Origin of the sequence: Janthinobacterium aquaticum (genome assembly GCF_009208565.1) — a bacterium.
Taxonomy (GTDB): domain Bacteria; phylum Pseudomonadota; class Gammaproteobacteria; order Burkholderiales; family Burkholderiaceae_D; genus Janthinobacterium.
Genome location: NZ_WFLK01000006.1, coordinates 1 through 57,671 on the forward strand (window position 1 = coordinate 1; position 57,671 = coordinate 57,671).

The 57,671-nt window shown below is 63.0% G+C and carries 44 protein-coding genes and 4 tRNA genes (1 of these 48 running past the window's edge); 19 read left to right on the top strand and 29 right to left on the bottom strand.

Annotated features, from left to right (window positions below; all coding sequences use genetic code 11):
• From GCM43_RS25810 to GCM43_RS11230, 5 genes are all read left to right on the top strand, one after another.
• The coding region (locus GCM43_RS25810) for a hypothetical protein (RefSeq protein WP_226929446.1) at positions 1-2,900 on the top strand (2,900 nt) is incomplete at its 5' end.
• A 48-nt stretch (positions 2,901-2,948) separates the two neighbouring features.
• Positions 2,949-4,268: a TolC family protein gene (locus tag GCM43_RS11215; protein ID WP_152244249.1), complete on the top strand. Its 1,320-nt coding sequence runs from the start codon at positions 2,949-2,951 to the stop codon at positions 4,266-4,268.
• Between the two features lie 23 nt (positions 4,269-4,291).
• Positions 4,292-6,445: an ATP-binding cassette domain-containing protein gene (locus GCM43_RS11220; RefSeq protein WP_226929447.1), complete on the top strand. Its 2,154-nt coding sequence runs from the start codon at positions 4,292-4,294 to the stop codon at positions 6,443-6,445.
• Complete coding sequence (locus tag GCM43_RS11225) at positions 6,442-7,617, top strand: HlyD family type I secretion periplasmic adaptor subunit (protein ID WP_152244251.1); 1,176 nt, start codon at positions 6,442-6,444, stop codon at positions 7,615-7,617. The genes GCM43_RS11220 and GCM43_RS11225 overlap by 4 nt, the downstream gene beginning before the upstream one ends.
• 181 nt (positions 7,618-7,798) lie before the next feature.
• Positions 7,799-8,947, top strand: a complete 1,149-nt coding sequence (locus GCM43_RS11230) for a GGDEF domain-containing protein (RefSeq protein ID WP_152244253.1) — start codon at positions 7,799-7,801, stop codon at positions 8,945-8,947.
• A gap of 66 nt (positions 8,948-9,013) precedes the next feature.
• Here GCM43_RS11230 and GCM43_RS11235 read toward each other — a convergent pair whose 3' ends face one another.
• The 4 genes from GCM43_RS11235 to rnr all read right to left on the bottom strand — a co-directional run bounded on the left by GCM43_RS11235 (position 9,014) and on the right by rnr (position 14,190).
• A complete protein-coding gene (locus GCM43_RS11235; RefSeq protein WP_152244255.1) occupies positions 9,014-9,712 on the bottom strand; it encodes a YceH family protein in 699 nt (232 codons plus the stop codon).
• A 10-nt stretch (positions 9,713-9,722) separates the two neighbouring features.
• Positions 9,723-10,472 (bottom strand): serine O-acetyltransferase, encoded by a 750-nt coding sequence (gene cysE, locus GCM43_RS11240; protein ID WP_152244257.1) that lies wholly within the window; start codon positions 10,470-10,472, stop codon positions 9,723-9,725.
• 94 nt (positions 10,473-10,566) lie between these two features.
• Positions 10,567-11,310 (bottom strand): 23S rRNA (guanosine(2251)-2'-O)-methyltransferase RlmB, encoded by a 744-nt coding sequence (rlmB, locus tag GCM43_RS11245; protein WP_152244259.1) that lies wholly within the window; start codon positions 11,308-11,310, stop codon positions 10,567-10,569.
• A 3-nt stretch (positions 11,311-11,313) separates the two neighbouring features.
• Positions 11,314-14,190: a ribonuclease R gene (gene rnr, locus GCM43_RS11250; RefSeq protein ID WP_226929448.1), complete on the bottom strand. Its 2,877-nt coding sequence runs from the start codon at positions 14,188-14,190 to the stop codon at positions 11,314-11,316.
• Between the two features lie 418 nt (positions 14,191-14,608).
• On the opposite strand from rnr, the gene GCM43_RS11255 reads away from it, so the two are divergent.
• A tRNA-Leu gene (locus GCM43_RS11255) sits at positions 14,609-14,693 on the top strand.
• Between the two features lie 154 nt (positions 14,694-14,847).
• Here the strand turns inward: GCM43_RS11255 and GCM43_RS11260 are convergent.
• The gene (locus GCM43_RS11260; RefSeq protein ID WP_152244261.1) at positions 14,848-15,072 is read right to left on the bottom strand and encodes a hypothetical protein; all 225 of its coding nucleotides are present in this window, start codon (positions 15,070-15,072) and stop codon (positions 14,848-14,850) included.
• Here GCM43_RS11260 and GCM43_RS11265 point away from each other — a divergent pair.
• The 3 genes from GCM43_RS11265 to GCM43_RS11275 all read left to right on the top strand — a co-directional run bounded on the left by GCM43_RS11265 (position 15,043) and on the right by GCM43_RS11275 (position 15,453).
• Positions 15,043-15,127, top strand: a tRNA-Leu gene (locus GCM43_RS11265). The two genes, GCM43_RS11260 and GCM43_RS11265, sit on opposite strands and share 30 nt — an antisense overlap.
• Before the next feature lie 78 nt (positions 15,128-15,205).
• Positions 15,206-15,290 (top strand) — tRNA-Leu (locus GCM43_RS11270).
• A 78-nt stretch (positions 15,291-15,368) separates the two neighbouring features.
• Positions 15,369-15,453 (top strand) — tRNA-Leu (locus GCM43_RS11275).
• 91 nt (positions 15,454-15,544) lie between these two features.
• On the opposite strand, the gene GCM43_RS11280 is transcribed toward GCM43_RS11275, so the two are convergent.
• Positions 15,545-16,402, bottom strand: a complete 858-nt coding sequence (locus tag GCM43_RS11280) for an SDR family oxidoreductase (protein WP_152244263.1) — start codon at positions 16,400-16,402, stop codon at positions 15,545-15,547.
• Positions 16,403-16,513: 111 nt separating this feature from the next.
• On the opposite strand from GCM43_RS11280, the gene GCM43_RS11285 reads away from it, so the two are divergent.
• The 4 genes from GCM43_RS11285 to phaP all read left to right on the top strand — a co-directional run bounded on the left by GCM43_RS11285 (position 16,514) and on the right by phaP (position 19,753).
• Positions 16,514-16,942 (top strand): winged helix-turn-helix transcriptional regulator, encoded by a 429-nt coding sequence (locus GCM43_RS11285; protein WP_193315597.1) that lies wholly within the window; start codon positions 16,514-16,516, stop codon positions 16,940-16,942.
• An 82-nt stretch (positions 16,943-17,024) separates the two neighbouring features.
• On the top strand, positions 17,025-18,869 hold the full coding sequence (locus GCM43_RS11290; RefSeq protein WP_226929449.1) for a PAS domain-containing sensor histidine kinase: 1,845 nt from the start codon (positions 17,025-17,027) through the stop codon (positions 18,867-18,869).
• Between the two features lie 20 nt (positions 18,870-18,889).
• Positions 18,890-19,084, top strand: coding sequence for a hypothetical protein (locus GCM43_RS11295; protein WP_152244269.1), 195 nt, complete (start codon positions 18,890-18,892; stop codon positions 19,082-19,084).
• Positions 19,085-19,153: 69 nt separating this feature from the next.
• Positions 19,154-19,753: a TIGR01841 family phasin gene (gene phaP, locus GCM43_RS11300; RefSeq protein WP_152244271.1), complete on the top strand. Its 600-nt coding sequence runs from the start codon at positions 19,154-19,156 to the stop codon at positions 19,751-19,753.
• 113 nt (positions 19,754-19,866) lie between these two features.
• Here phaP and GCM43_RS11305 read toward each other — a convergent pair whose 3' ends face one another.
• Complete coding sequence (locus GCM43_RS11305) at positions 19,867-20,499, bottom strand: helix-turn-helix transcriptional regulator (RefSeq protein WP_152244273.1); 633 nt, start codon at positions 20,497-20,499, stop codon at positions 19,867-19,869.
• Positions 20,496-21,725 carry an MFS transporter gene (locus tag GCM43_RS11310; RefSeq protein ID WP_152244275.1) on the bottom strand — a complete coding sequence of 410 codons (1,230 nt, stop codon included), beginning with the start codon at positions 21,723-21,725 and terminating at the stop codon, positions 20,496-20,498. The genes GCM43_RS11305 and GCM43_RS11310 overlap by 4 nt, the downstream gene beginning before the upstream one ends.
• A 194-nt stretch (positions 21,726-21,919) precedes the next feature.
• Between GCM43_RS11310 and GCM43_RS11315 the strand changes: the two genes are divergently transcribed.
• Both GCM43_RS11315 and GCM43_RS11320 read left to right on the top strand, forming a co-directional pair.
• Positions 21,920-23,575 (top strand): VRR-NUC domain-containing protein, encoded by a 1,656-nt coding sequence (locus GCM43_RS11315; RefSeq protein WP_152244687.1) that lies wholly within the window; start codon positions 21,920-21,922, stop codon positions 23,573-23,575.
• On the top strand, positions 23,572-25,872 hold the full coding sequence (locus tag GCM43_RS11320) for an ATP-dependent DNA helicase (protein WP_152244277.1): 2,301 nt from the start codon (positions 23,572-23,574) through the stop codon (positions 25,870-25,872). The genes GCM43_RS11315 and GCM43_RS11320 overlap by 4 nt, the downstream gene beginning before the upstream one ends.
• Here the strand turns inward: GCM43_RS11320 and GCM43_RS11325 are convergent.
• The 14 genes from GCM43_RS11325 to pstS form a co-directional block, all read right to left on the bottom strand.
• The gene (locus GCM43_RS11325; protein WP_152244689.1) at positions 25,829-26,569 is read right to left on the bottom strand and encodes a LytR/AlgR family response regulator transcription factor; all 741 of its coding nucleotides are present in this window, start codon (positions 26,567-26,569) and stop codon (positions 25,829-25,831) included. The genes GCM43_RS11320 and GCM43_RS11325 overlap by 44 nt on opposite strands.
• 5 nt (positions 26,570-26,574) lie before the next feature.
• A complete protein-coding gene (locus GCM43_RS11330) occupies positions 26,575-27,651 on the bottom strand; it encodes a sensor histidine kinase (protein ID WP_152244279.1) in 1,077 nt (358 codons plus the stop codon).
• A gap of 3 nt (positions 27,652-27,654) precedes the next feature.
• Positions 27,655-28,488 (bottom strand): LiaI-LiaF-like domain-containing protein, encoded by an 834-nt coding sequence (locus tag GCM43_RS11335; protein ID WP_152244281.1) that lies wholly within the window; start codon positions 28,486-28,488, stop codon positions 27,655-27,657.
• Positions 28,478-28,861: a LiaF transmembrane domain-containing protein gene (locus GCM43_RS11340; RefSeq protein ID WP_193315598.1), complete on the bottom strand. Its 384-nt coding sequence runs from the start codon at positions 28,859-28,861 to the stop codon at positions 28,478-28,480. The genes GCM43_RS11335 and GCM43_RS11340 overlap by 11 nt, the downstream gene beginning before the upstream one ends.
• A gap of 472 nt (positions 28,862-29,333) precedes the next feature.
• On the bottom strand, positions 29,334-30,230 hold the full coding sequence (locus tag GCM43_RS11345; protein ID WP_152244285.1) for an NAD-dependent epimerase/dehydratase family protein: 897 nt from the start codon (positions 30,228-30,230) through the stop codon (positions 29,334-29,336).
• 124 nt (positions 30,231-30,354) lie between these two features.
• Positions 30,355-32,292 carry a UvrD-helicase domain-containing protein gene (locus GCM43_RS11350; RefSeq protein WP_152244287.1) on the bottom strand — a complete coding sequence of 646 codons (1,938 nt, stop codon included), beginning with the start codon at positions 32,290-32,292 and terminating at the stop codon, positions 30,355-30,357.
• A gap of 22 nt (positions 32,293-32,314) precedes the next feature.
• Complete coding sequence (gene senA, locus GCM43_RS11355) at positions 32,315-33,508, bottom strand: selenoneine synthase SenA (protein WP_226929450.1); 1,194 nt, start codon at positions 33,506-33,508, stop codon at positions 32,315-32,317.
• 228 nt (positions 33,509-33,736) lie between these two features.
• On the bottom strand, positions 33,737-35,053 hold the full coding sequence (gene phoR, locus GCM43_RS11360; protein WP_152244289.1) for a phosphate regulon sensor histidine kinase PhoR: 1,317 nt from the start codon (positions 35,051-35,053) through the stop codon (positions 33,737-33,739).
• Between the two features lie 11 nt (positions 35,054-35,064).
• Positions 35,065-35,754, bottom strand: a complete 690-nt coding sequence (locus GCM43_RS11365; RefSeq protein ID WP_152244291.1) for a response regulator — start codon at positions 35,752-35,754, stop codon at positions 35,065-35,067.
• A 5-nt stretch (positions 35,755-35,759) separates the two neighbouring features.
• The gene (phoU, locus tag GCM43_RS11370; RefSeq protein WP_152244293.1) at positions 35,760-36,470 is read right to left on the bottom strand and encodes a phosphate signaling complex protein PhoU; all 711 of its coding nucleotides are present in this window, start codon (positions 36,468-36,470) and stop codon (positions 35,760-35,762) included.
• 50 nt (positions 36,471-36,520) lie between these two features.
• Positions 36,521-37,315, bottom strand: a complete 795-nt coding sequence (gene pstB / locus GCM43_RS11375) for a phosphate ABC transporter ATP-binding protein PstB (RefSeq protein WP_152244295.1) — start codon at positions 37,313-37,315, stop codon at positions 36,521-36,523.
• Positions 37,316-37,382: 67 nt separating this feature from the next.
• Entirely contained in the window at positions 37,383-38,279 is an 897-nt protein-coding gene (gene pstA / locus GCM43_RS11380) for a phosphate ABC transporter permease PstA (protein WP_152244297.1), read from the bottom strand.
• Entirely contained in the window at positions 38,276-39,247 is a 972-nt protein-coding gene (gene pstC, locus GCM43_RS11385; RefSeq protein WP_226929451.1) for a phosphate ABC transporter permease subunit PstC, read from the bottom strand. Before pstC ends, pstA begins: the two co-directional genes overlap by 4 nt.
• Positions 39,248-39,455: 208 nt before the next feature.
• The gene (gene pstS / locus GCM43_RS11390; protein ID WP_413770949.1) at positions 39,456-40,490 is read right to left on the bottom strand and encodes a phosphate ABC transporter substrate-binding protein PstS; all 1,035 of its coding nucleotides are present in this window, start codon (positions 40,488-40,490) and stop codon (positions 39,456-39,458) included.
• Positions 40,491-40,777: 287 nt separating this feature from the next.
• Between pstS and ppk1 the strand changes: the two genes are divergently transcribed.
• The 3 genes from ppk1 to GCM43_RS26395 all read left to right on the top strand — a co-directional run bounded on the left by ppk1 (position 40,778) and on the right by GCM43_RS26395 (position 43,727).
• Positions 40,778-42,868, top strand: coding sequence for a polyphosphate kinase 1 (gene ppk1, locus GCM43_RS11395; protein WP_152244304.1), 2,091 nt, complete (start codon positions 40,778-40,780; stop codon positions 42,866-42,868).
• Positions 42,869-42,899: 31 nt separating this feature from the next.
• Positions 42,900-43,358, top strand: coding sequence for a phosphohistidine phosphatase SixA (gene sixA / locus GCM43_RS11400; RefSeq protein WP_152244306.1), 459 nt, complete (start codon positions 42,900-42,902; stop codon positions 43,356-43,358).
• A 243-nt stretch (positions 43,359-43,601) separates the two neighbouring features.
• Positions 43,602-43,727, top strand: a complete 126-nt coding sequence (locus tag GCM43_RS26395; protein WP_264372655.1) for a hypothetical protein — start codon at positions 43,602-43,604, stop codon at positions 43,725-43,727.
• A 65-nt stretch (positions 43,728-43,792) separates the two neighbouring features.
• On the opposite strand, the gene GCM43_RS11405 is transcribed toward GCM43_RS26395, so the two are convergent.
• The 7 genes from GCM43_RS11405 to GCM43_RS11435 form a co-directional block, all read right to left on the bottom strand.
• The gene (locus tag GCM43_RS11405; protein WP_152244308.1) at positions 43,793-44,908 is read right to left on the bottom strand and encodes a polyamine ABC transporter substrate-binding protein; all 1,116 of its coding nucleotides are present in this window, start codon (positions 44,906-44,908) and stop codon (positions 43,793-43,795) included.
• Positions 44,909-45,019: 111 nt separating this feature from the next.
• Entirely contained in the window at positions 45,020-47,623 is a 2,604-nt protein-coding gene (gene clpB / locus GCM43_RS11410; protein WP_152244310.1) for an ATP-dependent chaperone ClpB, read from the bottom strand.
• A 165-nt stretch (positions 47,624-47,788) separates the two neighbouring features.
• The gene (gene moaE, locus GCM43_RS11415; RefSeq protein WP_152244312.1) at positions 47,789-48,265 is read right to left on the bottom strand and encodes a molybdopterin synthase catalytic subunit MoaE; all 477 of its coding nucleotides are present in this window, start codon (positions 48,263-48,265) and stop codon (positions 47,789-47,791) included.
• A complete protein-coding gene (locus GCM43_RS11420; protein WP_152244314.1) occupies positions 48,262-50,829 on the bottom strand; it encodes a DUF349 domain-containing protein in 2,568 nt (855 codons plus the stop codon). Before GCM43_RS11420 ends, moaE begins: the two co-directional genes overlap by 4 nt.
• A 139-nt stretch (positions 50,830-50,968) precedes the next feature.
• Entirely contained in the window at positions 50,969-51,571 is a 603-nt protein-coding gene (locus GCM43_RS11425) for a hypothetical protein (RefSeq protein WP_152244316.1), read from the bottom strand.
• 303 nt (positions 51,572-51,874) lie between these two features.
• Positions 51,875-54,568 carry a bifunctional acetate--CoA ligase family protein/GNAT family N-acetyltransferase gene (locus GCM43_RS11430; protein ID WP_193315599.1) on the bottom strand — a complete coding sequence of 898 codons (2,694 nt, stop codon included), beginning with the start codon at positions 54,566-54,568 and terminating at the stop codon, positions 51,875-51,877.
• A gap of 96 nt (positions 54,569-54,664) precedes the next feature.
• On the bottom strand, positions 54,665-55,654 hold the full coding sequence (locus GCM43_RS11435) for a DUF2804 domain-containing protein (RefSeq protein ID WP_152244318.1): 990 nt from the start codon (positions 55,652-55,654) through the stop codon (positions 54,665-54,667).
• 387 nt (positions 55,655-56,041) lie between these two features.
• Between GCM43_RS11435 and GCM43_RS11440 the strand changes: the two genes are divergently transcribed.
• Positions 56,042-57,671, top strand: the 5' portion of a protein-coding gene (locus GCM43_RS11440) for a di-heme oxidoredictase family protein (protein WP_152244320.1). 1,514 nt of this gene lie beyond the right edge of the window; the window shows 1,630 of its 3,144 coding nt (coding positions 1-1,630); the start codon lies at positions 56,042-56,044; its stop codon lies beyond the right edge, outside the window.

Below are 57,671 nucleotides of genomic sequence, written 5' to 3' on the forward strand. Positions count from 1 at the left end.
ACCTGGCCGCAGCGGCTGCCGCCAGCACGGCGGCGCTGTCGGCTGCTGCCGCCGCCGCCGCGCAAAACGACGACGTCGCCGCCGCCACCACCGCACAGGCGGCCGCTAACGCACTGGCAGCCCTGAATACGGCGCTGGCCGACGACGCCGCTGCCGCAGCGGCGCAAACGGCAGCAGCCAATGCGCAGGCACTGGCGACGGCTGCACAGAACGATGACGCCGCAGCACTGGCCGCCGCAACTGCCGCTGCCGTGGCGCAGGCCGCCGCCGCCGCCGCACTGGCCGACGACACCTCTGCCGCCACGCCCGCTGCCAACGCCGCCGCTGCGCTGAGCGCGTATAACAATGCGCTGGCCGATGACGCAGCCGCCGCCCAGGCCGCTGCCGACAACGCCGTGGCGCAGGCAGCCTTGCAGGCTGCCTTGAGTGCCGACGCCAACGCCAATGCAGCGCTGGCCGCTGCAGCCATCGCCCAGGCTGCCGCCACGGCAGCGCAAAACGACGACGCTGCCGCCGCCCAGGCAGCGGCCAATGCGCAGGCTGCCCTGGCTGCGCTGAACGCCGCCATCGCCGCCGACGCCGCCGCTATCGCCACGGCAGCAACGGCCGTGGCAGCCGCCGCGGCGGCCCAGGCAGCGCTCAATGACGACGCCGTCGCCTTGGCAGCAGCAACTGCAGCGGCCAATGCCCTGGCCGCCGCCAATGCCGCACTGGCCGCCGATAACGACGCCGCCAACGCAGCCCATGTGGCCGCCCTGTCGCTGGCCGCCACCCTGGCCGCACAAAATGCCGACGCTGCGGCGATTGCCGCCAACCTGGCGGCCAATGTCGCACTGGGCGACCTGAACCTGGCGATTGCCGCCGACGCCGACGCCCTGAGCAAACAAAACCTGGCCAACGCCGACGCGCTGGTGCTGCTCAACTCGCGCTCGGCCGTCGCCGCCGCCGAACAGGCCAACGCCGACGCCGCCGCGGCGCTGGCCGCGCTCAATGCGGCGCTGGCCGCCGACGCGCTGGCCGCGCAAACTGCCGCTGCGGCCGCTAGCGCCAGCGCACAGGCGCAGGCGGCGCAAAACGACGATGCAGCCGCCCTGGCCGCTGCAGCCGCCGCTGCGGCCGCGCTGACTGCCGTGCTCAATGCGCAGAACGCCGGCGATATTGCGCTGGCCAACAATGCCGCCAATGCCCTGGCCGCGCTCAATGCGGCCCTGAGCGCCGACACGGCGGCCGCCAATGCCGCGCAAGTGGCGCTCGCTGCGGCTGCTGCAGCGCAGGCGGCACAGGCGGCTGATACGGCGGCAGCAAGCGCTGCCGCCAACGCCGCCGCTGCTGTCGCTGCCGCTACTGCGGCGCAGAACGACGATGCTGCCGCCGCCCAGGCGGTAGCCGACGCCGCGACTGCCCTGGCGGCGCTCAATGCAGCGCTGGCGGCCGACGCCGCCGCCGCTGTGGCCACCCAAGCTGCGGCCGACGCCCTGGCCGCTGCGCAGGCGGCGCAGGCAGCCGATGCCGCCGCCCTGGCCGCCGCCGCGCAAGCAGCGTTGGCGCTGTCAAACGTCAACAATGCCGAGGCCGACGACGTTGCCGCAGCCCAGGCGGCTGCCCAGGCTGCAGCGGCCCAGGCTGCCTACAATGCCGCGCTGGCCGACGATATCCGCGCCGCCAACGCCGTGCAGGCGGCCGCCAACGCGCAAGCGGCCGCCAACGCCGCCCAGGCAGACGACGAGGCGGCCGCTGCCGCCGCCGCCCAGGTTGCCATTGCCCAGGCCGCTGCCAGCTCGGCGCAGAATGACGATATCGCTGCCGCCAACGCCGCCGCCAGCGCCGCGACCGCTCTGGCAGCACGCGATGCCGCGCTGGCCGACGATGCCGCCGCAGCAGCCGCTGCCCAGGTGGCCAGCAATGCGCTGGCCGCGGCCAATGCGGCGCAGGCGGCCGACGCCGCCGCCGTGCTCGCCGCCAACCAGGCAATCGCCTCGCAAGCGGCCTGGCAGGCTGCGCTGCAGGACGACACGGCAGCGGCGCTCGCCAGCCAGAACGCCGCTGTCGCACTGGCAGCCTTCAACGCCGCGCAACGCGACGACGCGGCGGCAGCCCAGGCCCTGGCCGCCTACAACGACGCCCAGGCGGCGATGCAGCAAGCCATGACTGTGGCCGCACAAACCGACGCCGGCGCCCTGGCCGCGATTGCCGCCAGCGACGCCCAGGCAGCAGCGGCAGCGCAAAGCACGGCCGACCTGACCGACGCCAACGCCCTGACGCTGCAGGCGCAAGCCGATGCGGCGATTGCCGCCGCCACCGCCAGTCTGGCCGCCAGCACCGATACGCAGGCGCTGAGCGCAGCAGCCGACGCAGCAGCGGCCCTTGCGCTGCAGGCGCAGGCCCAGGCCGACCTGACCGACGCCGGTTCGCTGACGGTGGCAGCCGACGCTGCTGCCGCCGCCGCGGCTGCGGCCCAGGCGCAGGCCGACCTGACCGATGCGGCGCAGCTGTTCGCCATCAGCCAGGCGGCGCTGAACAACCCGCTGGTGATCGGTGACTTCCAGATCGGTTCGGCCACTGTCGGGCGTGATGTGATCGACCTGTCGGCGCTTGCCGACCTGAACGCTTCGGTGGCCGTCGGCGTGGGACTGGGTACCGACTTCGCCAATAACAACGTCTTTATCTTCAACGAGACGGCGGTGTCGATCGGGGCGGCAGCAGCAGCCATTGCAGCGGACGACAGCGTCCTGTCGGGCCAGGGCTATATCGTGATCCGCGATATCAACAATGGCGGCGCAGTGACGGTCTACCATTCGAGCGACCTCAGCACCACGCAGTCGATCGATACGGCGGTAGTCCTGCTCAGCAACGTCAACGTCAATATCACGCAGCTGACGGCGGCGAACTTCCTGGTGTAACAGGAAAGGGGTCGGACCCTGCGGGTCCGGCCCTCATCGGAAAATTGGATGAAACTACAGACTTTCTTGCCAGCTCAAACCTCCCTTTCCGCTCCCCGGCGCGGCCTGCTGCCGTGCCTGGCGGCCGCTTTCACCGCATTCTGCCTGGCGGCCGGCGCGCCTGTGGCACACGCCCAGAGCGCCACCGCCTGGACCTTCGACCAGGTACTGCAGCAGGCGCTGCAAAACCACCCTGCCATACTCGGCAAGCGCTCGCTGCAGGCGGCGGCGCTGGCCGACCTCGACGCGGCGCAGTGGCAGCGCTTTCCCAGCGTGTCGGCCGAACTGCCGGCCGGCTCGCGCGAGACCGGCGGCGTGCTGCGGGTCGAGCAGCCGCTATGGAGCGGCGGGCGCATCGACGCCGGCATCGGCGTGGCAGGCAGCCGGCTCGACGCGGCCGGCGCCGGCATCGAGGAAGAACGGCTGAATCTGTCGCTGCGCGTGATTGCCGCATTTACCGAAGCCTTGCGCCAGACGGCGCGCCTGGCGGCGGCCGAAGCGGGCCGGGCCGAACACGACCGCCTGCTCGACATGATACGGCGCCGCGTCGAGCAGTCGGTCAGCTCGCAGACCGACCAGCGCCTGGCCGAGTCGCGCGCCTACCAGGCTGCCAATGATGTATCGCTAACGCGCCAGGGGCTGGCCAATGCGCTGGCGCAGCTGTCGCAACTGGCCGGCAAACCGGTACGCCTGGTGGCGCCAACCGGTATCGGCGTGGCCGAGCCGCTGCCTGGCGCCAGCCTGGAGCTGGTGGCGCGCCAGGCTGTCGCCTATTCGCCGACGCTGCGCCGGCTCGATTTTGAAGCGAAAGCAGCCGACTCGGAAATCACGCTGCAGCGCTCGGCCTATCTGCCCAAGCTGGTGCTGCGCATGGAAAAGCCGACCGGCGGCATCAATACCGACAACAGCACGCGCGCCATGCTGGTACTGCAGGCGCAGCCCGGCGCCGGCCTGTCGGCCAAGGCCGGCGTGGACGCGGCCGTGGCGCGCCGCGAAGGCGCACGCGCCGCGCACGACACGGCCGAGCGCGAAGTGCGCGAGCGCTTTGCCATCGACTGGAACGAAGCCGAAGCGACGCGCGAACGGCTCGGCAACGCCAACCAGGCCAGCACCACCTCGACCCAGGTGTTCGAGTCCTATGCGCGCCAGTATGTGATCGGTCGCAAGAGCTGGAACGACGTGCTTAACGCCGTGCGCGAAGCCACCCAGGCCCAGTTCGTGCTGGAAGACACGCGCGCGCAGGCGATTGCTGCCAGCCTGCGCCTGGCGGCGCAAACCGGCATCCTTGGCGGGCGCACGGCGCCGGCCGCCAGCGCGCCGCCCAACTAGCCGACACCCTATCAGGAGAGACCGTGGACCACTCCCTCAAACATGGTTTGCTGCCGCTGGTGGAACAGGCGGCGCGCCTGACCGGCCAGCACCTGGCCGGTGCGCGCCTGGCCGATTTGCAGCGCCAGCTCGATGACGTCGACGAGCAAGGCGGGCCGGAAGCGGCCTTGAATAGCGTCTGGCGCGCCGCCGGCCTCGATGGCGCAGCGCATCCGCTGCACGACCCGACGCCGGGCGAACTGCCGTTTGCCACCTACAGCGCCAGCACCGGCTGGGGCCTGCTGCAGTCGCGCAGCAGCAGCGGCGCCTGGTGCGGCGCCGGCATGGACGGCCGGCCGCTCGAACTGCAAAGCCTGGCCGGCCTGGTCTGCCTCAGGCTGCCCCGGCGCAGCGAGAAAAGCGCTGCCCGTCCCGGCGCACTGGGCCTGGTGCGTCAGGCGCTGTGGCTGAAAAAAAGCGTGTTTGTCGACGCCGTGCTGGCTACTGCGCTGGTGACGCTGCTGACCATGGCCACTTCGCTGTTTTCCATGCAGGTGTATGACCGCGTGATCCCGAACCAGAGTTTCAGCACGCTGTGGGTGCTGGTGGTGGGCGTGGCGCTGTCGATCGGACTCGAATTCATCCTCAAGCAGGTCAGGAGCCGCATCGTCGACCACTCCTGCAACGAGGTCGATCATGAACTGTCGGAATGGTTTTTCCAGCGCATGCTGGGCATCCGCATGGAAGCGCGCCCCGCCTCGGTGGGCACGCTGGCGGCGCAGGTCAAGGGCTTCGAGATGGTGCGCGGCGTGCTGACCTCCACTTCGCTGTTCGTGCTGACGGACGTACCGTTTGCCGTGCTGTTCCTGGTGATGATTACCATTATCGGCGGGCCGCTGGTGGTGGTGCCGCTCGTGGCCCTGCCGCTGGCGCTGGTATGCGGATTGATGTTCCAGCGCGCCATCGAGAGCCATACGCGCAAGAACCTCAACGCCAGCAACCGCAAGGCCGGCCTGCTGGTCGAAGCGGTCGACGGCGTTGAAACGCTCAAGGGCAGCAGCGCCGAATGGATGATGCAGGCGCGCTGGGGCGAGCTGGTAGCCGAATCGAGCCACGCCGAGCAGAATATCCGCGACTATGCGGCCCTGTCGCAAAACATCACGGCCGCCTTCCAGCAGCTGACCAACGTGGCGCTGATCTCGCTGGGCGCCTGGTTCGTGGCGGAAAACCGGATGACCATGGGCGCGCTGATGGCCTGCACCATTATCGCCAACCGCGCGCTGATGCCGATCGTGCAGCTGCCAGGCGTGATGGTGCAGTGGGCGCACGCGCGCGCCTCGATCGACGGCCTGGAACAGGTGATCAGCCTGCCCAATGAAGCCGATACCGCCGCCTTTGCGCTCACGCCACGCAGCCTCGATGCGGGCCTGCGCGCCGAGCGCGTGCGCTTTACCTACGGCGGCGCGCAAAAGACCGCGCTGGAAGTCGATGCGCTGGCGATCAGGCCCGGCGAACGGGTCGGCCTGGTGGGCGCCATCGGTTCGGGCAAGAGCACGCTGTTGAAACTGCTGTCGGGCCTGTTCCAGCCGGCCGAGGGCAAGATTTACCTTGGCGACGTCGACACTGCCCTGCTGGCGCCGCCGGTGGTGCGTGAAATCATCGGCTACCTGCCGCAGGAGACGCGGCTGTTCAGCGGTTCGCTGCGCGACAACCTGCTGCTTGGCCTGGCTGATCCCGGTGAAGAGGCGATCCTGGCGGCCGCCAGACGCACCGGCCTGATCGACCTGGTGCTGGGCCAGCCGCACGGCCTGGCGCTGGCCATTACCGAAGGTGGGCGCGGGGTGTCGGGCGGCCAGCGCCAGCTGATCGCCGTGACGCGCCTGCTGCTGGCGAAACCGAAGATCTGGCTGCTCGACGAGCCCACCGGCGCCATGGATGCGAAAACCGAAGCACGCATCGTCGGCCTGCTGGGCGAACTGGCGGCCGAGGGCGTAACGATGATCGCCACCACCCATAAAAACGCCCTGCTGCCGCTGCTGGATCGGCTGGTGGTGCTGCAGGCAGGCCGCGTACTGCTCGACGGTCCGCGCGACGCCGTGCTGGCCAGGCTGGCAGGCAAGCCGCAGGCGGTGGCGCCGGTCGCCACGGTAGCGCCGGCTGCAGCAATGGCACCAGGTAACCAGGGAGCCGTTGCATGATTGAACACGAACAACGCAAGCAGGGCCGGCGCGAAGCGCGGCGCGGACGGGTACTGATCTGGAGCTGCAGCGCCGCCTTGGTCGGCGTAATCGCCTGGGCCGCCTGGGCCGAACTGGACCAGGTCACGCGCGCCAACGGCCAGGTGATCGCCAGTTCGCGCAACCAGATTATCCAGGTGGCCGATGGCGGCGTGCTGGCCGAAATGCGCGTGCATGAAGGCAGCGTGGTCAAGCGCGGCGCCCTGCTGGCGCGCTTCGACCGCACGCGCGCCGAAGCGAGCTACCTGGAAAGCACCGCCAAATCGGCCGGCCTGAAGGCAGCGGTGGCGCGCCTGCAGGCCGAGGTGTTTGGCGGGTCGCCCAAATTCCCGCCCGAGCTGCACGACTATCCTGAGTTCCGCAACAACCAGCTGGCCCTGTTCAACAAGCGCCAGGGCGCCGTGCAGGCCGAAGTCAGTGCGCTCAACAGCAGCATGCAGCTGATCAAGGAAGAACTGGACATGAATCTGCCGCTGCTCGAGACGGGCGATGTAAGCCGTGCAGAAATCCTCAAACTCAAGCGGCAAGTGGTCGATATCCAGGCGCAGATCACCAACCGGCGCAACAAATACCTGCAGGAGTCGCAGACCGACCTGGTGAAAGCCCAAGAAGACCTGGCCAGCGTGCAGCAGATGGTCACCCAGCGCAAGGAGCAATTGGGTTCGACCGATATCTACGCCCCCACCGACGGCATCGTGCGCAATGTGCGCCTCACTACCCTGGGCGGCGTGGCCAAGCCGGGCGAGGAAATCCTGCAGATTGTGCCGACCGAAGACGACCTGATTATCGAGGCAAAAGTCAAACCGGCCGATATCGCCTTTATCAAGCCCGGCCTGCCGACCGCCATCAAGCTTGACGCCTACGACTACGGCATCTACGGACGCCTGCGCGGCACCGTCAGCTATATCAGCGCAGATACCCTGAACGAAGACAACAAGGGCAACGAGCAGCCCTACTACCGCGTGCAGATCAAGACCAGCGGGCGCAACCTGGTCGGCAAGAACGGCGAGCCGATCCTGATCCAGCCCGGCATGACGGCCACGGTGGAAATCAATACCGGCAGCAAAACCGTGCTGCGTTACCTGACCAAGCCGATTACCAAGACGTTTTCGGAGTCGCTGGGGGAGCGTTGAAAGGCCATCGGCCGAACTAAGCTTGCAAAAATTACCAGGCTATGCCACGGCACAGTGGAGTGAGTTGCTTTTTTTATACTTTTAGTCAACAATGAGCAACCAACTGTGGCGCCGGGAGCGCTAAAATAGCAGGTTGATTTTCCTCGCTTGATTCAAGCAAGCTCACGTTCCCTCCTGACCCATGGCACTCGATCCGTCCACTATCCTCATTCTCACGACAGCGCTGGCCGCTGCTGCCGCACTGTATCTGGCCGTGGAATGGCGCAGCGTGCGCGAGAAATCGCTGCTGTACTGGAGCGCGGGATTTGCCGTCATCACCGTCGGGTGCGTGCTGGCCTTGCTTCGCAGCAGCGGCTTTCTGCTGGTCGGGATCTGGTTTGCCAATGGCCTGCTGATCGCTGCCCACGGGCTGTTCCTGGCCGGTGTGGCCAGATTTACCGACGTGCGCCTGTCACGCGCGTGGTATCTGATTGGCGTCGCCTGGCTGGCCATGCTGCTGGTGCCAGGCGAGGCGTGGTGGTCGAAGGCGATGCTGGTCATCCAGTCTCTGTTTATTGCCGGCATCTGCCTGCGCGCCAGCTTCCTGCTGCGCCCACATGGGGTATCGCTGAGCGTGGGTGCGGTGCAGCTGCGCTACGTGCTGCTGCTGCACGGCATCTTCTATTTTGCCAAGGCCGCCTCCATCATTGCGCTCAATACGGTTGTCGACCTGGCGGCCTTCCGTGGCGAAGTGATCCAGGTTTCGCTGGTGGAAGGCGCCATGGCCATCATGCTGATCGCGCTGTCAATGACAGGAACCGAACGCCACCGCCGCGAAGAGCGCATCGAGCAGCTTGCCGCGCGCGACCCGCTCACGGCGCTGTACAACCGCCGCGCACTGGACCAGCGCGCACCTGCGCTGCTGCAGCAAGCCTCGCCGCACAGCCCCGGTGCCCTGCTGGTGATCGATATCGACAACTTCAAGCAGGTCAATGACTTGCACGGCCACAGCGCCGGTGACAAATTGCTGGTTGCCTTGAGTGAAATGATCTGCAATACCCTGTCCCAAGGCGCGCTCGCCGCAAGGCTGGGAGGCGACGAGTTCGTCATCCTGTTGCCTGGCACCAGCAGCGAAAGCGTGGAGGCGCTGGGCAATGCGCTGCGCGACATGTTCAGCCAGATGGCGCAGCAGGCGTTTGCCACGCCCAAGGCGGTCACCCTGAGCATGGGCGGCACGCTGTTCGAGCAGCCGCCGGCCAGCCTGGCGCAGCTGCTTGAACTGGGCGACGCCGCCCTGTATGCGTCCAAGCGCGACGGTCGCAATAGTGTGCGGGTGGTGCGCGGCGCTTGACGCCTGCCGGCGCAACATCGTCACTGGCGCTATGCGCCGCCAGTGTCTGCGGCGTATTTATCGCATTTACTCGAACTGCTTGCGAAACGCCTCGAACTGCGCCGCCAGGCCGTCGAAATCGCTGCGCAGCTGCAGCACTTCCTGCTCCAGCTGGGCCACGCGGCTGCCCTGCTGCGGACTGCTGACGGCGCCGGCGTAGCCAGCGGCCGTTTCGCTGCGCGCCAGCGCTTCTTCGCCACCGAGCAGATGGCCGTAGCGCGGCTCCTTGGCACCGGGCGCGACCGGCAGCTTGGCGACCAGCGGCGGGTATTTGTCGATCAAAAACTGCAGGCCCGATTCCACCTCGGCCACCGATTTGAATTCATGCATGCGCCCGCTGCGGCTGCGGATTTCGCCGGCCGTCTGCAGGCCGCGCAGCATCAGGCTGGTCAGCACGGCCAGCTTGTCGGCTTCGAGCGACCATTTGATGCGCATGCGGTGCTCGTACTTGGCCACGCGCGCGCCGGCCTGCGTAATGCCGTTGACGAATTTGCGCTGCATCAGGCGCTGCAGCACGTCATACACGGTTTCTTCCGACAGCGACATCACCGGCTCGCGGCTCGACAACTGGTTGCAGCCGTTGGTGAGGGCATTGAGCGACAGCGGATAGCTGTCCGGCGTCAGCGCTTCCTTTTCGGCCAGCACGGCCAGCACGCGGATCTCGAACGGGTCGAGCAGGTTGGGATTGTCGTTCGCCTTGTCAGTTGCCGTTACATCTGTATTCATGCATCGATCCTTAATCAACCAGTTTGTTCATCTGTTCGGAGTCGAATTTATCACATTCCGGCACGCCCTGGCAGCAGATGCCGGCCGCCTTCAGGCTGGCCAGCATGGTATCGAGCCGCTGCTCCTGCGCCACCGCATGCGTGATCAGGCCCTGCAGCGCCTTCGACAGCGGATCGTCGCCGTTCGGTGTCACGCCATAGGCGGCAAACAGATGGGCGGTGCTGCCTTCGCGCAGGGCGTTCAGGTCTTTTTGCACGATATGGGCCGGATTGCCGACCGCCGTGGCGCCGGCCGGCACCGGTTTCAACAGCACCGCGTTCGAGCCCACCTTGGCGTATTCACCGACCGTGAAGTTGCCCAGCACCTGCGCACCGGCGCCGACAATCACGCCGCGCGACAAGGTCGGATGGCGCTTGGTGCCGCTGTTAAGCGACGTGCCGCCCAGGGTCACGCCCTGATAGATGGTGCAGTCGTCGCCGACGATCGCCGTCTCGCCGATCACCACGCCGAAGCCGTGGTCGATAAACACGCGCCGCCCAATGATGGCGCCGGGGTGGATCTCGATGCCGGTAATAATGCGCGCGATATAGGAAATAAAGCGCCCTGCCCACTTCAGGCCATGCGTCCAGCACCAGTGCGCCCAGCTGTGCATGACGATCGCGTGCAGGCCCGGATAACAGGTCAGCACCTCCCAGCCATTGCGGGCGGCCGGGTCACGTTCAATGATGCTGTTGATATCGTCGCGCAGGTGGTGGAACATGATGGGAAACTGGGTATGTGAAAAGCAGATGTAGGTCGGATTAGGCCGCAGGCCGTAATCCGACAACATTGGTGACGCGGCGGGTATTGTCGGATTACGCGGAAATGCCCATCCGTTGACGGCGCGCTTCATACAGGCACACGCCCGACGCCACCGACACGTTCAGGCTCTCGACCGAACCGAACATCGGAATATTGACCAGAATATCACAGGTATCGCGCGTCAGGCGGCGCATGCCTTCGCCTTCCGAACCCATCACCAGTGCGGTCGGGCCGGTGAAGTCGGCTTCATACAGGCCTTTTTCACCATCGTCGGAGGTGCCGATCAGCCAGATGCCGCGGTCCTTGAGTTCGCGCATGGTGCGCGCCAGGTTGGTCACGGTAATGTAAGGCACGGTTTCGGCAGCGCCGCTGGCGACCTTGGCGGCGGTAGCGTTCAGGCCCACGGCGCGGTCCTTCGGCACGATCACGGCGTGTGCGCCGACGCCGTCGGCCACGCGCAGGCAGGCGCCCAGGTTGTGCGGGTCGGTAATGCCGTCGAGGATCAGCAGCAACGGCGGGCCGTCGACGGCGTCGAGCAGCTCGTCGAGGTTGCGTGCCAGCGCCAGCTGCGAGGCAAACGCGATCACGCCCTGGTGGCGGCGGGTGCCGACGATCTTGTCGAGACGCGACGAATCGACCGGCATCACGCGTACATTGGCCGACTTGGCGGCGGCGATCAGGTCTTTCATGCGGCCGTCGACGCGGCTGGCGTCGACAAAAATTTCTTCCACCGACGACGCTTCATGACGCAGGCGCGAGGTCACGGCGTGGAAGCCGAAAATCATTTTATTCTTCATGTGTTATGGCTTCTTCTTGCTTGATTTTGATGCAGTTTTTGCTGCTGTTGCTGCCGCAGCAGGCGCTGCGGCGGTGGTTTTGCTGCGCTTGGCGGCAGGCTTGGCTACTGCGTCGGCAGCAGGTTTGACGGCGGCCTTTTCAGCCGCTTTTGGCGCTGCTTTTTCAACTGCTTTGGCAGCTGGCTTGACAACTGCTTTTGCCGATGGCTTGGCAACTGACTTTTCAGCTGATTTGGCAACCGGTTCGGCAACCGGCTTGGCCGCTGCTTTGGCCTTTGTCTTGGCAGCCGGCTTGGCGGCAGTTTTAACCGGCACAGCAGCCTTGACTGGCACCGCTGGCGCCACCGGCGCGATCACAGGCGCCACTGGCGCTGGCTGGACGCTGGTTTTGACTTCATGGCGCGGTTCGGTTGCGGCAGCAGGCCTGGCCGGGTTGCCATTTCCATTACGGTCACTGCGGTCGCCACGGTCATTGCGGCCGCCCCGGCCACCGCGGCCGCTCTTGCCACCCTTGCCGCTTCTATTACCCTTGTCACCCTTGTCACCCTTGTCACCCTTGCCGCCTTTACCACTGTTACCACCTTGGCCGCCATTAAAACCTTTGCTGCCGCTGCGATCCGGCGCCGGGACGACTTCAGGCGCCTCGCCAGCCAGTTCAGCATCGGTCACCAGGCGCAGGTCGATCTTGCGCGTTTCCAGGTCGACTCTGGCCACTTGCACGGTCAGGCTGTCGGTCAGCTGATAGCGCTTGCCGGTACGTTCGCCGCGCAGTTCATGGCGCGCTTCGTCGTACTGGAAGTAGTCGGTACCAAGCTCGGTGACATGCACCAGGCCTTCGACAAACAGCTCGTCGAGCTGCACGAACACGCCGAAAGTAGTCACGCCGGTAATCTTGCCGGTGAACTGCTCGCCCAGTTTGTCTTGCATGAAGTAGCACTTGAGCCAGGCTTCGACATCGCGCGACGCTTCGTCGGCGCGGCGCTCGTTGGCCGAGCAATGCACGCCCAGCGCGTCCCACACGGTCAGGTCGGTCTTGGCAGGCTTGCCATCGGCCTTGTCCCTGGCCTGCTGCTTGCGCGTGGCGTTCGACACATTGGTGTTGAGCACCACTTTGTCGGACAGTTTCGGCTCGTATTTCTTGCCCTGCAAGATGGCCTTGATGGCGCGGTGCGTCAGCAGGTCGGGATAGCGGCGGATCGGGCTGGTGAAGTGGGCATACGCTTCATAGGCCAGGCCGAAGTGGCCGATATTGTCCGGGCTGTAGACGGCCTGCTGCATCGAGCGCAGCAGCATCGTTTGCAGCAGCTGTGCATCGGGGCGCTCCTTGATCTGCTGCATCATGGACGCGTAATCGGAAGCGGCCGGCGTATCGCCGCCGGTCAGGTTCAGGCCCACCTGCTTGAGGAAGGTGCGCACCTGCGTCAGCTTTTCCTTGGTCGGGCTGGCGTGGATGCGGTAGGTGCCCGGATGCTTGTGGCGCAGCAGCAGATCGGCCGCACACACGTTGGCGGCCAGCATGCACTCCTCGATCACCTTGTGCGCATCGTTGCGGGTGCGTGGAATGATCTTTTCGATCTTGCCAGCGCCGTTGCTGACGATATACGTTTCGGTGGTTTCAAAGTCGATCGCGCCACGCGCGTTGCGCGCCTGCTGCAAGGCGCGATACACCTCGTTCAGGTGCAGCAGGTGCGGCATGATCTCGGGGCGGCTGGCAGCTTCCTCGCCTTTCGGATTGGCCAGCATGTCGGCCACCTGGTTGTACGTCAGACGCGCAGCCGAGTGAATCACGGCCGGATAGAACTGGTAAGCCTTCAGTTCGCCCTTGGCCGTCACCACGGCGTCGCACACCAGCGTCAGGCGATCGACGGCCGGGTTCAGCGAGCACAGGCCGTTGGACAGTTTTTCAGGCAACATCGGAATCACGCGGCGCGGGAAATACACCGAGGTGCTGCGTTCGAGCGCATCAATATCGAGCGCTTCGTTCGGCTTGACATAGGCGCTGACGTCGGCAATGGCGACGATCAGGCGGTAGCCCTTGGCGCGACCCAGCTTGACCGGCTCGCAATAGACGGCATCGTCAAAGTCGCGCGCATCTTCGCCATCGATGGTGACCAGCGGCACATCGCGCAGGTCGACCCGTTCCTTGAGGTCGGCGGCGCGCACTTCGAACGGCAGCTTTTCAGCCTGCTTGAGCGCGGCGGCCGAAAAAATATGCGGCACATTGAACTTGCGCACGGCAATTTCAATTTCCATGCCCGGATCGTCCAGCGCGCCAAGCACTTCGACAATCTTGCCGACCGGCTGCTTGAAGCGCTGCGGCTGCTCGGTCAGCTCGACGCTGACCACCTGGCCAGCGGTGGCCTTGCCGACTGAACCGGTAATAAGGATATCCTGGCTGATGCGCTGGTCTTCCGGCGCCACCACCCAGGTGCCGCTTTCCTGCATCAGGCGGCCGATCACGTGGGTATTGGCGCGCTGCGTTACCTCGACGATGGTGCCTTCCGGACGGCCGCGGCGGTCGGTGCCCACCACGCGGACCATCACGCGGTCGCCATGCAGCACTTTCTGCATTTCTTTCTCGGGCAGGAACAGGTCGGCGCCGGGCTCGTCGGGAATGACAAAGCCAAAGCCATCGCGGTGGCTGGTCACGCGGCCGGACACCAGTGCGCTCTGGTCGGCCAGGCGGAAGATGCCGCCAGCGTCTGACTTGAGCTGTCCATCGCGCTCCATCGCTTTGAGGCGACGGACCAGGACATCCATGGAATCAGCATGCACATGCAACGTTTTTCCCAGCGACTGTGGATCGATGGGCGCGTTAACACTGCGGAATATGCCGAGAATGTCCTCCCGGCTGGGAATGGTGTGGGTATTTTGGTTCAAAAGTATTTCTATGGTTATTTATTGACAGTGATCAAACGGTGATCAACACGAATAGTGATCAAACTAGACTCTTACCGATGACATCACCGTCAATATTGACACGGTGATAGACGATAGTGTACCGGACGACGCCCAGGTTTGCCTAAAAGTTTGCCTGAACGGAATGCCACAAAAAGCCAGCCGGCAACCAGCCCATGAAAAATGTTGGAGAAATTGCGCCAGCCCTTTGACATCGCCTGGTATTACTCTATAATCCTCGTCTCTTGCAGCGGCAAACCTTCGGGCATGCGGCGACAGGAATGCAGTAAAGATGCAGTACCGGGTCGATGTGCAGTATGGAGCGCAAGCTCATCTGGCGCAAAACTCTTCAAGTCGCTATAATAGCAGACTTGCTGTATAGTGCAGTTGTAGCATCAGTGCCCACGTGGCGGAATTGGTAGACGCGCATGGTTCAGGTCCATGTGCCTTTGGGTGTGGGGGTTCGAGTCCCTCCGTGGGCACCATTACCGGATTCGCAAAAAAGCCGCAAACTTTCAGGAGTTTGCGGCTTTTTTCATTTTTCACCCCAAAGCAGACCCTGGGGTCGGACCCAAAGGGTCTCGGCGACCCCGTCCGCCCCCGGCAGTTCGCCGTTGGGCTCGTTTGCATACACCCCTGCTACGCCCCAGCCTTCGAATAACGCTCAAAAAACAGGCAAAATCCACCCTCCTTCATAGGGAAACCGCGTTTTTCTACCCAAAAACCTGTTTTCTTGAAGAAATCGTGAAATGCCTGTTGACCGATTGGCCGCCAGCCCTTATGATTTTGTCCTCGCTGCAGAACACGCAGCGAAATGTAGCAAGCAGCAAATATGCCCACGTGGCGGAATTGGTAGACGCGCATGGTTCAGGTCCATGTGCCTTCGGGTGTGGGGGTTCGAGTCCCTCCGTGGGCACCAGCTACCAGCAACGGTTGTTTTCGTTGTGCTCCGCAGTAGTCGCAGTAACAAGTGTCAAGGTAGTAAGCAGTAAAATATGCCCACGTGGCGGAATTGGTAGACGCGCATGGTTCAGGTCCATGTGCCTTCGGGTGTGGGGGTTCGAGTCCCTCCGTGGGCACCAACTACCAGCAACGTTTGTTTTCGTTGTGCTCCGCAGTAGCAAATAGTAGTAAGAAGTAACAGTATCAGCAGCATCAGTGCCCACGTGGCGGAATTGGTAGACGCGCATGGTTCAGGTCCATGTGCCTTTGGGTGTGGGGGTTCGAGTCCCTCCGTGGGCACCATTACCGGATTCGCAAAAAAGCCGCAAACTTTCACAAGTTTGCGGCTTTTTTCATTTCCGCCTGAAAAAATGGTGCCGCAGCGCCATTGCGATCAAGCTTGCTTGCCCAGCGTCGCCTTGACCGCATCGGCCAGGCTGGTGGTCGGACGGCCAATCAGGCCGCTCAGCTGCTTGCCTGCATCGTGCAGGCCACCCTTGGCGGCGCCCGCATCGGAGTCAGCCAACATGGCGGCGAAACCTTCGGGCACGCCCACACCCACCAGTGCCGCCTTGTAGTCTGCCTCCGGCAGATCCTTGTAGACGATCACCTTGCCCGACTGGCGCGCCACTTCGGCCGCATAGTCGGCCAGCGTAAAGCTGGTGTCGCCAGCCAGTTCGTACACCGCCTGCGGGGCAGACGCCGTCAGCACGGCAGCGGCGGCGGCAGCGTAGTCGGCGCGCGAGGCCGACGAGAAGCGCCCCTCTTGCGCCGCGCCCAGCACCACGCCATGTTCAAGCACCGGCGCCAGATGCTCGGTGTGATTTTCCAGGTACCAGCCATTGCGCAGCAAACTGAACGGCAGGCCCGAGGCGCGGATCGCCGCCTCCGTTGCCACATGCTCGACGGCCAGGCCCAGCGGCGACGTATCGGCGTGCAGCACGCTGGTGTAAGCCAGCAGTTGTACGCCGGCGCGCTTGGCCGCATCGACCACGTTCTGGTGCTGGGCGATGCGCAGGCCAACCTCGCTCGACGAGATCAGCAATATTTTGCTCGCCCCCTGAAAAGCGGCATCGAGGCTGGCGGCACTGTTGTAGTCGGCCTGGCGCACCTGCACGCCCTTCGCTGCCAGGCTGGCTGCCTTGGCCGGATTGCGCACGGCGGCAATGATGTTCGATGCAGCAACAGTTTCAAGCAGCTCGGCAATAACGTGCTGGCCCAGGTTGCCTGTGGCGCCGGTGATAACGATCATGATTTCTCCTTGGATGGTTGCGGGTAAAAATCTATAATAAGCCCGCCACTAACTTTTTGTAAGTACGTACCTTTTGGTAAGTATGTATTGACGCACAACATGGAGCACAACATGGATATCGAAGCACCGGGCGCCAGCCTGCGCGCCGCCCTGGCCCGCCAGAATCAGGGCGCACAGCTGATGGCTGCTGCCTGCCCCTCGCGCGCCGTACTGAGTCACCTGACCAGCCGCTGGGCGGTACTGGTGCTGGTGCTGCTGCTTGGCGGCACGCGCCGCTTCAGCGAACTGCGCCGCGAAGTGGGCGGTGTCAGCGAAAAAATGCTGGCGCAAACCCTGGAAGCGCTGGCTGGCGATGGTTTTGTGCTGCGCCATGCCTACTTGGTGATACCGCCCAAGGTCGAATACAGCCTGACGCCGCTGGGGCGCGAAGCGGCCGAACGGCTGGCGATGCTGGTCGACTGGATCGAGGACAACTATCCGCGCATCGAACAGGCGCGCGCGGCACTGGCCGAGTCGGCGGCTGGCGAGCAGGCAGCGTAGATTTGTCGTTTACTCCTGCTTGCCTTGATGTAATACTAGCTTTATGACAGATCAAAGGGATGCTGCGCGGCAGCGCGCTGCCATGAAACAGTCAAGCACCGACGCGGCCCAGGCCAGCGGTTTGCCAGCCGATGAAGCTGGCACCGCACGCCCATTGCCGCCGCAGACGCTGGCGGTCGATTACCACTCCGTCCTGGCCGGCTCGCCTGACGCGGTATTGCTGTTCGATATCGATCATGCCGTGCTGATCGACGCCAACCACCTGGCCGAGCAGTTGTTCGGACGCCCGCTGGCCGAGCTGCTGCAGGGCGGCATGGAGCAATTGTTCCCTGCCCGCCAGGCAGACGGCACCACCTCGCCGCAACTGCTGCAGGAAAAAATGCACGCCACCCAGCAAGGCAGAATCGTGGTGTTTCGCGCTGCCTGCTGCCACCGCAACGGCCACGCGATTGCCTGCGAAGTACGGCTGATGCGCGTGTCCGCGTCGGGACGCCAGCTGGTGCATGCGCGCGTGATCGACCTGACCGAGCGCAACCTGGCCGACGCGCTGCGTGCCGGGCAGAACAATCTGCTCGAAATGATTGCCCGTGGCGCGCCATTGCAGCCCACCCTCGAACGCATGTTGCTGATGATCGAAGGCCAGTCGCGCGGCGTATTGTGCTCGATCATGCTGCTGAGCAAAGACGGCAAGACCATGCGCAGCGCTGCCGCGCCAAGCTTGCCACCTGCCTATATGGCCCTGCTCGACGGTGTCGAGATCGGCCCCGGCGTCGGCTCCTGTGGCACTGCGCTGTTTCTGCGTGAAGCAGTGGTGGTCAGCGATATCGAACACGATCCCTTGTGGGCGCCTTACCGGGAACTGGCCGCATCATTCGGCTTGCGCGCCTGCTGGTCGCAGCCGATCTTTGGCCAGGACGAAACGCTGCTGGGCACCTTTGCCATGTACTACCGCGAAGTGCGCAGTCCCAGGGTGCAGGACATGCGCCTGATCGACATGGCCACCGACCTGGCCGGCATTGCCATTGGCCGCGCGCGCCACGAAGAAGAGTTGCAACGCCACCGCACCCATCTGGAGGAGCTGGTGGTCGAACGCACGACCGCACTGACGCTGGCCAACAGCGAACTGGCGGCGGCGCTGTCGCACCTGTCGATCACGCAGGACGAGCTGGTGCGGCGCGACAAGCTGGCGGCGCTGGGCGCACTGGTAGCCGGCATTGCACATGAGCTCAATACGCCGATCGGCAACGGCCTGGTGGTTGCCACCACCATGGCCGAACGCACGCAGGCGCTGCGCGCCAGCCTGCCCGATGGCCTGCGCCGCTCCGAACTGGAAACCTACCTGGCCCAGGCCAGCGAAGCGGACGCCATCGTGCTGCGCAATCTGCAGCGCTCGGCCGACCTGGTGTCGAGCTTCAAGCAGATCGCCGTCGACCGCGCCAGCTCGCAGCGCCGCCATTTCCTGCTGCGCCAGTTCGTTGCCGAACTGATGCTGCCGCTGTCGGCCACGCTCAAGGGCAGCAGCCATACTTTGCAGCAGGACATCGCCGGCCATCTGGCGCTCGACAGCTATCCAGGGCCGCTGGGCCAGGTGCTGAGCAGCCTGTTTGAAAACTGTCTGCGCCACGCCTTTGACGGGCGCAGTAACGGCGTGATCAGCATCACCGGGCGCGCCAGCGAGGACGGCAAGTCGGTGCTGCTGGCCGTCAGCGACAATGGCGTGGGCATCGCCGCCGACGACCTGGCGCGCATCTACGATCCTTTTTTCACCACCAAGCTCGGCTCGGGCGGCTCGGGGTTGGGCCTGCATGTGGCGCACAATATCGTCACCGGCGTGCTCGGCGGCCAGATCAGCGCCAGCAGCGACGGCCATGGTGCCACCTTTACCCTGCTGCTGCCGGTGGTGGCGCCGCAGGCTCCCGCAACATGACAAGAGGCAATTAGTACATCATGAAAACATGGATTGCAGCACTGCTGCTGGCCGCCTGCACGGCTGCCCTTGCCGCCCCCGCGCCCTGGTACAAATGGCGCAGCAAGGTCGACGGCACGCTGTCATGCGCCCAGTCGACGCTGGGCTTCGGCTGGGAACTCGACTCGGGACCGTACAAAGATAGCCGTTGCGAAAAACCCGGGCGTGTTAAATAATAGATTCGTGGACAGGCAGGCGAGCAGGCAAAAACGATAAACATTATCCAACCACAATGAGGAGACAGCATGTTTACCAATCCCGAACAATTCGCATCGGCCACCAAGGCTTTGTTTGAATTCCAGCTGATGACATTCAATACGCTGACCACCAAGGCGGTGCAAGGCGTGGAGCAGGTACTGGCGCTGAACATGGCCACCGCCAGGTCCGGCATGGAAGAGAGCATTGCCGCCGGCAAGGAAATCAGCGCCGCCAAGGATCCCAAGGCCGCACTGGCCGCCGCAGCAGCCCAGGTACAGCCGGGCGTGGCCGGCGCCAAGGCCTACAAGCAGCAGCTCGACGAGATCATCCGCGACATCCATACCGAATTTACCACCGCTGCCGAAGCCCACGTGGCCGAAGCCAAAAGCAATCTGAGCGCACTGATCTATGACGTGACCAAGAACGTGCCACCTGGCTCGGAAAACGCGGTCGCCATCGTCAAGGCCGCCATCGACAACGCCTTCCTCGGCTACGAGCAGGTGACCAAGGCGACCAAGCAAGCGGTCAGGACAGTGGAAGAGCAGATCGCCAAGGCTTCGGCACAGGTAGCACAAAATACCGAAAAGGCTGCCGACACGGTGGCTGAAACGGTGGAAAAGGCGGCGCCGAAGACGCGCAAGAAGTAACCCAAGGAGTAGGTCGGATTAGCCGCGTAGGTCGGCTTAGCCCAAAGGGCGTAAGCCGACAACAGTTCTGCATGTCGGATTACGTTACGCCTGCGCGGCCCGACTAATCCGACCTACGCCGGCCTGATGCGATACACGCAGCGACGCCCTCCCCCCAGCAAATATTCGCTGCGCTCGACCGTGCAGTCATCACCCAGCACGCTCTTGAAAATGGCCAGCTCGGAGCGGCAAAAATTCTGGCAAGCCGATGCCGCCGCACAAATCGGGCAATGATTCTCCACCAGCAGCACGCTGCCATCGTCCTGCGCCTCTGCCTGCGCCATATAGCCTTCGCTGTCGCGCGCGCGGGCCAGACTGTCGACGCGCTGCAGCAAACTGGTGCCAGGATCAAGCTGGCGGCGGTAGGCCGCTTCGCTCGATGCTTCGCGTGCTGCAATAAGCTTGTCCAGCCCGGCTTCGCCAAAGAGGCTGCGCACTTGTGCAATCAGCTCCAGCGTCAGCTCGGCATGGCGGTCAGGAAAGCGCGCGTGGCCGCTGGCGCTTAGCGACCAGCGCCGCGCTGGCCGGCCTACCTTGTCGGCCGTGTCGGCACAGTCGGCCAGCCCTTTTTCCTGTGCCATTTCGAGCTGGCGGCGCGCGCCCATCGAGGTCAGATCAAGCAGCGCGGCTACCTGCTGGGCCGTCTGCGCGCCGCGCATCTTGAGCAAAAACAGCACCTGCTCGAAGGTCGAGGCGGGCGTGCTCATGCCACCGCCTCCAGCGCAGGCGGCTGCGCGTCGGCCAGCGCCAGCTGCCGGCGCCAGCTGCACATGCGCCATGCCGACCAGGCCGCCAGCACGGCGCCCACCAGCAGTATCAAACGCGTATCGAGCAGTATCAGCAGCGAGCCGCCCAGCGCCACCACGATATTGGCAATGCAAAACGTGGTCGACAGCAGGCCCATCACGGCGCCCTGCCCGTGCACGCTGAAGCGCTCGGCGCACCAGCCCTGGATGACCGTGTTGTACAGCGCATTCGGTATGCCGAACAGCACGATGGCTGCGATGCCGACCCAGATATTACCCATCGCCAGCGTGGCTACCGCCAGCGCCACGGCCCCGCCATACCAGCTGGCGCGCAACAGCGGTGCGTGCCGGCTGGGGCCGCCCGCCAGCAAGGACGTCAGCGTCATGGTGCCGCACAGGCCGACATTGACCCAGGCAATCTGCTGGGCATTGTAGCCAGCCGTCTCTACCAGCCACAGCGGATAGAACTCGTAAAAACTGGCGACGCCACAGGTCAGCGCCAGCTGCAGCACGAACAGCATGCGCAGGTCGGCATGGCGCAGCAGATTGAGCGAATGGCGTTCGCGCGCCACCTGCCACCACGGCGTGCTCAAGTGCGATGGCGCCTCGCGCGGCAAGGCCACAGCCACCAGCACGGCCACCAGCAGCAAGGCAATGGCGGCGATCCAGAACGGCACCGCCACGCCCCAGTGCAGCGTAGCGCCGGCCAGCAGCGGCCCCACCAGCCAGCCCAGGTAGAAAGCGCCGTTCAGCCAGGACATGGCGCGCAGGCGCAGCGGCCCTTGCAGCTGGTCGGCCAGCATGGCGCGCGCAACCGAACCATTGCCCTCAAGCAGGCCGGTAATAAAGCGCGCCACAATAAACAGCGGATAAGACTGGATAAGCAAAGCCCAGGCCGTGATCGCGTGGCCCAGGCCGGCGCCAAGCGCGGTATACAGCAGCAGCGGACGGCGGCCGTAGCGGTCGGACAGCGGCCCCAGCAAGGCTGAACCGATCAACAAGCCCAACGGGTTGATGGTCAGCGCCAGGCCAAACAGCAGCTTCGATGGCAGGCCCAGGAAATGGTTGAAGCTGTTAGCCGCCTCGGCCGCAAACAGCGGCGGCAGGATTGGGTACGGCAAGGATGCGCCTATGGTCGAGAGCAGCCCCAGAAGGCAGGCTGCGGTAATCAGGATAAGGTTCTTCATGCGGCCTGGCTGGACTTTCTTGTTATGTTTGCATGTGAGCACTATACGGCGCCCTCACAAATAAGTAAACAAAATGATTTATATATAGAATTTAGCCACAAACGACAGAGAAATCGCTGTGCAAGCACCATCGCAGGGTTTAGACTGTATATAAACACAGTAAAAGCCTATCAGCCTTGCAACAATCCTTGACCATGTCCCGTATTCTCGACAATCCTTTGTACTATCTGGAGAACTTCCAGGGCGTACTGCACTGGATCAGCACACGCTATGGCGACTTGCTGAGCGAGGAGGAGCAGCAGTTTATCGGCCACTTTGACACCCTGCCGCAAGCATCGCGCGCGCTGTTTGTGCGGCTCGTCATGCGTAAAGGCTGTTTGTTTCGGGCCAGCAAGCTTCAGTATGCGGAAATCGGCGACCCGCGCGCCGCCGCCCTGCCGCTGCTCGATGCTGGCTGGGTACAGCAAGACCCCGTTATCACCATCGACGAGGTATTCGAGCTGCTGCTCAAGACGGAAGTGGCGCAGGCGTTTGCCCTCGGCGCCAGCCTGAAGGCTGCGCGCAAGGCCGACCAGCTTGCGGCGCTGCGCGAGCAGTACAGTGAGCCACGCTGCTTTTCCGCGTGGCATCCCGCTTCCAGTGACGTGCTGTACCGTATCGACAACCAGCCACTATGCGACCGGCTGCGCCTGATTTATTTTGGCAACTATCACCAGGACTGGTCCGAATTCGTGCTGGCTGACCTCGGCATCTACCAGTATGAAAAGGTCGAATTTTCGGCGCAGTCGCGCGGTTTCGGCACGCGCCAGGATATCGAGCACTACGAAGCGCTGCATCAGTGCCGCGAGCGTTTCAACGAGGCCGAAGCGCCGCAGGCCATCCTTGAACAACTGACCGGCCTGGCCGCCAGCGATGCGCACAATGCCTGGCTGGCCGGACGGCGTGAAAAGCTGCAATACCAGATTGCCCAGCATCTGGAAAAGAGCCAGGACTGGCTGGCCGCCTACCGCGCCTATGCCGATTGCCGCTATCCGGGCGCGCGCGGGCGCGCCATACGCGTGCTGGAAAAGGACGAGCAGCCACAACTGGCCTACGCACAGCTGCAGGTCGCCATGCAGGCGCCTGAAAGCGAGGCAGAACGCCAGTTGCTGCTGCGCATGGCGCCGCGCCTGCGACGCAAGCTGGGCCACGCCAGGGAGCAAAAAGCCGCCAGCGCCGCCGTCGAACGCATCGACCTGCAATTGCCCTTGCCGGCCGACGCCTGGTATGTGGAAGGCGTGGTGCAGCAGCATCTGGCGCAGGACGATGCGCCCGTCTATTACGTGGAAAACACGCTGATCAATTCGCTGTTCGGGTTGCTGTGCTGGCCGGCCATCTTCAAGGCCATTCCGGGTGCCTTTTTTCACCCTTTCCATCGCGGCCCGAGCGACCTGCACAGCGCCGATTTTTCGCTGCGCCGCGCCAGCGAATTTGCTGCCTGCCTGGCTGAGCTCGACAATGGCAGCTACCACGCCAGCATGCGCGCAACCTATGCAGCCAAGGCCGGTATCACCTCGCCGTTTGTCAGCTGGCAGGTGCTCGATGAAGACTTGCTGGAACTGGCGCTGGCCTGCATGCCGGCCGCCCACCTGAAAAAATCGTTCGAGCGCATCCTGGCCGACATCCGCAACAACCGCAACGGCTTTCCCGACCTGATCCAGTTCTGGCCGCGCGAAAAGCGCTACCGCATGATCGAGGTCAAAGGTCCGGGCGACCGGCTGCAGGACAACCAGCAGCGCTGGATCGCTTACTGCGCCGAGCACGCCATGCCGGTCAGCGTGTGCTATCTGCAATGGTCGCCTGCACCATGACGGAGCCGCAAGCCTATACGGTGGCAGTACGCGCGCTGTGCGAATTCACGGCCAAGGTGGGCGACCTGGACCTGCGCTTTACGCCCTCGCCCACGGCCCAGGAAGGCATGGCCGGCCACGCTACCGTTACCGGCCGGCGCGACGACGATTACCAGCGCGAAATCACGCTATGCGGCGACTTCGGCCCGCTGCATGTACGCGGGCGCGCCGATGGCTACGATCCGAAACGCCGCCAGCTCGAAGAAATCAAGACCTACCGCGGCGAGTTTGAGGCCATGCCGGCCAACCACAGACAGTTGCACTGGGCGCAGGCGCGCGTCTATGGCCATTTGCTGTGCCAGCAATTGCAGCTGCCGATGCTGCGCGTGGCACTCGTGTATTTCGACATTGCCAGCCAGAAGGAAACCATCTTGCACGAAGAGTGCACGGCCGAGGCGCTGCGCACGCATTTCGAACAGCTGTGCACGCTCTTTATCGACTGGGCCGAACAGGAACTGGCGCACCGCGCCAGCCGCGACGCGCAGCTGGCAGCGATGAAGTTTCCCTATGCCGACTTTCGCGCCGGCCAGCGCCAGCTGGCCGAAGCCATGTACAAGGCCAGCAACCGCAGCTGCTGCCTGCTGGCACAGGCGCCGACGGGCATCGGCAAGAGCGTGGGCAGCCTGTTTCCGATGCTCAAGGCGATGGCCGCGCATGAGCTCGACAAGCTGTTTTTCCTGGCCGCCAAGGTGCCGGGCAGGCAGATGGCGCTCGATGCCTGTGCCATCCTCAAGACCAGTTCACCGCTGCTGCCGCTGCGCGTGCTTGAGCTAAGCGCCAAGAGCAGCGCCTGCGAGCATCCCGACAAGGCCTGCCACGGCGAATCGTGCCCGCTGGCGCGCGGCTTCTATGACCGCCTGCCGCAGGCGCGCAGCGCGGCGCTGGCCAGCGGCCTGCTGCTTGACAAGGAAGCCGTGCGCGCCATCGCCCTGCAGCAAGGCGTCTGCCCGTATTACCTGGGCATGGAACTGGCGCGCTGGAGCGATGTCGTCATTGGCGACTACAACTATTATTTCGACCTGTCAGCCATGCTGTACGGCATGACGCTGGCCTATGACTGGAAGGTCAATGTGCTGGTCGACGAAGCGCACAATATGGTGGCGCGCACGCGCGGCATGTATACGGCCGAGCTGGAACAGGGGCAGCTGAAGCTGCTGCGCAAATATGCGCCCGAGCCTTTGAAAAAGCCGCTGGACCGGGTTTCCCGCCAGTGGACGGCGCTCTTGAAGGAGCAGGATGGCGACTACCTGGTACATGCGGCGCTGCCCGAAAAGTTTTTCAGCGCGCTGCAGGGCGTAGCCACCGCCATCGGCGATTATATGGCCGAGCATCCGGCCAGCCTGGACGAAGACCTGCAGCGCTTTTACTTCGATGTGCTGCTGATCAATCGCCTGGCCGAGAGCTTCGGCGGGCATTCGCTGTTCGATGTCAGCAAAACCGCTGGCGGCAGCACGGTGTGCATCCGCAATATCGTGCCGGCGCCGTTTCTCAAGCCACGTTTCGAGGCCAGCCGCAGCACGGCGCTGTTCTCGGCCACCTTGAGTCCATGGAATTACTACAGCGACACGCTGGGCATGCCAGAAGGCACGGCCTGGGTCGATGTCGACTCGCCATTCCAGGCCGAACAGCTGGCCGTGCGCGTGGCCGACGGCATTTCCACGCGCTACCAGCATCGCGGCGCCTCGCTGCTGCCGATCGCGCAGCTGATGGCGCAGCAGTACCAGCAAACGCCGGGCAACTATCTGGCCTTTTTCAGCAGCTTTGACTATATGGAAAAGACCGCCACGCTGTTTGCGCAGCACTTCCCCGACGTGCCCATCTGGCAGCAGCCGCGCCGCATGGACGATGCGGCGCGGCGCGATTTTCTGGGCCGCTTCGGCCTGGAGACGCGCGGCATCGGCTTTGCCGTGCTGGGCGGCGCGTTTGGCGAAGGCATCGACCTGCCTGGCGCGCGCCTGATCGGCGCCTTTATTGCCACGCTGGGACTGCCGCAGATCAACCCGGTCAACGAACAGATCCGCATGCGCATGGGCGCGCTGTTTGGCGCCGGCTACGACTACACCTATCTGTATCCGGGCATGCAGAAAGTGGTACAGGCGGCCGGGCGCGTGATCCGCACGCAGACCGACAAGGGCGTGGTCTACCTGATCGACGACCGCTTTGCACGCCCCGAAGTGCGCCAGCTGCTGCCAGCCTGGTGGGATGTGCAGACGGCTAGCCGACCAGCAATCGCAGTTTCTGATAGCCAGCCTTGCTGACCGGTATCCTGGTATCGTCGCGCAAGATCGCCACATGGCTGTCGCGCGTGGCCTGCTCGATGCGGCAGATGCCGTCGATATTGAGCAGATAGGAGCGGTGTACGCGCAGGAACTTGGCCGGGTCGAGCAGGCTTTCCAGCTCGGCCAGGCGCTGTGCTTTGAGGTACGACTTGCCGCTTGACCGGATGCTGACGTAATCGTCCTGGGCCTCGATATAGTCGATCGCGCTGCTGGCGATCACATGCACCCTGGCGCCGTCGCGTATCAGCACGCGGTGCACCGGTGCAGCGCGCGCCGCGGCCTCGCGCGCAACAGCATCGACGGCCTGTGCCGGGCTGCCTTGCTGCGTGCGCGCGTGCGCCAACGCCTGCGCCAGGCGCTGTTCGCTGTACGGTTTCAACAGGTAGTCGAGCGCATGGCAGTCAAACGCCTTGAGCGCGTACTGGTCATAGGCGGTCACAAAGATAAAGCGCGTGGCGGCCGCCTGTGCGCCGATCAGCTCGACAACTTCAAAGCCATCGAGGCGTGGCATCTGTATGTCGAGAAACACCAGATCGGGCGCCAGTTCGCTGATGGCCTTGACGGCCTCGAAGCCGTTGGCGCACTCGGCAACGATCTCGATATCGTCATGGCGCGCCAGGAATTCGCGCAGCACCATGCGTGCCAGCGCTTCATCATCCACGATCACTGCCCGCATTGTTGTCATCCCTGCTCCGTCTGGCCGGTCTGTGCCGGCATGGAAATACTGACTTCAAAATGGTCCGTTTCGCGCAGCCAGTGAACGCTCGCTTCATGGCCGTAGGCGCTGGCCAGACGCTGGCGCACATTGTCGAGCCCCATGCCATTGCCACGCTGTTCGGGCTGCCCGATTTCCAGCAGATTGTGCAACGTGATCTGCAGCAAACTGCCTGCGCGCCCGATGCGCAACGTGATGCAGCCTCCGTCAAGCATGCCGCACACGCCATGCTTGACGGCGTTTTCCACCAGCGGCTGGATCAGCATCGGCGGCAGCAGGCAGTCCAGCGCTGCGGCATCGATGTCTTCTTCCACCTGCAGCCGCTCGCCAAAGCGCACCTGTTCGATCGCCAGGAAGTGCCGGATCAGCTGCAGCTCCTGGCCAACCGTGATGTGGCGATGCGCATCGAGCCCCAGGCTGAGGCGGAAAAAGCTGGCCAGCTGCACCGTCATCTCGCGTGCACCGGCCGGGTTGACGGTGGTCAGGGCGCTGATGGAATTCAAGCTGTTAAACAGGAAATGCGGGTCGATCTGCGTGCGCAGCATGCGCAACTGGGCTTGCTGCGCCATCAATTGCGCCTGCAGCTCGCGCTGCTCGGCCGTCCTGGCGCGCACAAATTCATGCAGCAGATAGTGCACCGCCACGGCCAGGCAGTAAAGCAGGACGCCAAGGCAAAAAAACGCTGCCAGCACGGTCTGGCTCAGCGGCAAGCCGAGGCACGGCACATCGAACAGCAGGCTGACGCTATTGGAAAACTGCAGAAACGTTGCCCACAACAGGCCGGCAAACAGCGCGGCCACCGTCATGACGCCGATAATCGTCAAGGGCGGGCGCCCATGCAGCGGATAGGCGCGGCACAGGTAAAACGCGGAAAAGCCGGTACCGATGGCATACACCAGCGTGGCCGGCAGCACCAGCAGCACGGCGTTGAGCAACGGCACTTGCGTCATGATGGCCAGCGCCAGGGCAAAAACCAGCCCCAGCGCCAGGCACACCAGCAGCATCACGACCGCCCCGCGCCGCTTGGGCAAGGACACGCTCATGACTTAGTTGCGAATTTCCAGGCCACCCATAATGGCGTAGCCGCTCACATACAGGCGCTTGTTCTGGTTGGGCGGCACGATGGTTTTCTCCTCGAAGCCGCCGAGAATAGGCGTGCCCTGCAGGACCACGCTCCAGTCCGGCGGCACCTTGATGGTAATGCCGCCGCACAGTGCAAACACATTGAGCACCGCTTCGCCTTCGATCGAGGCCTGGCGCAGATCGATTTCGCAGCCGGCCAGCACGGCGTTGATATCGCCGCCCCTGAACCGCTGCGACGACACGCGCCGCACATAGCCGCCCAGGATGGCGCTCACTTCGATAATGCTGTCGTCGTCCGCCGCAGCGCCCTTCCCTGCCGGCGCCGGCTCCTTGTCGAGCGAAACGGCACCGTTGCGCGGTGTGCCGAATGGGTCGGATGGGTCGGACGGCGGTACGAATGCTGAGTGCGGTGGCGGCTGGGGTGGCTCGGCGCGCGGTTGGCCGGCGTCGCGGCGATGTCGATTGTTGCCCAGCGACTTGGCCACCACAGCCGCACCGGCAGCGATAATCAACAAGGGCCACAACATGTCCCAGCTGACGTAAAACAGCCCGATGTGCTTGAGACTGGAAACCAGACCCAGCAGCAGGATCACGCCGCCGATCACATGGCCACGCGTGGTGCGGCTTTGCGACAGTTTCAAGAGGCCAACGACGATCAGGATAGTGGGCCAGAAACGGATGTTGTAGCGGACGTTGATAAAACCCAGGTTATCGAGCAGGAACAGCAAGCCCAGGCCGATCACGATCACGCCCAGCAAAATTTGCGTCGATGAATGTGGCTGCGGCTTATTTTTCATGTTCGGACTCCCGATAAGCAATAAAGTGTTTGTTCAGCAGCGGTTCGAGCACCAGTCCCACGCCCCAGGCAATAAGCAGCGCCGGCCAGCTGTTATAAAAATGCATGCCCCACAGCTCTTCATACGACACATACCACCAGGCAGCAAAGAAGATCAGCCAAAGGCCGCTCAATATCTGTTTGGCCGATACCGGATAGAGCAGCTTGTTGACGCCGAAAGCGGCCAGAATAATCGGCCAGTAGTGCCACATCGCATAGTAGTCGTGCAACACGATAATATCGAGCCGGTCAAGCAGAATGGCGGCGCCGACAACGATCAACAGCAGCCCCCACAGCAACTGATGGCGGCGGTGATACGCATGGTCAGGTTTCATGATGGTTCCGTGAGTGTTGATGCTGCTAACGATACCCGGCTTTGCGCCAGCGGCAAACCGGCATTCGGCGAAAGGCGGAAAAGAGGCGGTGAATGGCGCAAACAATAGCGCCAGAATGAAAAAAGCCGGCGATGCCGGCTTGGGAGAATATTGCGTTAGCGTGTTGGGCGTCGTATTGTATTGTAGGTCGGATTAGCCGGAACGGCGTAATCCGACAATACCGCAGACGCAGACGTTAACAATGTTGTCGGATTACGGCCTGCGGCCTAATCCGACCTACGCCTGCCCTACGCCTGCCAATCGGCAGATGTATGACGAATTCTGGTGCCGATCCTTGAGGCGACCGGCTCACCTGCTGGAAGATCGAACATGCCGTCTACTACACAGCAGTGCGCCTCAACCAAGCAGAGCCATCATACGCCAGTTTGCCGCGCTGCTCCGTTCGCTTGCGCACATAAGATCCAATAAAGGATCAGCGATCGAGCATATCGCGGCTGATCCACTCGATCACCGACGGGCCTTGCGGCTGCCAGCCGAGCAGTTTGCGGGCGCGCTCACCGCGCACGCGGCTGTTCGAACCCAGGCCATAGGACGCCATCTCGTAGCCCCACTCGGCGATTGCTTCAGGCAGCGGCCAGTCTTGCGCCGGGCCCAACTGCAGTGCCTCGGCGATGGCCGCCGTCATGTCGCGGAATGCCGCTTCGCCCGACTCGACAAAGTAGAACGTGCCGGCTGGCGACTTTTCCAGTGCCAGCAGGTACAGGCTGACCACGTCGTCGATATGCACGTTCGACCAGATATTGCGCCCTGGCCCCACGTGGCGCACGATGCCGCTCTTGCGCGCCTGTTTCAGCAGACGCGGCAGTTGCACGCTGTCGCGCGGCAAGGCGCCGTGGCCATAGATCAGGGTATTGCACAGCACACTTGCGCGCACGCCCTGCTGCGCGCTGGCCAGCACCAGATTGTCGATGGCGACACGGGCCACCTTGTCTTCGGTCGGCTCAGGCAGCGCGTCTTCGAAATACACCTGGTCGGTGCCCTCGCCGCCCGAGGCGTCGCCGACGATGGACGAGCCGCTGGTATGCAGGTACGGCTTGTTGCTGCCAGCCAGCGCTTCGATAATGGCCTCGACGGCGCCACGGTGGTCGCTGCTGGCGGCATTGATGACGGCGTCGGCCGCGCGCGCCTGTTCGATAATCAGTTCGCGGTCATCGAGTGAACCCACCACGCCAGATACACCGATGCTGGCCAGTTCGGCCACCTGCTCCGGTTTGCGCACCAGGCCGGTGACCTGATGGCCGGCGCGCACCAGGCCTGCCGCAATCGAACTGCCGATAAATCCTGCTGCACCTGTCAGAAATACTTTCATGGCCTGCTCCTTTGCTGTTCGTTGAAATCAGCAGAACAGTATGGCGCAAATGCGTTATCGCAAAAAGAGCGCGTGCGGCAAAAGATTTGTGCTTGCACAGCAACAGTAGCAGGCTTGGCCTCCGCTACCCCAATGCTGCTTGCAGCGCAGCAATATAACGGCTTTGATAGGCAGGGTTCTCGGGCATCAGCAGCGTCAGGCGCTCGCGTGCGCGGGTAGCGGCCACATAGAAACGGTTTTCCTCTTCCAGCGCATCGCTCTGGCTGCGCGGAAATTCATCGATGGCCAGGTAAGGCAGGATCACGTGCTGGTATTCCAGCCCCTTGATCTGGTCGATGCAGGCGATCACCAGTTTGGCCTTGCCGCTGGTAACGGAGACCGCCTCCTCCATCTCGCCCAGCCAGCCGGAAAATTCGTCGAGCGTCACCTGCGCTTCGCTGCAAACGGCAATAAAGCCATGCAGCGCGCGCGCCACTACCCGCGCCTGGGCCGGGTCGACATGGATGCGGCGCGCCGTCTGCTCCAGCCCCAGCAGGACGAAGATATGCTGCAAGGCCGGCCCGGCCGGCGCCGTGGCCGGCAGGCCACGCAGATAATCGACGGCAGCCTGCGTCAGCGCAGCCCGGTCGCGGTTGCTGGACCTGGCCAGCTGATTGCTGAGAAAACCTTCCAGCAGATCGGGATAATTGGCAACATCGGCCTTGGCCTGCTGCAGCTCGCTTTGGGTAAACGGAATTTCTGCAAACGCCACCAGCGCTTCGAGAATTTCGCCGCGACGCGGGCCAGCAGGAATGGCATGCAAATCCTTGCGCGCCATGGCCACCATGCCACGCAGCATCAGCACTTCCTGGCTCAACAGATAGCTGTTCATGTCCACCAGACCATATGCGATGCCGCTCTGGAACAGCGCCGTTTCCACACGGATGGCCTGGTCGCGGTCACGCAGCAGGATCGCCGTGCCGCCACTGCCTGCGGCGCCGGCGTCTTCCAATGCAGCAATCAGTTGCGCGCTGCACGCCTGCGGCTGGGCATGATCGTAGGGCAGCAATTCGATCACGGTGGCGCGCGTCAGCGCCGAGACACTGGGCTTGTTCTTGAGCACGCCAACGGCGCGCGCCAGCTGCGGGCCATAGCGGTAGGACGCAGTCAGCGGCAATCGCTGCAAGGCGGGAAACTCCTGCTCGAAGCGCTGGCGCAAAAAGCGGTGATCGGCGCCCGACCAGGTGTAGATGACCTGGTCCTTGTCGCCGGCGCCGCAGAAAAACGCATTGCCGCGACGAATCAGCATGGTCAGCAGGCGAAACGACGCTTCGTTCAGGTCGTGCAGCTCGTCGGCCACGATAATCTGATACGCCGGCAGCAGCTGGCGCAAGGGCTCGTCGTCGGCCAGCAGGCGTACCAGATCGTAGGTGGCGTCGAACGGGCCGCGAAACTGGATCTCGCCAGCCTCGGCGCCGCGCAGCGACTCGTATTCACGCAGCCACAGGTAATGCGTGCGCGACATGCCCAACAGCTCCAGGTTGTCGTCAAGGCTGTTGCTGTCCATCTCCGGACGCGCGAAGTCCAGCCGCGCCTTGGTGCGCAGCTGCAGCTTGAGAAACTCGGCCATCGCCGCGTTGGTGGTATTGATTTCCAGTACATGGCGGTGGCCATATTTGTCGGCCGTGATCTCGAGCGCCTCGCGCACCATCGGCAGCAAGGCCTCGTTGTTGCGCAGCGCGGCGACCGGCGCGTGCTCGAACTGCAGCAGCGCCTTGCCGGCAAAGCTGTCAAAGGTATCGATGGTCAGGCGCTTGACCACGCCCAGCGGCACGCCGATATCGAGCAGCCGCTGGCGCAGCGCCACGCGCGCCGCCTCCGTAAAGACCAGTGCCAGCATGCGCTCGGGCGGCCGGCCGCGGTGCAGCGCCTCGGCCAGGCGCAGTGCCAGCGTGGTGGTCTTGGCCGCGCCCGCATTGGCGTCGATCACAATGATTTTCTTTTGCGCCGTCTGGATCGCCAGCTGTTCCTGCGTTGGCGTAATGCGCTTGGGCGTAAATTGTGCTGCGTTGTCGTGGTTCAAAATCGGCTATCTGAAAAAGTCATTACCAGGCGCAGGTGCGCAGGCCGGCAAAGCCGTCGCAGCGCTGCGGCGCCTGAAAACCGCGCATGCGTGGCGAAACCAGGCGCAGCGAGGTGGCAAACGAGGCGCCGCGCAGCACCTGGGCCTCGAGGAAATGCGGCGTGGAATAGCCGCGCCAGGCGCCTGCTTCGAAACCGGGATACGGCTCGAACGGCGTGGCCGTCCACTCCCACACCTGGCCCCACTGAAACAGCGGATGGCCGGACAGCGCAGCATACTCCCATTCCGACTCGGTTGCCAGGCGCCGCCCGATCCAGGCGCAATAGGCCTGCGCCTCGTACAGGTTCAGATGGCGCACCGCCTCCTGCGGCGCCAACGTGACGACCTGGCCAAAACGCTGGCTGCGCCACTGCGCGCCGTCGCGCTGCCAATACAGCGGCGAAGAGCGTTCCTGCTGCATCAGCCAGGCGCTGCCGGCGCCGCTCCAGAATTGCCGGTTCTGATAGCCGCCATCGTCGACGAAGTCGGCGAACTGGGCGTTGCTGACTGGCGTGCTGTCGATGGCAAACGGCGCCACGTAGCAGGCGTAAGGCGGGGTTTCGTTGTCGAATACAAAGCCGGTCTGGCGCGGCGAGCCCTGCTGCAAGGTGCCGCCAGGAAAAGCAATCTGGCCGCCGCCACCTGGCGCGTGACCGGTGGGCATGGAAGGCGGCGCTGCCAGACCCAGCCATTGCAAGCCGGCCAGCATCTGTTCGCGGCACAGGTCTTCATGCGCCAGCGCCAGCCGGTAGGGCAACAGCGCGCTGTCGATATTGGCTTCGCGCGAGAGCTTGTCGAGCACCCGGTCCAGCACTTCGTGGCAATACATCTTGACGGCGCCCACGCTGGGCAGGTCCAGGCTCCAGCGCGCGCGATGCGGCACCAGGCTGGCATCGAACAGGTCGTCGCCACGCGTAAGCAGGCCGTTATAAACAGCGTCGGCCGGATGGCTGCTGGGCGCCTCACGCAGAATAAACCACTCGGCAAACCAGGCGATATTGCCGAGCTGCCAGAGCGGCGGCGTCAGCTCGATCTGCCGTGGCACGCGCGCCACCACGTCGTAGCCGGCGGCGGCATAACAGTCAAACAGGGCCAGTGTGGTCTGGCGCGCGGCCAGCAGCGATTGCGCCAGTTGCTGCGCGCCGGCTTGGCGAAGAGAAGCGTTGATCAAAGTCATGGGCGGATTGTAACGACTTTTGCCAACTTTGCACTAATTTCTAAAGGGACGAGAAATACCGTCCCCCGCTGCCCCGCGCTGCCCTAATTCAAGCCCAAGTTGCCAGAACAGGCGTCCCGGGCCAAGCGAGCCTGAAAAATGTCGAGGGCAAGGCGTAGGTCGGGTTAGCCCGCAGGGCGTAACCCGACAACACCACTCCGGCCCGCTTTTACGTTTTTACGCTCTTCACTATTTAATCGCCAGCTCACCAGCCACCGGCGTGGTCACCGACTTGGGCATGCTGACGATAAAGCTGCTGCCCTGCTCGGCCACCGACTGGATCGCCAGCGTGCCGCCATGGCGCAGCAGCACATGCTTGACAATCGCCAGGCCCAGTCCCGTACCCTGGGTTTCGCGCGAGCGGCTCTTGTCGACGCGGTAAAAACGCTCGGTCAGGCGCGACAGATGCTCTTCGCTGATGCCGATGCCGGTATCTTGTGCCACGAACTGCGGCCCGTTGACGCCGTCCTGCCAGCGCAACGTGATCTTGCCGCCGGCGGGCGTGTAGCGCACCGCATTCGAGGCCAGGTTGCCGAAAGCGCTGTACAGCTCATCGTAGCTGCCCAGCACGTTGGGGCCGTCGCACTCCATCACGATCTCGTGCTTGCCGCCGGACAGCGCCCTGGCGTCGCGCGCCACCTGGTTCATGAGTTTTTTGATATCGACCGGTTCGGGCCGCAGCGGATAGTCGACCGACTCCAGCCGCGACAACGTCAGCATATCCTCGATCAGGTGCTGCATGCGGTGGCCCTGCTCGGTCATCAGCTTGATATGGGCGCAGCGCGTGGCCGTATCGAGATCGAGTTCGGTCGAAGCGATCTCAAGGAAACCCACGATCACCGTCAGCGGCGTGCGCAATTCATGCGAGGCGTTGGCAATAAAGTCGCGCCGCATGCGCTCGATGCGCTCGGTTTCCGTCACGTCGTGGGTGACCAGGATCTGGCGGCGGTTTTCAAACGGGATGATCTGCACGATCAGCTTGCGGTTGCGAAACGTGATCGTCAACGGCTGCTCGTAGCGGCCGAGGATAATGTAATCCATAAACTCGGGGCTGCGGATCAGGTTGGTGACGCGCATGCCGCGGTCGCGCTCCTGGGTCAGGCCCAGGTGCTTCTCGGCAGCCGGGTTGCACCATTCGAGAAACAGCACGTCGTCCATAATGACCACGCCGTCCGGCAACAGGTGCATGGCCTGGCGAAAGCGCGCCAGCCACTCGGTCAGTTCGGCCTGGTTTTTTTCATCATCGCGACGCATGCGGTACAGGCGCGCGAAAATGCTGGTCCAGGCGCCCCAGCCGTCGGGCAGCTTGCCGCTCTGCGGATTGTCGAGCCAGTTACTGAGCTGGAACAGATACGACAGCTGCACGAACACCATCATGGCTGTCAGCACAAAAGCAATCCCCAGCGCATAGGTGGCGCCGAACAGATACCAGACCACACCGACGCCCAGCAGCGCCAGCACCATGCGCAGCGCGGCTGGCACCCAGAACAGCAATTTCGGATTCATAAACTCGGGCTTTACTTTTCGGACAACATATAGCCGACGCTGCGCACCGTCTTGATCAGGCTTTCTGCCTCTTTCAACGCTTTGCGCAAGCGCAATACGTGGACGTCGACCGTGCGTTCCTCGATTACCACATGGTCGCCCCACACCTTGTCGAGCAGCTGGCTGCGCGAAAAGACGCGCTCCGGATGCGCCAGCAGGAATTTCAACAGCTTGTATTCGGCATGACCGATATCGATCTTCTGTTCATCCATCATCACCGTGCAGCTGACCGGGTCGAGCGCCACATTGCCGGCGCGCATCGGCGCCTGCGCATGCTCGGGGCTCTTGCGCCGCAACAATGCCTTGGCGCGCGCCAGCAGCTCGCGCGGCGAAAACGGCTTGGTGACATAGTCATCGGCGCCGTTGTTGAGGCCAGCCAGCTTGTCTTCTTCCATGCTTTTCGCCGTCAGCATAATCACCGGAATGGCGGCAAAATTGCGGTCGGCGCGGATACGCGAGAGCAGCCGCAGCCCGGTCTGGTCAGGCAGCATCCAGTCGAGCAGGATCAGATGCGGGGTGCGGTGCTGGATGAATTCCCAGGCATCGGCGACGTTTTGTACAGAACAGCAATTCCAGCCGGACTCGCGCAGCGAATAGGTCACCAGTTCAACGATGGCCGGCTCATCTTCAACAATCAATACCGTGGTTTTATCGGATGCCATAAAGCTTACTCAGGGAGCTCCTCGGAAATAGCCGGAGTCGCAGTTTTGGTGTGACGAATATCTTTGCCTTCCACCACGTAGATCACGTATTCGGCAATATTTTTCGCATGGTCGCCGATGCGTTCGATGGCCTTGGCCACCCACAACGTATCGAGCGCGGCCGAGATTGTACGCGGATCTTCCATCATGAAGGTAATCAGGTTGCGCATGATGGAACGGAACTCATGGTCAATGATGGCGTCCTGGGCAATTAATTGCAAGGCCAGCTTTTCATCGTTGCGGGCAAACGCGTCCAGTGCATCGTGCAGCATGTCGGTGGCGGTGTTGGCCACGCCGCGCACCATTTCGTAGTGGTTGACCACCGGATTGCCGCGTTTGTGCAGGTTTTTCGCCACGCGCGCAATCTTGGTTGCTTCGTCGCCCACGCGCTCGAGGTCGGTAATTACCTTGATGGTGGCCATAATGGTGCGCAGGTCGTTGGCGGTCGGCTGGCGGCGCACGATCAGGTGGCTGCAGGCGTCGTCGAGCGACACTTCGAGCTGGTTGACGGTGTCGTCTTCGCGCATCACGCGGTCGGCGCGCTCCGGGTTGCCAATGCGAAAGCAGGTCATCGCATCGAGGAACTGGGTTTCAACGATGCCGCCCATCAGCAGCACTTTCGAGCGGATGGCTTCGAGTTCGTTGTCGTATTGTTTGGATGAATGTTCGCCTAGCATGCTGTCTCTCCGTATCTGTTGTCTGGTGTCGTGGTGGCGCCGGGCGCCGGTCAGCCGAAGCGGCCGGTAATGTAATCCTGGGTTTCCTTGCGGGCAGGATTCATGAAAATCTGGTCCGTTTCGCCAAATTCCACCAGTTCGCCCAGATACATATAGGCGGTGTAGTCGGAGCAGCGCGCTGCCTGTTGCATATTGTGCGTGACGATGGCGATCGTGTAGTCCTGTTTCAGTTCGCTGATCAGTTCTTCCACTTTCGAGGTCGAGATCGGGTCCAGCGCCGAGGTCGGCTCGTCGAGCAGCAGCACGTCCGGTTTCACCGCCACGCCGCGCGCGATGCACAGGCGCTGCTGCTGGCCGCCCGACAGCGACAGGCCGCTCTTGGTCAGCTTGTCCTTCACTTCGCCCCACAGCGCAGCCTTTTTCAGGGCCCACTCGACGCGCTCGTCCATCTCGCCTTTCGACAGGTCTTCATACAGACGCACGCCGAAAGCAATATTGTCGTACACCGACATCGGGAACGGCGTCGGCTTCTGGAACACCATGCCGACCTTGGCACGCAGCATATTGACGTCCTGGTCGGCGTCGAGCACATTGCGGCCACGGTACATGATCGAGCCTTCGGCGCGCTGGCCCGGATACAGGTCGTACATGCGGTTAAGCGTGCGCAGCAGGGTCGACTTGCCGCAGCCCGACGGGCCTATAAAGGCCGTGACCTTCTTTTCGTGAATATCGAGATTGACGTTATGCAGGCTTTGCGTCTTGCCGTAGAAAAAGTTCAGACCCGAGATCTCGATGGTTTTTTTCTTTGGAGCCAGGTCTGCAGCAGGATTCATTTGGGTATTCATGGTTTCGCTTCGCTATGGTAGTGAGCTGATAACAATTATTTTTACTGATACGGTCGACTGATGCGACTTAATGTGGTGCTTTTTGGCTGAACACGGTACGCGACAAAATATTCAGAGCCAGCACGCTGAAGGTGATCAGCAGCGCGCCGCCCCAGGCCAGCGAGCGCCAGTTGTCATACGGGCTCATCGCAAACGAGGCAATCACGGACGGCAGGTTGGCCATCGGCGCATTCATGTTGAAGCTCTGGAACTGGTTGTTGAGCGCAGTAAACAGCAGCGGTGCGGTTTCGCCGGCAATACGGGCCAGGGCCAGCAGCACGCCGGTGATTACGCCTGCCTTGACGGCGCGCAGGCGCACCAGGGTGGCCACCTTCCAGCGCGGCGCACCGAGGGCAAAGGCCGCTTCGAGCAGGCTGTTCGGTACCAGGCGCAGCATATTGTCGGTAGTGCGCACCACCACCGGCACGGCGATCAGCGACAGCGCGATCGAACCGGCATAGCCCGAGAAATGCTTGACCTGCGCCACATACAGCGCGTACACGAACAGGCCAATCACGATCGACGGGGCCGACAGCATGATGTCGGTCACGAAGCGCGTCAGCTGCGCCAGCTTGTTTTCTTCGCCGTATTCGGCCAGGTAGATGCCGGCCAGAATGCCGATCGGGGTGCTGACCAGCGTGGCCAGGCCAACCATCAGGCCGCTGCCGACAATCGCATTGATCAGGCCGCCACCTTCGCTGCCGGGGGCCGGCGTGGTATTGGTGAACAAGTCGATCGACAGTGCGCCGAAGCCCTTGACGATCAGCGTGATCAGGATCCATACCAGTACCGTCAGACCGAGCGCCATGGCGGCCACCGACAGGGCGATGCCGATACGGTGCGTCAGCAGACGCTTGCGGTAGACAGGGTTCTGCGCCGCATTGGCCATCACATCGACCGGGCTGGTTTGACTTGCTTGGCTCATTTGGTGCCTTCCTTGCGGGACATGCCAGCCAGCATCAGCTTGGCGGCGGATAAGACGATAAAGGTAATCACGAACAGAATCAGCGCCAGCGAGAACAGCGACGACACATGCAGCGCCGACTGGGCTTCGCCGAATTCATTGGCCAGCAGCGAGGTGATGCTGTTACCGGCAGCAAACAGCGACCACGACAGCTTGTTGGCGTTACCGATCACGAACGTGACGGCCATGGTCTCGCCCAGCGCGCGGCCCAGACCCAGCATCACGCCGCCCACGACGCCGGTCTTGGTGTAAGGCAGCACGATCTTGCGCACCACTTCCCAGCGAGTGCAGCCCAGGCCATACGCCGACTCTTTCAGCACGGCCGGCACGATCTCAAACACATCGCGCATCACTGATGCGATAAACGGGATGATCATGATGGCCAGCACCAGGCCGGCCGTCAGCAGGCCGATGCCCATCATCGGGCCGCTGAACAGCGGGCCGATCAGTGGCACATTGCCCAGCGTGGCTTTCAGCACCGGCTGCACATAGTCGGCAAACAGCGGTGCAAACACGAACAGGCCCCAGATACCGTAAATGATACTGGGCACGCCGGCCAGCAGCTCAACGGCGGTACCCAGCGGGCGGCGCAGCCAGGCCGGGCAGATTTCAGTCAGAAACAGGGCGATGCCGAAGCTGACCGGAAAAGCGATCAACAGCGCAATCACCGAGGTCACCAGGGTGCCGATAATCGGAATCAGCGCGCCATACTGGTCGTTGACCGGATCCCATTCGGCCGACACAATGAAATGCAAGCCAAAGGTGCGGAAGGCAGGGATGGACTCGTGAATCAGAGAAATGATGATGCCAACCAGCACCACCAGTACCGACATGGCAAACAACATCGTTACCTTGTGGAACAGGAAGTCCTGGATGCGCTGCTTGCGCATCACCGACATCATTGCTGTGTGACTAATGGAATCGGTCATGCTGCCGCCTGACATGGGGATCGTGGAGGAAGTGGATTGTGCGCTCATAATGGGCCGTTTGTTGTAGTACTGAATGGGCAATCAGGGCTGTTTTTCTTGTTCGCTTAGCCAGGAGCGCCAGCATGGTTGCGGGCGGTCCTGGCTAACTCCCTGCCCCGCGACCTGCTGCGGGACAAGGAAATCGTTCTTTACAAACGCATCACAGGGATTAGTAGATGGCTTTACCCGACGAATCTTTCAGGTTGGCTTTCCACGAGTCCTGCACCAGTTTCACGACCGACGCTGGCATTGGAACGTAGTCCAGTTCAACAGCAGCTGGGCCGCCGTTTTTGTAAGCCCAGTCGAAAAATTTCAGTACTTCCTTGGCTTTGGCTGCATCAGGTTGTACTTTGTGCATCAGAATGAACGACACACCGGTGATCGGCCAGCTGTTTTTGCCAGCCTGGTCGGTCAGCACCACGCCGAAGCCTGGGGTTTGTGCCCAAGGAGCCGAAGCTGCTGCGGCCTTGAAGTTGTCGTCGTCAGGCTGCAGGAAGTTGCCGTCCTTGTTTTGCAGCTGGGTGTGCGACATTTTGTTTTTCTTGGCGTAAGCCCACTCGACGTAGCCGATCGAACCCTTGATACGCTGGACGTTTGCTGCCACGCCTTCGTTACCTTTACCGCCCACGCCAACCACCCATTTCACAGCCGAACCGGCGCCGATCTTCGATTTGAATTCCGGATTGGTTTTCGACAGGAAGTCGGTGAACAGGAACGAGGTGCCCGAACCGTCAGCGCGGTGAACCACGGTGATTTCGGTGTCTGGCAGTTTCACGCCGGTGTTCAGTGCGGCGATTTCCGGCGCGCTCCATTTGGTGATCTTGCCCAGATAGATGTCGGCAACGACTTTACCGGTCATTTTCAGCTGGCCTGGGGTCACGCCGTCGAGGTTGACGATGGTGACCACGCCGCCCATGATGGCCGGGAACTGCATCAGGCCGGCTTCGTCCAGCTCTTCTGCTTTCAACGGCATGTCGGAGGCGCCGAATTCGACGGTCTTGGCCTTGATTTGCTTGATCCCTGCGCCCGAACCGACGGACTGATAGTTCAGGCCGTTGCCGGTGTTGGCTTTGTAAGTTTCAGCCCATTTGGCATAGATCGGGTACGGGAACGTTGCGCCAGCACCTGTCATATCTGCCGCCATGACGGAAGCGGAAGAAAATGCCATCGCTGCCGAAGCACCCACGACGATAAATTTGAACATTTGCTTCATTTGCATATCAAGTCCTCAGGGTTGTTAGGGCAGTAAGCCCCGGTTGAATGCTGCGCAGTCTAGCAAGCGAATGTGACAGCTTTATGACATGACCGGAAAATCTTGAAATAATCCCCTACGCCCCGGGAATCGCTATTTTGAGTAACCAAAAATGACAAGCCGCCAGGCCATTTATGACAGCCTTTGTCATGCTTGTGTCATATTTCATCATTACACTCACAGCGCGTCACATTGATGGAAATACGTCTAGAATTAACTATCTGCAAAGACAAAAGAATATGAAACCTGAACTGCATATGGAAGTGACGAAATCGGCCACCCTGCTCGACCGCGAGCTGTCGCAACTGATGTTTAACCGCCGCGTGATGGCGCAAGCCGAAGACCCGGGCATACCGTTGCTTGAGCGCTTGCGCTACCTGTGCATCGTCAGCAGTAATATGGATGAGTTCTTTGAAGTGCGCGTAGCCAGCCTGCTGGCGGCCGGCAGCGCCGGCGGCTCGATGGCCGGCCACCCTGCGCTGATCGCGCATCTGGAGCGCGTCGGCAAGGAATGCCATGCGCTGGTCGAGCGCCAGTACGAGATACTCAATAATGACGTCCTGCCCGCCCTGCGCGACGCCGGCGTGCATCTGCTGCGCGACCATGACCGCAATGATGCGCAGCGCGCCTGGGTCAAGGAGTATTTCGAGCGCGAAGTGCGCCCGCTGCTCACCCCGATCGGCCTCGACCCGGCCCACCCGTTCCCGCAGGTGGTCAACAAGAGCCTCAATTTCATCGTCTCGCTCAACGGCAAGGATGCGTTTGGCCGCGGCACCGCAATTGCCATCGTCAAGGCGCCGCGCGTCTTGCCGCGCGTGATCAAGCTGCCTGACGAGATTTCCGACGGCGTGTCGTTCTGCCTGCTGTCCTCGGTCATCCACGCGCATATCTCGGACCTGTTTGCCGGGCGCGAAGTGATTGCCTACTCACAGTTCCGCGTAACCCGCGACAGCGATCTGTGGGTCGACGAGGACGAAGTGAAAAACCTGCGCCAGGCGCTCAAGGGCGAGCTGGCCGGCCGCCAGTTCGGCACCTCGGTACGCCTGGAAGTGGCGCGCAACTGCCCGCCAGAACTGTCGCAGTTCCTGCTCGACCAGTTCAGCCTCGACCAGAGCCGTCTGTACCGTGTCAACGGCCCGGTCAACCTGGTGCGCCTGTCGGAAATGATCGACCATGTGAAGCAGCCGGCGCTGCGCTTTGCCCCGTTCGTGCCGGGCCAGGCCAACAAGGCGGTCGGCACCGATATTTTCACCGCGCTCAAGAAGCACGACGTGCTGCTGCACCATCCTTTTCAGTCATTCCAGACGGTGATCGATTTTATCCGCGCCGCCGCCTACGACCCGAGCGTGGTGGCGATCAAGCAGACGATCTACCGCACCGGCATGAATTCGGACCTGATGGAGTCCTTGATTGCCGCCGCCCGCCAGGGCAAGGAAGTGACCGTGATCGTCGAACTGATGGCGCGCTTCGATGAAGAAGCCAATATCAACTGGGCCGACAAGCTCGAACAGGCCGGCGCACAGGTGGTCTACGGTGTAGTGGGCCTGAAAACCCACGCCAAGGTGGCGCTGGTGATACGCCGCGAAGAAGGCGCGCTGCGCTTCTACGCCCATCTGGGCACCGGCAACTACCATCCGACCACCACCAAGCTGTATACCGACTTCGGCCTGCTGACGGCCAACCAGGACCTGGCGGTGGAAGTCAACGAAGTATTCATCCATCTGACCAGCCTGACCAAGCCGCATAACCTGAACCACCTGTGGCTGGCGCCGTTCGGCCTGCAAAGCGAGATCATCAAGGCGATCCGCAACGAAGCCAAGATCGCCCGCGCCGGGCGTCGCGGCCGCATTATCGTCAAGGTCAATGCGCTGGTCGATGAATCGGTCATCCGCGCGCTGTATGCGGCCTCGTGCGACGGCGTGAAGATCGACCTGATCGTGCGCGGCGCCTGCACCCTGAAACCGGGCGTGCCCGGCCTGTCGGAAAACATCAAGGTGCGTTCGGTGATCGGGCGCTTCCTCGAACACAGCCGCATTTATTATTTCCGCAACGACCTGGCGCACGATGTCTACCTGGCCAGCGCCGACTGGATGAGCCGCAACCTGTTCAGGCGCGTCGAAGTAGCCTTCCCGATCTTTGATCGTGCTCTCAAGCGACGCGTGATTGCCGAAGGCCTCAACCCGTATTTGAAGGATAATACTAATGCGTGGGAGCTTGAGCCGAGCGGCAATTACGCGCGCCGCAAGCCACGCGCCAAGCAGGCCCTGTTCAGCGCCCAGCAATACCTGATGCAGACGCTGGGTACGCCGGCGCCGGAGGTCAGCGAATAAGCGAACCAGCGTTCGACACAAAGGAGCAGCAATGGATCTTATCTTGTGGCGTCATGCCGAAGCGGAAGCCGGTACGCCGGACCTCGAACGCGCCCTGACCGCCAAGGGCCAGAAACAGGCGCGGCGCATGGGCGAGTGGCTCAATGCGCAGCTGTCCGACAATTGCCGCATCCTCGTCAGCCCGGCCGTGCGCACCTTGCAAACGGCCGAGGCGCTGGGGCGCAAGTTCAAACTGATGCCGGAACTGGCACCCGGCGCCGAAGCGCAGGACATCCTGACAGCAGCGAACTGGCCCGGCAACAAGGAAACCGTGCTGATAGTCGGCCACCAGCCTACGCTGGGCCAGGCCGCCGCGCTGCTGCTGACCGGTGAAGTGCAGGACTGGGAAATGCGCAAGGCCAGCGCCTGGTGGTTTTCCCAGCGCGAACCGGGCGACGCGCTGAGCGTCTACCTGAAGGCGGTGATGGCGCATGATCTGGTGGTGAAATGATGTTACCGTAGGTCGGATTAGGCCGCAGGCCGTAATCCGACAACACCGCTGACGCCAACAATGTTGTCGGATTACGCGGGGCTTTGCCCCGCTAATCCGACCTACTCCGACCTACCTCCCTGTATCAGACGTGGTAGGGCTTATCGGCATTGAAAACCGCAAGCGATCTGCTAGAGTGAAATGGCAACAACCCTGGTATCCCGGTAACCTAGCGGACAGCCGTCCAACGGCGGCTGAAGGATCATGTCAACCTTGCTTGTCTTGCTCTTTATGGCCATCTTTGCCGCCATCATCGGCTTTATTGCCTTTGAACTGGTGCAGGAAATGCGTGGCAGCAGCCACAAACTGGTGGACCGCTACCACGAATAGCGCTCTGTCGTCACTGATGGCGCCAGCGACGGGTGACGTACCCGCCTCTCGCGCCATTGACGTTTTTACAGTCCCGTCTTGAACTTGGTATAAATCCGCGTCATCAGGCGACGGATATCGGGCGTGATCGCTTCCGGTGCGGCCATGCGTTGCTTGTCGGCATCCGACAGGAAGATCGCCTTGTTCTCGGCAATATCCTTGCGTACATATTTCAGGCTGGGCGTGTTCGGGTTGGCGTAGAACACCTTGTTGGTCAGGCTGGCATGCACTTGCGGACGCAGAATATAGTTGATGAACAGGTGCGCATTGTTCGGATGCGGCGCGTCGGCCGGAATGGCCATGGTGTCGAACATCAGCGCGGCCGATTTCGGCACCAGCACCTGGATCACATTGCCGTTCTTGGCGTCAAGCGCGCGCTGGCGCGCAATATTGATGTCGCCCGACCAGCCCAGCGCCACGCAGATCGAGCCGTTGGCCATGTCGTTGATATACCCTGACGAGCTGAACAGCGTCACGCTCGGGCGAATCGCTTGCAGCACCTTGCCCGCTTCCTGGTAGTCGGCGGCCGATTTGGAATACGCCGGCTTGTTCAGATATTGCAATGCCGCCGGCAGCACTTCGGACGGCGAGTCGAGGAACGAGACGCCGCACGATTTCAGTTTCGATACATACTTTGGATCGAAAATCAGTTCCCAGGCATTGTCCGGCATCGGCATGGTACCGAGCGCCGCCTTGACCTTGTTGACGTTGATGCCGACGGTGGTATAACCCCACAGCCAGTCAACCAGGTAGTCATTGTTCGGATCGATCTTGGCCAGCTTGGACTGCAGGTTGGCGTCAAGGTTGCCGAGGTTGTTGAGCTTGCTCTTGTCGAGCTTGCGCAGCAGGCCCGCGTCGATCTGCAGCCGCGCCCACTGGGCGGTCGGCACCACGATGTCATAGCCCGACTTGCCGGCCACCAGTTTCGCATTGAGGATTTCGTTATTGTCGAAAACGTCGTAGCGCACCTTGATGCCGGTTTCCTTCTCAAAATTCTTGATCGTCTCGTCGCCGATGTAATCGGACCAGTTGTAGATATTGAGGACTTTTTCCTCCTGCGCATGCGCGGGCAGCGCCAGCACGGCCGCCGCCAAACTCATTCCAAGTACGATGCGTCGTCCTGCCTGCCATTTGCTTGCCATATCCCAACCTCCAGAGTCATCAGAAAATAGTGCCGATCATAACAAACAGGGCGCAATCAGGTCTAGCTGATTGCGCCCTTATTCACTGACCCAGCCCCGATCTACGCGGGATCAGGCCTTGTCGAGTTGCACTGCCTCCGAAAACACCAGCCCGCCATTGTTCGCGTCGACACGAATCTCATCCTTCGGTCCAAACTTGCCCTGGAGGATAAGCTTGGACAGCGGATTTTCAATCTGCTGCTGGATTGCACGCTTCAAAGGCCGCGCACCGAACACCGGATCGTAGCCTGCTTCGGCGATCTTCTGCAGCGCGGCGTCGGTCAGCGACAGCTGCATGTCCATCGCAGCGAGGCGCTGTTCCAGGATTTTGAGCTGGATCTTGGCAATCGCGCCGATGTTCTTCTCGTCAAGGCCATGGAACACCACGATCTCGTCGATACGGTTAATGAACTCGGGGCGGAAATGCCCGCGCACCTCGGCCATCACGGCCAGCTTGACCACGCCCGGATCATCGCTTTCCATCGCCTGGATTTTATGCGAACCCAGGTTCGAGGTCATGATGATGACGGTATTCTTGAAGTCCACCGTACGCCCCTGCCCATCGGTCATGCGGCCATCATCGAGCACCTGCAGCAGCACATTGAACACATCAGGGTGGGCTTTTTCCACCTCGTCGAGCAGGATCACGCTGTACGGCTTGCGGCGTACCGCCTCGGTCAGATAGCCGCCTTCGTCGTAGCCCACATAGCCGGGCGGCGCGCCGATCAGGCGGGCCACCGAATGCTTCTCCATGAATTCGCTCATGTCGATGCGGATCATCGATTCTTCCGTGTCGAACAGGAAGCCGGCCAGCGCCTTGCTCAGTTCGGTCTTGCCGACCCCCGTTGGCCCCAGGAACATGAACGAGCCGTACGGACGGTTCGGGTCGGACAGGCCGGCGCGCGAACGGCGGATCGCGTCCGACACGGCCGTGATCGCTTCATCCTGGCCCACCACGCGCTCGTGCAGTTTTTCTTCGATATGCAGCAGCTTGTCGCGCTCGCCTTGCATCATGCGCGAGACGGGAATACCGGTGGCGCGCGAGACCACCTCGGCAATCTCTTCGGCGCCCACTTCGGTGCGCAGCAACTTGGGCGCGTCCGGGTTCAGCTTGGGCACGCTGCTGTCGGCATGCTTCAGTTGCGCTTCGAGTTCGGGCAGCTTGCCGTACTGCAGTTCGGACACGCGCTGCCAGTTGCTCTCGCGCGTAGCCTGCTCCATCTGCAGTTTGATCTGCTCGATTTCTTCCTTGATGTGGGTGCTGCCCTGCACCACGGCTTTTTCCGCCTTCAGGATTTCTTCGTAATCATTGTATTCACGCTGCAGCTTGACGATTTCCTCGTCGATCAGGCTAAGGCGACGCAGCGACGCTTCGTCTTTTTCCTTCTTGACGGCTTCCTTCTCGATTTTCAGCTGGATCAGGCGCCGCTCGAGGCGGTCCATCACCTCCGGCTTGGAATCGATCTCGATCTTGATCTTGGCGGCCGCTTCGTCGATCAGGTCAATCGCCTTGTCGGGCAGGAAGCGGTCGGTAATATAGCGGTGCGACAATTCAGCGGCTGCAATAATGGCCGCGTCGGTAATTTCCACCTTGTGATGCAGCGCGTATTTGTCCTGCAGGCCGCGCAGGATGGCAATCGTGGCTTCCACGGTCGGCTCGTCCACCAGCACTTTCTGGAAGCGGCGTTCGAGCGCGGCGTCTTTTTCGATATATTTGCGGTACTCGTCGAGCGTGGTGGCGCCCACGCAGTGGAGCTCGCCGCGTGCCAGTGCAGGTTTCAGCATATTGCCAGCGTCCATCGCGCCTTCGGCCTTACCGGCACCGACCATGGTGTGCATCTCGTCGATAAAGACGATGGTCTGGCCTTCATCCATGGCCAGTTCTTTCAGTACCGACTTCAAGCGCTCCTCGAATTCGCCGCGGAACTTGGCGCCGGCCAGCAAGGCGGCCATATCGAGCGACAGTACGCGCTTACCCTTGAGCGACTCGGGCACCTCGCCATTGACGATGCGCTGCGCCAGTCCTTCGACAATCGCGGTCTTGCCCACGCCAGGTTCGCCGATCAGCACCGGATTGTTCTTGCTGCGGCGCTGCAAAATCTGGATGGCGCGGCGGATTTCATCGTCGCGGCCGATCACCGGGTCGAGCTTGCCCTTGCGGGCGCGCTCGGTCAGGTCCAGCGTGTATTTCTTCAGCGCCTCGCGCTGGCCTTCGGCCTCTTGAGAATCGACCTTGTTGCCGCCGCGCACGGCCTCGATGGCCGAGCTCAGCGATTTGCGCGACAAGCCATTTTCACGCGCCAGCTGGCCTGCATCGGATTTGTCTTCGGTCATTGCCAGCAACACCATTTCACTGGAAATGAACTGGTCGCCGGCCTTTTGCGCTTCCTTGTCAGCGAGATTCAGCAGGCCGGCAAATTCACGGCTGATCTGCACATCGCCGCCGGTGCCCGATACTTTGGGCAGGCGTTCGAGCGAGGCCGTCAGGGCCTTGGACAGGCCGCCGACATTGACGCCAGCGCGTTGCAGCAGCGAACGGGCGCCGCCGTCGTCCTGGTTCAACAGAGCCGTCAGCAGATGCACCGGTTCGATATAGGGATTGTCGTTGCCGACGGCCAGACTTTGCGCGTCGGCCAGGGCTTCTTGCAGCTTGGTAGTGAGTTTATCTTGTCGCATGAAAAGTGCTCCCGGATTAATTAGTTGAGAACCAAATTGGGGTGAGCCGGTACTTTTCAAGCATACATAATGTGAGGAAATGCTGCCGCAGAGCTGCTGCGCTATCCGATCACTCGCAGGCGCTAACCATGTTGTCGGATTACGGCCCGAAGGGCCTAATCCGACCTACGGCCGTGCCGGGGTTTTCCACTTGTCGAGTGCAGCTTCGTCGGTTACGCGCGCATCGACCCAGCGCGCGCCTTGCGGCGTGCTTTCCTTCTTCCAGAACGGCGCTTCGGTCTTGAGGTAGTCGATAATGAATTCGCAGGCGGCAAAGGCCTCGCCACGGTGGCCAGACGACACCGCGACCAGCACGATCTGCTCCTGCGGCAGCAACGGCCCCACGCGGTGGATCACCAGTGCGCCGGCCAGCGGCCAGCGCTGTTTCGCCTGATCAACAATGGCCTCGATGGATTTTTCCGTCATGCCCGGATAATGCTCAAGCTCCATGGCCGCCACGTCGAGCCCCTCGTTCATGTCGCGCACCGTGCCGACAAAACCGACCACCGCGCCGACCTTGGGGTCGTGCGCGCGCAGCGCCGCCAGTTCGGTCGAGAGATCAAAATCGCCGTGCTGGATACGTACGCTGGCTGCCGGATTCATGCCGCACCACCGATGCGGCGCAGCAAGGCGTCGATACGGCTGGCCGTGCGCGTATCGGTCAGCGCGGCAATCGCGCACAGGGCGATCAGCTGGTCCAGCTGCGACAGCGGCTTCTGGCCCGATTTCAACGACGACTGCAGCACTTCGACCTGCATTTTCAAGCGCTCGCGGGCAAATTCGGCGCCGCTGTCGATGCCGGCCATAATTTCCAGGCGCAACACTTCTTCCAGCAGTTTTGCCACATTGCCCTGCAGCTTAGCGACATAGGCTGTGCGGCCATCGCCGGCAGCCTGTTTCGCTGCAGCAAAGCGCTGCTGCAGCTGGCGCTCGAACTGCGCTTCCAGCGGCGGCAAAGCAGCCCAGCGTGCCGTCCAGTCCTGTACATCGATTTCTTGCGCATCGCCAGCCAGCGCCGCTTCGAGCGCCTGCGCCAGGCGCAGCTTGTCGCGCAAGGCATTAGCCTGGGCTGCGCCAGCCTGCTTTGCAATCGCTTCGGCCTGCGCCTGCAGGCCAGCCACGGCAGCCTGGTAGCGCTGCTCGATCTTCGCTTCGCTGGCGCGCGGCACCGGGCCGCTGGCGTTCCAGGCGGCGCGCGTGTCACGCAGCAACTGGTTAATGGCGGCAATACGCGCCTTGTCATCGCCGTCGGCAATGACCGCCGTTTCCAGCGCACTGCACAGCGCCTCGCGCGCATGCAGGTGCTCGCGCCGCTCATGGTCGGCCGCATGCGCGGTTTCCTTGCGCTTGGCAAAGATATCATCGCAGGCGGCGCGGAAACGCTGCCACAACGCCTGTTCTGCGCGCCGTTCCAGCGGCAGCGCCTTGGCCAGTTCCTGCCATTTGTCCTGCAGCGCGCGCAGCATGTCGACCGTATTGCGCTCGGTCGGCTTCAACAGGCCCACTTCGACGATCAATTGCTCGCGACGCGCCGTCTCGATTTGGCGCTGGGTTTCCAGCGGCTTGGACAAGGCGTCGAGCGCGGCGTTGAATTGGCTGTCGAGGCGTTTCTTTTCCTTGCGGTCTATGGTGCCCAGGCGCATCCAGGCCTGGCGCAGGCGCTGCGCATGCGAGGCCACCTGCTTCCAGTCGGTACTGTCCTGCGCCGCCAGCGTAGCGGCCTCGTCAATCAGTTCCTGTGCCTTGCCGGCATTGCCCTGGCGCTCTTCGGCCAGCTGTTTGAAATGCTGGGCGGCCGGCGCATAGGCGGTGCTGCAGGCGGCGTCGAAGCGTTCCCACAGCGATTTTGGCGCCGAACCGGACAGGGTGTCGAGCGACTTCCAGCGCTCGCGCAGGCTGCCCACCTTGCGCGCCAATTCGCTCATCGGCAACTGCTGCGCCGGCAACTCTTCGGCGGCCTTGACCAGCTCTTCGCGCGAGACATTGCCGCCCCAGCGCGCCCAGTCCGCCAGGCGCTTGAATTCGGCGCGCACATGGGCCAGGCGGTCGGCTTGCGCTGGCGTCAGGCGGCCGTGCTTGCTGTCGCGCAGCGTCTTGTCATGCTCGGACGCGAGATGCAGCAGCCCTTCCTGCAAGGCCGCTTCCATGCCGTCGAGCGCCTTGAAAAACTGTTCGCTGTCCGCTTTCGAGACCGGCTCGGCTGCCGGACGCGGCTTGCGCGGCGCTGCCTCCACCGGCACTGGCACAGCTTCAGCCACGACCGGCGCCGGCGCGGTCGCCAGCAGCGCAGCAAACTGCTGCTGCAGGCTGTCCGACAGCGTCGATTCAGGCAAGCGCGGCAGGGCCTGCCAGGCGCGCCTGAGCGCGGCAACGTCAAGCGTGGCGGCGTCCTGCGCCTGCCATTCGGCCAGTGCGCCCTGGCGCGCATCGAAAACGGCCTGGTGCTGCTGCAAGGCGTCCAGCGCCGTTTGCGCAACGCTGCGCGCTGCAGCAAAGTCAGCGAGCAGATGTTTGGGCAGCGACGCGCGTTCCGGCGAAACGAGGTGACTCGCATGCCCGGCATCAAGTTGCTCGAGCGCCTGCGCCAGTTGCTGCGCCGACTGGCCGCCCGCGGCCAGGGCGCGTGCAGCAGCGACCGCATCGATGACCGCGCGCTGCAGCGCAACCTGCGCTTCGAGGCGCGCGCCGAGCGCGGCGCGGGTGCCGGCAAAACTGTCGGCCAGTTCCGGCGTAACCTTGATAACCTGCCATTGACGGTCCAGTTCCACCACCTGATTGGGGCTGAGATTGTCCTCGCCCAGCAGGCGCTGCGCGGTCGCAATGGCCGCTTCCGCGCGCTGCGCTTCGGCCGCCTGGTGGCGCAACAGGTCGATGCGTCCCTGCATCAGCTTGGCCACGCGGCGATCCGTATTGCGCATGGCCTGATGGACTTTTTCCAGCAGCGCCAGGCTGTGGACATGTTCGGCCGCGATCAGGCGGGCTTCGGCAAACTCACTGGCAATCAGGAAATCGACGGCGGCCAGCTCATCGCCAGCGACAGCGTGGGCGCGCGCGACCTGCTCGGCGCGGCGCGTGGCGCTCTGCGCGGTGGCGGCAGCCTGCTCCGTCACGACAGGGGCCGGTTCGGAAGACTTGCTGGCAGAACGCTTGAAAAGAAAATCGAACATGACGGGTTTCGCGTGGATCAAAACCAACATCATAACAAAGCCGGCAAGATTGCATCATCGAGCAATTTTAAAATTAACAATCAAGCAAGCCGACAAACAGATAAATAAATACATTAAAGGCAATATCGTCGGTGCAAGCTCAGGCCTGGCGTTTTGCCGGCGCCGGCATCAACGTAGCAAGCGGCGCACCGTCTGCCGGCAAAACGAAGGGCAACACCTTGGCGCCTGCGCGGCGGTTCTCGCGCGCCTGCGCATCCTGCGCCAGCAGCTGGTGAGCAATCGCAAACCAGGCGTCGCCGGCGATTACCTGGCGCGCCAGTGCAAACAGCTCGCGCTCTTCCTTTTCCAGGCGCGCCATCAGGGCGGCGCAAAAGCTGTCGATGGCGGCGCTCAGGGCTGCCGGTTGCTGCATGGCGCTGCCAAGGCTGGTCAGCACGCGCTGTTGCACCATGTTCACGCTGTCGAGCGCGGCAAGGTTCAAGCTGTTCAGCTCGGCCAGCAAGCGGTCAGCCTGCGGCGCCGCCTGGCGAACGGCAGGAATCAGGTACTGATCGATCTTGCGCCAGTAGCCGTTCTGGTAAAAATGGCTGAGCCATTCGCCGGCAAACTGCAGCTGCACCAGGCTCAGCTGTTGCTGATGGCGCAGCTGCAGCTGCATGTATTTCTGAAACGACAGCAGGCTGACGCGCACGCTGGCCTGCTCCACCGACAAGGACACCAAACTATACGTTGCAGTCAGCATGCACTCACTCCTTCGATTGCGCCGGTCACGCAAAGTAAAAAACACGAGTGTAAGCAGTGCCGGCGTGCGCCGGTTTGATCCCGCGCAAACGCGCATCGGGCGGTAATACCGCTAAATTAAGAGGGCCGTAGGTCGGATTAGCCGGAACGGCGTAATCCGACAACATTGTTGGCGGGTGTAGGATTGTCGGATTACGCCTGGCTGCGCCAGGCAACATTGTTGGCGGCGGTGAGATTGTCGGATTACGCCTGGCTGCGCCAGGCTAATCCGACCTACTTGGCGGCATGTGCATCGAGCGGCTTTTCAGGCATGCGGACGCAAGCTGATATGCAAATCGACCACGCCCGGCTCTTCCGACGGCGTGACGCTGCCGCCAAAACTCTTGACCAGCCGCTGCATGCCCTTGTTGCGCGCCATCGCCTCGCCCACCAGTTCTTCGGTACCGCGGCTGCGGAAATAATCGACCAGTTTCTCAAACAGAATATGGCCCAGGCCCTGGGCTTTGAGTTTCGAGCGCACGGCAATGGCAAAGTCGGCGGTGATATTGTCCGGGTCGGCCACCGCGCGCACTACGCCCAGCGTTTCCGGTTCGCCATCGTCGCCTATGCGGGTGGCGATAAAGGCCATGGCGCGGTCGTAATCGATCTGCGTCAGGCGCGCCAGTTGCGACATCGGCAGCTCGCGCATGGAAGTAAAAAAGCGCAGGCGCACGTCGTCCGGGTCGAGCGCATTGAACAGATCAAGGTGCTGCGGCGCGTCTTCGGGGCGGATCGGGCGCAGCACGATGGACTGGTCCATCCACGTGACCTGCTCTTCGAGCTCCTGCGGATAGGGGCGGATCGCCAGCCGGTCGGCGTCCTGCCCGGGCTGCAGGCGGATGCGCGCATCGAGCGCAATCACGCCATTGGCGTCGACCAGCAGCGGATTGATATCGAGTTCGGCCAGCTCGCCGATATCGGCCACCAGCTCGGCCACCTGGATCAGCGCATAGCAGATGGCGTCGACATTGGCTGGCGGCTGGCTGCGGTAGCCGGCCAGCAATTTCGACACGCGCGTGCGCGAGAGCATGTCGCGCGCCAGCACCATGTTCAGCGGCGGCAGGCCGATCGCATGGTCGGCCGTCACCTCGACCGAAATACCGCCCTGCCCCACCAGGATCACCGGACCGAAGGCGGCATCGGTGGTCACGCCGACGATCAGTTCATGCGACTGCGGCCGGCGCGCCATCTGCTGCACGGTAAAGCCGTCGATCAGGGCGTCGGGCCGCATGCGCCGCACGCGCCGCTCCATCGCCGCGCAGGCGGAGCGCAAGATATCGGGGCTGTCCAGGTCGAGCGCCACGCCGCCCACGTCGGACTTGTGGGCGATATCGGGCGAGTGGATTTTCAGCGCCACCGGATAGCCGATGTCCGCCGCCACCGCCAGCGCCTCTTCGACGTCAGCCGCCATGCGCGTGGTGGCCACCGGGATGCCGTAGGCGGCCAGGATTTCCTTCGAGCGGCATTCGCCCAGCACCGTCTGGCCGGCCGCCAGCGCCAGCGCCACGATCTCGCGCACGCGCGCACGGCGCGGCGTGCTCGACATGGGCAGCTGCGCCGGCACCTGCATCAGCATTTCCTGGTTGCGCCGGTACTGCACGATCTGCATAAAGCCGTGTACCGCCTTTTCCGGCGTATCGTAGGTCGGGATGCCGGCGCGGTTGAGCACCTGGCGCGCCGGCGCCACCGCCGAGCCACCCAGCAGGCATGACAGCACCGTGCGCGAGGTCGAACGCACCAGCGGGGCCACCGCCTCGGCAATCTCGGTCGACGACACCATGGCGGTGGGCGCATGCAGCAGCAGCAAGGCGTCGGCCTGCGGCTCATCGAGCAGCGGCTTGATGGCGTCGACATAGCGCTGCGCCGGCGCGTCGCCCTTCAACCCCACCGGATTGTCGTGCGACCAGCCGCGTGGCAGCGCCTTTTCCAGCGCAATTACGGTATCGGGCGACAGCTCGGCCAGCTTGCCGCCGCTGCCCACCAGCGCATCGGTGGCCATCACGCCCAGACCGCCGCCATTGCACAGCACCGCCAGGCGCTCGCCGCGCTGGGCCCGCACATGGGTCAGCGTCTCGACCGCATCGAACAGCTCTTCGGCCGAATACACGCGCAGCATGCCGGCGCGCCGGATCGCTGCGTCATACACGGCGTCCGAGCCGGCCAGCGCGCCCGTGTGCCAGGCCGCCATGGCGGCACCCTCGGCTTCGCGCCCGGCTTTCAAGACAATCACTGGTTTGCTGCGGGCGGCGGCGCGCGCGGCCGACATGAATTTGCGCGCCGCCTGGATGTCTTCCATATACAGCAGGATGGCGGCGGTATCGATATCGCCGGCCAGGTAGTCAAGCAGGTCGCCAAAATCGATATCGGCGCTGCCGCCCAGCGAAACGAACTTGGAAAAGCCCACGCCATGCGCATGCGCCCAGTCCAGCACGCCCGAGGCCAGCGCACCCGACTGCGATACAAAAGCGATCTTGCCGCTGGCCGCGCCCAGGTGCGCAAAGCTGGCGTTCAGGCCCAGTTTCGGCACCAGGAGGCCCATGCTGTTGGGCCCCAGGATGCGCAGCACATGCGGCCTGGCCGCTTTGAGCATCAGATGGCGCTGCTTGCCGTATTCGCCGCCGGCCTCCATGCCGGCCGTCATCACCACCACCGCCCGCGTGCCCATGGCGCCAAGCTCCTGGATAATGCCGGGAATGCTGGCCGGCGGGGTGCAGATCAGCGCCAGGTCGGGCGCCTTGGGCAGTTGCGCCAGCTTGTGGTAGCAGCGCACGCCGCGCAGCTCGTCGTACTTGGGATTGACCGGCCAGATCTGCCCCTGGTAGCCGCCGGCGCCACCCTGGCTGCTCCCCATCAACAGATTTTGCAGGGCAATGGCGCCCAGGCTGTGTTCGCGCGCCGAAGCGCCGATCAGGGCCACCGAGGCCGGCTTGAACAATTTGTCGAGATTGCGGATACTCATGCTCTGCCTTTTGAGGAAACGTGCAGCGCCAGTGTATCGGATGCGCTCCTGAAAAAACTTGACGGCGTGGCGATTTTTACAAAAAAAACCGCTCTTTCACCAGCGTGAAAAATGGCTTTCCGTCACGCCGGCCAATTGCGTGACGATGCGCTTGGGCGCCTGCACGCTGGCGCGCACCCAGCCGCTGAAGGTGCCGATCGGCTGCACATAGCGGCTGGCCGCCAGCCACAGATTGCGCTCCTCGCGGCGCGCCCCTTCCACCCGGAAGTGCAGGTCGAGCAGGTCGTCGTCGGTCCATATATGCCACGGCGCCAGCGGATTGTCGGGATTGAAGTCGAAATGCGCGCGCCCGAGCGGGTACAGCTGGCCGTCGAGCCACAGCGCGTTTTCCTGTGCGCCAAAGTAGCCGGCCTGCAGGTTGAACCCCAGCTCCAGGCTGTGCGCCGAGGCCCAGCGCCATTCGGTCTCGCGCGCCAGCAGGCCGTTGGAATAGTCAAAGCTGGCCACGCCGCCATCGAGGCTGTAGCCGTGTGCGCCGCAGCGCACCGCGCCCCACAACGGCAAGCCGCCCGACTTTTGCGTGGCATGCACGCTGCCGCCGTCTGCCTGCCCGACCGCCAGCAGGATCGGCGACACCGGCGCGCCGAATTCGGCGTCGATGCCGAACTGACCGCAGTCGAGCCGCAAACGGTAACGCTGCTGCGGCAACGCTTCGATGGCGATGCGGCTGCCAGGCCCGCGAAAGACGCTGGCGCCGCCTGCATGGCCAGCCACGCGCGCGCCCAGTCCAGGCAAGCCGTGTTGCGAAAACGCCGCCACCAGCTTGCCCTTGTTGCGGTCAAAAGCGTAGGCAAAGGCGGTGCTGGTCCAGCCCAGGTCGACGATGGCTACCGCGCAAAACAGCTCCGGCGTGGCCAGCGCCACATAATGCCAGCGCTTGTGATGAAACAGACGCCACAGCCGGCCGCGCGCATGCGGTGGCGCCAAGCGCGCCCAGGCAAACCCGTGCACCAGGCCGGCATAGCGGCCAGCCAGCGGCGCACCGCTGGCATCGATAACGGCTGCTGGCGCTGTCGGCAAGGTCATGCGCGGCACCGTTTGTGGGCGGTGGCTGCCATGGTGCGCTGCCGACGATAACGTTTGGACATGTCAATGATCAAGATAGTCATCATCGGCTAAAGATAGCGCATTTTTGGCCTGCGCCACGCATGTTTGCAGCGCCAGCCACAGAGGCCATTGTCTGCTTGACAGCGCAACTGAGCTGCGATAACGTGGGAAATATTTCCATACGGAAATTAAAATCCCCTGCTTCCTTCATCATGACCAAACACTGTTCTGCATTGCAGGCGGTGCACTGGTGCATTGTTGCATGGGCGGCAGGCCAACTTCTTATATCAATAACAATCAACGAGGAAGCGTGTGATAAATCAATTTCGGCATGGCCTGAGGGCAGCTCCACTGCTGCCGCTCGCAATGGCACTGGCGCTGGCAGCCTGCGGTGGCGGCGGCAGTGAACAGCCTGGCGCGCCCGCCCTGGCGACCGCGGCGCAGTTTGGCTCGCAAGTGTCGTCGGAAACCGTGTTGACGCCCATCGGCGCGACAGCCAGTTCGGCCGAACGCGGCGACCTGTCGGCAGCGGCCGCCATCGACCGCAACGACAGCACGCGCTGGGGCAGCGCTTTTACCGATGCTGAAAACCTGACGATCGACTTCGGCACATCGAAGACGATCACGCGCGTGCGCATCGCCTGGGAAAACGCGCATGCCAGCGCCTACCTGCTGCAGGTATCCGACGACCTCAATAACTGGACCACCATCCGCAGCGTCGACAACAGCAGCGGCGGCGTCGAGGACATCACGGGCCTGTCCGGCCAGGGCCGCTACCTGCGCATGCAGGGCGTCAAGCGCGCCGGCCAGTACGGCTATTCGATTTTTGAAATCCAGGCGTTTTCGGGCACGCCAGCGACCGTGCCGGACACCCCGCCGGTCACGCCGGCAGAACCTGCCCCTGGTGATCCGACCAAACCGGGCGTCTTGATCAAGCCGGTCGCCGCCACCTCCTCGCCGGTGGAAAACCCGGGCATGTCGGCCGCCATGGCCATCGACGGCAAGAGCGCCACCCGCTGGGCCAGCACTTTTGAAGACGGCTCCTGGATCCAGTTCGACTTCGGCGCACCAACCGCCATCGGCTACCTGCAGCTGCAATGGGAAAACGCCTACGGCAAGGAATATGCGCTGCAGACCTCGAACGATGGCAGCAGCTGGACCCAGGTGCGCTATGTCAGCAACGGCAAGGGCGGCACCGAGGAATTTTTCAATCTTGGCGTCAACGCGCGCTATATCCGCCTGCAAGGCGTGGCACGCGCTACCCAGTATGGCTACTCGCTGCTCGAAGCGGTGTTCAAGTCGCCCGGCAGCGACAACAGCCTGCCGCAACAAGCCACCTCGGCACTCAAATTCCCGTTAGATGGCAGCGCCTTTGCACCGCTGCCCGCTGCCCGGGAACCGCTGGAAACGCTGCAGTTCTCGCTGGCCGACGGCACCCTGGTCACGCGCTTTGGCGCGCGCGGCCTGGCCCGTCATGGCCGCGAACGCGGCGAAGAATGGAACGAAATCGGCTACGGCCCGAACGAGACGGTCGATCCGGTCACCGGCCTGCCGGTCGACAAGGGTCCGGGCAACTACCTGACGTTCGTGCCGCAGTACTTCAAGAACCGCACCTGGGGTGTCGAGATTATCGACAACAGCCGCGTGGCGGGCGTCACCAAGCCCACCCTGATCGTCAACCAGTACACCACGGTCGACTTCCTGTCCGGCGGCGTGGCCTTCTTTCGCGGTTTCGACCGCCCTGGCGTGACCGGCTACGGCTGGATGTCGCCGGGCGAACTGGTCGACCGCAATGTACCGGTGTGCAAACCGCTGGCCTACCCGGCCGCCGGCAAGCTCAATACTGCCAACGGCATCAACGGCGCCTGCACCATGCTGATCAGGGAGTATCCGGGCCACGGCGGGCTCGATGCCAACGGCATGCCCAACGGCCAGGATGTCAAGGCGCGCGCGCTGGTGTCGGGCGACGTGGTCGAAGTATCGCCGTCGATGTTTT

Excerpts from the sequence above, each read along its gene's own strand:
- GCM43_RS11405 (WP_152244308.1), bottom strand. The coding sequence starts at position 44,908 with ATGGCAAGCAAATGGCAGGCAGGACGACGCATCGTACTTGGAATGAGT.
- GCM43_RS11320 (WP_152244277.1), top strand. The coding sequence starts at position 23,572 with ATGACGGAGCCGCAAGCCTATACGGTGGCAGTACGCGCGCTGTGCGAA.
- GCM43_RS11215 (WP_152244249.1), top strand. The coding sequence starts at position 2,949 with ATGAAACTACAGACTTTCTTGCCAGCTCAAACCTCCCTTTCCGCTCCC.
- GCM43_RS11340 (WP_193315598.1), bottom strand. The coding sequence starts at position 28,861 with ATGAAACCTGACCATGCGTATCACCGCCGCCATCAGTTGCTGTGGGGG.
- GCM43_RS11260 (WP_152244261.1), bottom strand. The coding sequence starts at position 15,072 with ATGCGCGTCTACCAATTCCGCCACGTGGGCATATTTGCTGCTTGCTAC.
- clpB (WP_152244310.1), bottom strand. The coding sequence starts at position 47,623 with ATGCGACAAGATAAACTCACTACCAAGCTGCAAGAAGCCCTGGCCGAC.
- GCM43_RS11285 (WP_193315597.1), top strand. The coding sequence starts at position 16,514 with ATGGATATCGAAGCACCGGGCGCCAGCCTGCGCGCCGCCCTGGCCCGC.
- GCM43_RS11280 (WP_152244263.1), bottom strand. The coding sequence starts at position 16,402 with ATGATCGTTATCACCGGCGCCACAGGCAACCTGGGCCAGCACGTTATT.
- GCM43_RS11435 (WP_152244318.1), bottom strand. The coding sequence starts at position 55,654 with ATGACCTTGCCGACAGCGCCAGCAGCCGTTATCGATGCCAGCGGTGCG.
- GCM43_RS26395 (WP_264372655.1), top strand. The coding sequence starts at position 43,602 with ATGTCAACCTTGCTTGTCTTGCTCTTTATGGCCATCTTTGCCGCCATC.
- GCM43_RS11345 (WP_152244285.1), bottom strand. The coding sequence starts at position 30,230 with ATGAAAGTATTTCTGACAGGTGCAGCAGGATTTATCGGCAGTTCGATT.
- GCM43_RS11325 (WP_152244689.1), bottom strand. The coding sequence starts at position 26,569 with ATGCGGGCAGTGATCGTGGATGATGAAGCGCTGGCACGCATGGTGCTG.
- pstS (WP_413770949.1), bottom strand. The coding sequence starts at position 40,490 with ATGTTCAAATTTATCGTCGTGGGTGCTTCGGCAGCGATGGCATTTTCT.
- pstC (WP_226929451.1), bottom strand. The coding sequence starts at position 39,247 with ATGACCGATTCCATTAGTCACACAGCAATGATGTCGGTGATGCGCAAG.
- GCM43_RS11335 (WP_152244281.1), bottom strand. The coding sequence starts at position 28,488 with ATGAAAAATAAGCCGCAGCCACATTCATCGACGCAAATTTTGCTGGGC.
- moaE (WP_152244312.1), bottom strand. The coding sequence starts at position 48,265 with ATGAATCCGGCAGCCAGCGTACGTATCCAGCACGGCGATTTTGATCTC.
- senA (WP_226929450.1), bottom strand. The coding sequence starts at position 33,508 with ATGACTTTGATCAACGCTTCTCTTCGCCAAGCCGGCGCGCAGCAACTG.
- GCM43_RS11430 (WP_193315599.1), bottom strand. The coding sequence starts at position 54,568 with ATGAGTATCCGCAATCTCGACAAATTGTTCAAGCCGGCCTCGGTGGCC.
- phoU (WP_152244293.1), bottom strand. The coding sequence starts at position 36,470 with ATGCTAGGCGAACATTCATCCAAACAATACGACAACGAACTCGAAGCC.
- GCM43_RS11290 (WP_226929449.1), top strand. The coding sequence starts at position 17,025 with ATGAAACAGTCAAGCACCGACGCGGCCCAGGCCAGCGGTTTGCCAGCC.
- pstB (WP_152244295.1), bottom strand. The coding sequence starts at position 37,315 with ATGAATACCCAAATGAATCCTGCTGCAGACCTGGCTCCAAAGAAAAAA.
- GCM43_RS11295 (WP_152244269.1), top strand. The coding sequence starts at position 18,890 with ATGAAAACATGGATTGCAGCACTGCTGCTGGCCGCCTGCACGGCTGCC.
- phoR (WP_152244289.1), bottom strand. The coding sequence starts at position 35,053 with ATGAATCCGAAATTGCTGTTCTGGGTGCCAGCCGCGCTGCGCATGGTG.
- GCM43_RS11425 (WP_152244316.1), bottom strand. The coding sequence starts at position 51,571 with ATGCTGACTGCAACGTATAGTTTGGTGTCCTTGTCGGTGGAGCAGGCC.
- GCM43_RS11230 (WP_152244253.1), top strand. The coding sequence starts at position 7,799 with ATGGCACTCGATCCGTCCACTATCCTCATTCTCACGACAGCGCTGGCC.
- GCM43_RS11310 (WP_152244275.1), bottom strand. The coding sequence starts at position 21,725 with ATGAAGAACCTTATCCTGATTACCGCAGCCTGCCTTCTGGGGCTGCTC.
- rlmB (WP_152244259.1), bottom strand. The coding sequence starts at position 11,310 with ATGAAGAATAAAATGATTTTCGGCTTCCACGCCGTGACCTCGCGCCTG.
- GCM43_RS11420 (WP_152244314.1), bottom strand. The coding sequence starts at position 50,829 with ATGTTCGATTTTCTTTTCAAGCGTTCTGCCAGCAAGTCTTCCGAACCG.
- GCM43_RS11365 (WP_152244291.1), bottom strand. The coding sequence starts at position 35,754 with ATGGCATCCGATAAAACCACGGTATTGATTGTTGAAGATGAGCCGGCC.
- cysE (WP_152244257.1), bottom strand. The coding sequence starts at position 10,472 with ATGTTCCACCACCTGCGCGACGATATCAACAGCATCATTGAACGTGAC.
- phaP (WP_152244271.1), top strand. The coding sequence starts at position 19,154 with ATGTTTACCAATCCCGAACAATTCGCATCGGCCACCAAGGCTTTGTTT.
- pstA (WP_152244297.1), bottom strand. The coding sequence starts at position 38,279 with ATGAGCCAAGCAAGTCAAACCAGCCCGGTCGATGTGATGGCCAATGCG.
- GCM43_RS11305 (WP_152244273.1), bottom strand. The coding sequence starts at position 20,499 with ATGAGCACGCCCGCCTCGACCTTCGAGCAGGTGCTGTTTTTGCTCAAG.
- GCM43_RS11235 (WP_152244255.1), bottom strand. The coding sequence starts at position 9,712 with ATGAATACAGATGTAACGGCAACTGACAAGGCGAACGACAATCCCAAC.
- sixA (WP_152244306.1), top strand. The coding sequence starts at position 42,900 with ATGGATCTTATCTTGTGGCGTCATGCCGAAGCGGAAGCCGGTACGCCG.
- GCM43_RS11315 (WP_152244687.1), top strand. The coding sequence starts at position 21,920 with ATGTCCCGTATTCTCGACAATCCTTTGTACTATCTGGAGAACTTCCAG.
- GCM43_RS11330 (WP_152244279.1), bottom strand. The coding sequence starts at position 27,651 with ATGAGCGTGTCCTTGCCCAAGCGGCGCGGGGCGGTCGTGATGCTGCTG.
- ppk1 (WP_152244304.1), top strand. The coding sequence starts at position 40,778 with ATGAAACCTGAACTGCATATGGAAGTGACGAAATCGGCCACCCTGCTC.
- GCM43_RS11225 (WP_152244251.1), top strand. The coding sequence starts at position 6,442 with ATGATTGAACACGAACAACGCAAGCAGGGCCGGCGCGAAGCGCGGCGC.